Below are 57,671 nucleotides of genomic sequence, written 5' to 3' on the forward strand. Positions count from 1 at the left end.
CAGCAGCCACAGGACGGTGAGGGCGACGACGTTCTCTCGCAGGACCAGGGAGATGACGGTGGCGGCGGTGACCAGGGTGTCCGTGCCGGGACTGCTCCGGCCGCGCAGGGTGCGCAGGGCGCCTCGGAAGAACGGCAGCCCGGTGAAGACCGTGATGGCTCCGAGGAGACCGGAGGAGCCGAGGCCGATCCGGGGCCGGCCGAGCAGTCGGCGCAGTGCCACGACGGCGAGCACGGCTCCACCGACCACGAGCCGGGCGACCTCTCCGGTGGAGGAGTCGGGTGCGGAGCGGGTGGCCTTCGCGGGAGCCGAGGGCGGAGGGGCTTCTTCGAGGGCGTCGACCAGGGCGTCGACGTCGAGGTCGGCGGGCTCCATCCAGATGATGACACTGCCGGTACGGGGGAAGATCCGCAGGGCGCGGAAGCCGGAGAGCCCGGTGAGCCGGTCGTCGACGAGGCCGGCGCAGCCGGGGCGGTCGCGCAGCCAGGGCACGGTCAGCCGGGCCCGCCCCGTCGCGACGGAACGGACGAGTATCGCGGGCATGATCAGTGCTCGTGGCCGTGGTCGTCGTGGTTGACCTTGACCGCCGAGGGCGGCGGGGCTTCCTCGCCGAGCGAGGTACGGGCCTCCGCGAGCATGTCCCCGGCCTTGAGCCGGGCCTCCTCGGCGGCCTCCGACAACCACCGGCCCGCCACGATGCCGCCCGCGAGTCCTCCCACCACCGCTTTGCGCGCAGCGGGCTTGGCGTCGGGGAGTTTCTGGATGATCAGTGCGCCTACGACGCCGGAGACCGCGTAGTGGGCCAGCTTGCCGGCGGCGGCGCCGACGATGGCGAGCGGATGCATGAACGCCTCCTTCCGCACGCACCCGGCAGGGTGCGACGGGCCTCTCCTCCAGTCTGGACCCGGGCGATACGCACGGTCGAGCCGGGCCCGTTCACATCCGGGTGGCCGGTGGGTGCTCGACGGCGGGTACGGCTCGGACGGTGCGGGCGGCGCGTCTGGAGCCGACCAGCCGGCAGCCGAGGTAGATCAGGAACGACAGGGTCGTCACGTACGGGCTGATGGGGATGCTGCTGCCCAGGGCGAGCAGGATGCCGCCCTCCATGGCGACCAGCGCGAACAGGACGCTCAGCACCGGCAGCAGCACCGGGGAGGCCGTGACCCGGGCCGCGGCGGCCGCCGGCGTGACGAGCAGGGCCAGGACCAGCAGGGCGCCCACGATCTGCACGCACAGGGCCACCGCGAGGCCGAGGATCAGCATGAACGCCAGCGACAGGGCCCGGACGGGGACCCCTCGGGCCTCGGCCACGTCGGGATCGGCGCTGGCGAAGGTCAGCGGCCGCCACACCGCCGCGAGGGCGGCGAGGACGACGACGGACGTGCCCACCAGCCAGGCCGTCTGCGGGGTGTCGACGGCGACGATCTGCCCGGTCAGGATGCCGAACTTGTTGGCCGCACGCCCCTGGTAGAGCGACAGGAACAGCACACCGAGCCCAAGGCCGAACGGCATGATGATTCCGATCACCGAGTTGCGGTCGCGGGCGCGGACCCCGAGCAGGCCGATCGCCGCGGCCGCGAGGAGCGAGCCGAGGATCGACCCGGCGACGACGTTGACCCCGGCCAGGAGGGCGGCCGCCGCGCCCGCGAAGGACAGCTCGCTGATGCCGTGCACCGCGAAGGGCAGGTCCCTCATGATCACGAAGACTCCGACGAGGCCGCCCACGAGGCCGAGCAGGGCGCCCGCGAGCAGCGTGTTGTGGACGAGGGCCAGCAGGTCTCCGTAGTCGGAGAAGTCGAAGATCTGCTGCCAGATGCCCGGATCGGCGCCGTCGGCGGCGTACGGGACGGCCGGCGCGCTCATGGTGGTCCGGCCCCGTTCGGCCGGGCGCCCGGGTGGTGGGCGGGGGCCGCGTCGGGCGCCCCCACGACCACGATGCGGCCCCTGACCCGTACGACGTCCACCCGGGTCCCGTACAGCCGCGAGAGGACGGCCGAGGTCATGACCTCCTCCGGCGTGCCGATCCGGAAGCCGCCCCCGGCCAGGTAGAGCACCCGGTCGGCCGCTCCGAGGACCGGATTGATCTCGTGGGTCACGAAGACCACGGCGGTGTCCGCGGCCCGGCGCCGCCGGTCCACGAGATCGGTGACCGTGCGCTGGTGCTGGAGGTCGAGGGAGAGCAGCGGCTCGTCGCAGAGCAGGATCCGCGGATCCGTGGCCAGAGCCTGCGCGATCCGCACCCGCTGCTGCTCACCGCCGGAGAGACGGCCGACCGGAACGTCGGCGTACGGCAGCGCCCCGACGGAGTCCAGGAGCTCGTCCACCCTCCGGCGGGCCGCCCTCCCGGCGAGCGGCAGCCCCCAGCGGTGCCCCTCCAGGCCGAGCCGTACGAGGTCCCGCGCACGGAGCAGCGTGTGGGCGGGCAGCGCCTTCTGCTGCGGTACGTAGCCGATGAGCCCGCCGGCGCGGTGGGGCGGACGGCCGAGGGCCGCGACCGATCCGGCCGTGAGCGGCAGCCGGCCGAGGAGAACGCGCAGGAGGCTCGTCTTGCCCGAACCGTTCGGCCCCAGCACGGCGAGGAACTCGCCCGGCCGCACATCGAGATCCAGGTCCCGCCACAGCACGCGGTCGCCGTAGGAGAGCGCGGCACCCCGAAGACTCACCGCCGGAGGGATGCCGTCCCCCTGCTCCCTGAACAGCGGCGGGGAGTGTGGGGCGAGGCGGTCGGTGCGCTGCATCAGCGGTCCAGGGCGCGGTCGAGGGCGGTGATGTTGTCCGCCATCCAGCCGACGTAGTCCTTGCCCTGCGGAAGGGTCTCCGTCACGGGCACCACGGGGATCCCGTTGTCCTCGGCGGCCTCCTTGACCTGCTCCGTCTGCGGCCCGCTGGTCTGTTCGTTGTGGACGAGGGCCCGCACCTGCCGACCGGCGAACAGCGCCAGGGTCTCCCGGAGCACCCGGGGCGAGACCTCGTCGCCCTCCTCGACGGCCTCGCTGAAGGCGGCGGGCGTTCTGTTCGTGAGACCGCAGGCCTCCGTCAGGTAGAGCGGTACGGGCTCGGTGACCGCCACAGGAGTGCCGGCATCGCGCGCCTTGATCCGGTCCGTGCGCGCTTCGAGCCCGGCCAGCTCCTTCTTGAAGTCCTCGGCGTTCTTCTTGAAGACGTCGGCGTCGGCCGGTGATGCCCGGCCCAGGGCCTGGGCGATCCGGTCGGCCAGACGGCCCATCGTCGGCAGGTCGTACCAGACGTGCTCGTTGAACTCCCCTCCGTCGTCGGGTTCCTTGCCCGACACCTCGACGGCGGAGATCACCTGGGCCGAGGAGTTGTCCGAGCTCCGCAGCATCCTGCCGACGAAGTCGTCGTAGCCGCCTCCGTTCTCGACGACCACCTCGGCACGGGAGAGCTCCAGTTGTGTACGCGTACTGGCCTCGTAGGAATGCGGGTCCTGTGCCGGATCACTGATGACGGAGACCACGGACACCCTCTCGCCGCCGACCTGCTCGACGACGTCGCCGTACACGTTCGTGGAGGCGACCACAGGGACTCGGGCGGAGGCCGCGTCCGCCGGCCCGACCCATGCGCCCGTCAGTGCCAGGGAGGCTCCGAGCAGCACATTCGGTAGGCGACGCGACACGCCACGCATACGTCCTCCCTGAGCGGGAAGCGAAATGACAATCACCATGATTGTCCCTCCGCGCGGCCTGTCCCTCCAGTGGACCGCCGGGTGGGCCCGTCAGCGGCCGGCGTACGGCAGGAGGGCCATCTCGCGGGCGTTCTTGATGGCGGTATCGAGCATCTGCTGGTGTCCGCCCGCGCAGTGGTACTGCTGGTACTGCGTGGCGTCGTCGGTGCTGAGGTCGGTGTCGTCCAGGCCCTGACCGCTGTGCTGTACCACCGCGACCGTGGAGACGGCGGTGTTCGACGGGGGCAGCAGCGTGACGGTGTAGCCGTCCGCGGCATCCGTCCACGGCACGATCACCGAAGCCGAGTCACCGCTGACGGTCAGCGTCCGGTCGGAGACCGTCACCGGCCCCGTCACCGCGCCGCCGCCGTTGTTCGGTATGCGCTGGACGATCGCGCGCACCCGGCCGTTCTCCACCACCGACGTGGTGTCGAGACGGTTGAGGTCGACGGTGACATCGCCGGTGCTGCCGTTGCTGCCCAGCAGGATCTTGGCGTTGCGCGCGGAGTTGTCCTTCGTCGCCACCCCGTCGGTGTTCGTACCGGGCGTGAGGTTCACGATGGTGCCGGTCTGCGAGCCGTAGTACCGGTACAGGAACCACTCGCCCAGTGGCAGATACCGGCCACCGGTCCTGGTGAGCAGGTTCGCCGCGAAGTCGTGCAGGTTGGTGCCCCACGCCCAGTTGGCGCGCATGCCGTCCGCCCCGGCGCGCTCCAGACGGGAGATGTACCAGCCGCCGCGGCCGGGGTTCTGCTCGGTGTCGGCGGCGTACTCGTTCACCTGGAACGGACGGCTCGTGGTCATCGATCGCGCCGCCAGCTTGGAGTTGACGGCGTCGGCGTCGGCGACCGGGTCACCCGGCAGATCGTGCCAGCTGTAGATGTCGGGTTCGACGTTGTTGGCCTTCACGTAGTCCAGGTACGTGTTCCACCAGGGGCCGCCCCCGTCCGCGGAGGGCTTGCCGGCGGTGCTGGCACCGACGATGACGGCGCCCGGGAAGGCGGCCCGGATCCGCTGGTGGGCCCGCTTCCACATCTCCAGGTACTGGGCCTGCGGCCGGTCCCAGAAGGCGGAGTAGTCGGGCTCGTTCCAGATGTCCCACTGGATGTCGGTCATGCCGGCCGCCTTCGCGTCGGCGAGCAGCCGGTCGTAGAAGGCGTCGAAACGGGACCAGTCACCGTTGTCACCGGGGAAGGTGGGCGAGGTGGTCCCGTCGGCACCCCACAGGTCGTGCGGCAGGATGACGAAGGTGCCGCCCAGCGCCTTGGTGCTCTTGTACTGGGCGAGGGTGGAGTTCCACCGGCGGTCGTACGTGCCGGCCACCCAGCCTCCCGGGCTGTCCAGCTGGGCGCCGCCGGCCCGCATGAACTTCCACTTGATGTCCTTGTAGAAGTGCTCCTGGGGCAGCGAGCCGTCCTCGGCCATCCCGTAGAGGGTGCCCGAGGCACGGTAGGTGGGGGCGCCCCTGGTGGCGGAGAAGTCAACGGTGACGGTGGCGTCCGCGGCCTGTGAGGAGGCGGCGGGCACCAGGGTCGCGGCCAGGTTGGTCAGGAGGACGGCCACGGACGCGAGGGCTCTGCGCCGGGCGTGGGTCGCGGGTCCTGGGGGTGTGGTGAGCGGCTTCATTCTGCGGCTCCTGGGGTGGGGGGGAAGGACAACCTGGGCCCGATCGGTCCCGGGGCTTGGAGGAGACGGCCCGTCAGCGGCCGTCTCGGTGCGTGTGGGCTTCGGCGAGGACGAGATAGGCGGCGGTCCAGGTGTAGGCGCGATCGCGCAGCCCCGTTCCGGTGAGGGCGTCGAAGTTCTCGGCGAAGCCGTGGTTTCGCACAGGGTCCGGAAGCGGGCACCGATCTCGCCGGCGCGGCGGTGGTGGCCGCCGCGGCGACCGACCGCAGCGCCGTCGCCTCGTACGTCCTGGCGGTCATGCCCCTGTTCCTCTCCGGCTTCCCGCAGTGGTTCGTGCGCGGTCCCCCGCATGGTCGAACGAGGGACGTTCGTGGGCTCGGTGGCACCGGATCCACCACTGAGGGGCGATCAACCGGGCGGCGCCTCCTCTGCCGCTGCCGGATCGAACCGTGTCGGTGATGGGTGATGTGGAGCGACGGGAGTGTGCCGAGCGGCTGGTTCCCGAGTGGTTCGACGACGAGGGCGCCGATGCCGGTGCCCTGTCCGAGATTCTCTGCGCTCCGGGGCGCCGGCCGGTATTCCGGGTGCCGGCCGAATCCGGTGTGATCACGGCATCGGAGTCCGCCTGGACGGCCCGTTCACCGGGCTGGGCCCGCTCTGTTCGGCAAGTCGCGGACGTTCCGCGGCAGTTCACTCCGCTGTTCGGGGTTGCGAAGTCGGCGGCGGACCGCGTCATCGACCATCTCGGGGCCGACGCTCGCGCTCCGGCCCCGCAAGGGGTTCCCCGGGGACGAGGGAGACCGCCTTCTTCCAGTGGCCCAGTAGTCCGACTTACTCGGCAAGGGTGAGGTGGCCTGCCGCATGGCGGACTTCGGCTTCGCTTCCCCACCGAGGTGCTCACGCGGCGGTCAGAGCTCCGGTGTGAGACCACGCTCGCGCAGCCAGGACAGCTGGACCGGCGGGTTGGAGCCGTACCCGCCGCCGTGGTCGCCGAAGGGCCAGACGGTCATGGCGCGGTCCTCGCCCCGGTAGTGGTTGTAGGCGGCGTAGACCGTGGAGGGTGGGCAGATCGGGTCCATCAGGGCGACGCTGAACAGGGTGGGTGCGGTGGCCCGTTGGGCGAAGTGGACGCCGTCGAAGTAGTCGAGGGTGGCGAGGGTCTGTTCCACGCGGTCGCGACTGTGCCAGCGCAGGTACTCGGCGATCTCCGGGTACGGGCCCTCCCCGGTGATCTGCACGGCGCGGCGGAAGTGGCACAGGAACGGGACGTCCGGCAGCGCCGCCGCCACGCGGTCTCCGGCGAGTCCGGCGACGGCGAGGGCCAGGCCGCCGCCCTGGCTGCCGCCGGCCACCACGATCCTGCGGGGGTCGAGGCCGGGCAGTCCGGCGACGGCGTCCACGGCGCGTACGCAGTCGGTGATCAGCCGCCGGTAGTAGTAGTTCTCGGGGGAGTCGATGCCCCGGGTCATGAACCCCCCGGCCCACTGCGTGCCGTCGCCCGTCGTCCGGTCCGGGGTGTCGTGGCCCTGGCCCCGGCTGTCGACGACGAGGTGGGCGTAGCCGGCGGCGGACCAGAACAGGTGGTCGGTGGGCAGACCACGGCCGCCGCTGTAGCCGATGTACGTGACGACGACCGGCAGCGGTCCGTCCGTGCCGCGCGGGCGCAGGAGCCAGGCGGCCACCGGCTCGCCGTTCCAGCCGGGGAAGCGCACGTCGTCGACTTCGACGGTGTGCAGCAGGTGCGCGGAAGTGACCCGTTCCACCTTGGTCGTCCCGTCGTAGGACCGGGCTTCGGCAAGGGTGCGGCGCCAGAACGCGTCGAAGTCGTTCGGAGCGGTCAGCTGCGGCTGGTAGCCGACGAGCTCGTCGGTCCCGAGGTCGGTGAGCGGCATGGGGCTTCCTCCGGTCGGAGTGTGGACGAGATGGCGGGGGTCGGAGTGGCATCAGGACCACGCTCCTCGCGGGTCCGAGGCACGGCTGGGCAAGGGAGTGGCGGCCCGTCCTCCCCCCGTCGGACGGGCCGCCGGCTCACGGGGCGGGCGCGAGCGGTCAGTCGGCGCTGCCAGGGCCGCCGAAGCGGAAGGCGGTGAGGCGGAAGGCGCCGTGCAGGGTCAGGCGCAGGTCGTGGACGCCCTCGGGCGGGGCGTTCAGTTCGCCTGCGACGGTCTGCCATGCGTAGCGGTCGCCGGTGAGAGGGACATCGAGCTCGGCGAGTACCTGGTCGCCCGCGGTGACGACCAGCCGCGCCTCCCCGGGGCCTCCGGCCTCGCGGGCGGTCTCGGCCTCGAACCGGGCGACTCCGGAGAGGTCGACGTCGTGGAAGAGGAGCGTCGCGGGCCGGGCGGGGTCGGTGGGTGTGACCGCGTCGCCGTCGGCCCGCGTGGCATCCACGAGGGCGATGTCCGTGTGGTCGTCGAAATCGACGGCGCGGACGGGTCGTCCGACGGCCGCCCGGGGTGCCGGAGCCGGTCCCGTCACCGTGAGCGGTGCGGTGAGGACCGGCCGCTCGGCGGAGCGGGCGACGATGATCTCGTGACCGCCGGGTTCGACGGTGAAGGCGGAGCTCGCGACATCCCAGTGGGCGAGCCGTTCGGCGGGCAGTCGGAACGTCACCTCGCGGCTCCCCCCTGGTTCCAGGCGCACCTTGCGGAAGTCGGCCAGGCGCAGTTCGGGCGCCTCGTGACGGGCGGCCGGCGCCCGGACGTAGATCTGCACCACCTCGCTGCCGGCCCGGTCGCCGCTGTTGGCCAGGGTCACCGTGACGTCGACCGCGCCGTCCTGCCCGATCGAGGACCGTGACAGGCTCAGGTCACGGTAGGTGAAGTCGGTGTACGAGAGCCCGTGGCCGTACGGGTAGAGGGGCGCGGTCCGGTGGTACTGGTAGGTCCAGCCGGCCTTGATGATGTCGTAGTCGAGCGGAGCGGGCAGCGGGTCGTCGCCCCGGTACCAGGTCTGCGGCAGGCGTCCGGCGGGCTCGGCCTCGCCGAGGAGCACGGCGGCCAGTGCGTGGCCCGTCTCCTGCCCGCCGTGGGAGGTCCACACCACGGCGGGCAGGTGCTCGTCGGCCCAGTCGAGGGCGTACGGGTAGCTGCTCATCACGATCAGCGCGGTGTCCGGGCGGACGGCCGCGACCGCCCGCAGCAGCTCCTCCTGCCCCGCGGGCAGGGCGGTGTCGGCCCGGTCCTCGGTCTCGCGGCCGTTGATCATGGGGTGGTTGCCGAGGACGACGACCGTGGCGTCCGCCGCCTCGGCAGCCGCCCGGGCCTCGGCCGCGCCGTCGCGCACCAGTTCGCGCCGCCACCGCTCGGCGCCGTCCGCGCTCTCGGCGGTGACGGTCACCCGGCCGTCGGTGGGGTCCACGGCGGCGTAACGCCCGGTGAAGACGGAGCGCAGCAGTACGGTGTCCGCGCCGGCCGGTTCGAGGCGGAAGGTCTCCTTGACGAACCAGCTCTTGATCACCGCCTGGTCGGCGGCCAGGGTGTCGTCGTCCTGGAGGCTCAGGTAGCGACCGGTGCCGGCGGCGCGGAGGGTCAGCATGCCGCCGCCCCAGTCGGTCACGTCGAAGGCGGAGGTGCCGAGCAGGTCGCCGGTGGTGTGCGAGCGCAGCGCGATCCGGTCGGAGCCCTCCACCCGGACCACCTCGCCGCCGTGGGCGCCGAGTGCGGCGGCGAGGCCGTCGGCGACGGTCACCTGGTACGGCAGGGTGCCGCTGTACCAGTCCTCGCACAGCGTGTCGGCGAGCGGGCCGATGACGGCGATCCGCCGCGTACGGGCCGGGTCGAGCGGCAGCAGGCCGTCGTTCTTGAGCAGCACCACCGACTCGGTCGCCGCGTGCCGCGCCAGGTCGCGGTGCTCGGCGCACGCGATCACGTCGGCGCCGATCCCGGCGTACGGGTCGAGGCCGGGGTCGAACTCTCCGAGCCGGAAACGCAGTTCCAGCTGCCGGCGGACCGCGCGGTCCACGTCGGACTGGTCGATCAGGCCGCGCTCCAGCGCCTCGCGCAGCCGGCCGATCGGCGTGGCGCTGTCCTCGCCGTGGTCGGTGAAGCTGTCGATGCCGGCCTTGAGCGCCGCGGCGTGGGACTCGGCGTGGTCGTCGAAGTAGTGCTCCGGGTCGACCAGGTTGGACGGCGCCTCGGCGTCGCTGACCACGAACAGTTCGTGCCCCGTGGGCCGCGCCCAGCGGCGCAGCTCGGTCTCGAGCAGCGGACTGACGTGGCAGGGGCGGCCGTTGACCAGGTTGTAGGCGGCCATGGCGCCGGTCGCGGCGCCGGAGGCGACGACGGACCGGAAGGCGGCCAGGTCGTACTCGTGGAGGACACGGGGGCGCAGCCCGGAGGAGGTGGTGCAGCGGTCGTCCTCGTTGTTGTAGGCGAGGAAGTGCTTGACCACCGGCGCTGCCCGCAGGTAGGTCGGGTGGTCGCCGGCCAGGCCCCGGCAGTACGCCTCGCCGAGCCGGGCGGTGTGCACCGGGTCCTCGGAATAGCCCTCCTCGTTGCGCCCCCAGCGCGGATCGCGCAGCAGGTTGAGGACGGGCGCCCAGGCCTGCAGGCTGTGGGGGCCGTCGCCGGTGGCGGGCGTGCGGTGGTGGTGGAAGGCCCGCAGCTCGACCGAGACGGCCTCGGCGACCCGGCGCACCAGCTCCTCGTCCCAGGTGGCGCCGAGAGCGACGGCCTGCGGGAAGACCGTCGCCTCGCCCAGCCAGGAGACCCCGTGCAGGGCCTCGCTGCCGGTGCGGAAGGCGGCGAGGCCGAGCCGCGGGACGGCCGGCACGTGCTGGTGCAGCATCGCGAGCCGCTCGTCGGGCGTGAGGCGTGAGAGCAGGTCGTCGACGCGCTTCTGCAGTGGCAGCGCGGGATCACGGAAATCGGGTGGCGCGGATGCGGACGCGGGCGCGGAACTCACGTGGAAACCCCTCAGGCGAGCTGGTTACAGTGGCCGTTCGTCGAAGCGCTTCGACGGTCCCATTCACCTCCATGACCTGTCAATGACAGGCTGTGGAGAAAGTGTTCCTCTGTCGACTCTCCCGTACCCCACGGAACCATTCCGGCGCATTCCCTTATGAAGTCAAGCGATTCGACGATCAGGACCCGGTCCGCGCCCGCACGTCGACGACCCGTTCGAAGAAGAACTCGTGCTTGAGGAAGGAGACGTCGTACTCGTGGCCCGGGTAGGGCGGGATCAGCTGGGCGGCCTGGAACAGCCGCCAGCCGTCCTGCAGCGCGGCCACCCCCGACTCGTACGGCGGCTCGTCGCTGTCGCCCGTGGTGGGCGAGGTGCGGCCGGTGCCGTCGTAGCGTGACCAGCCGACGACATGGGAGTCCAGCGCCGAGCTCGCCAGGTACAGCACGAGCACCTGCTGCCGCAGCACCGGGGCGGCGGTGACGTCTCCGGTGTCCGCCGGCGCGGGCGGGATCGCTTCGGTCGTCATGCCACGGTCTCCTTCGGACGGTTGGAGACCCTGGTCACCCAGTGGTCGAGGTCGAAGCCGTCGTCGCCGGTCAGCTCCCGCCACAGCAGGATGCGGTTGTACCGCTCCAGCCGGCCGGTCGCTCCCTCGTACCACGGGAACATCACGTCCAACTCCGCGTTCACCTGCGGGTCGTGGAGATCCGAGGTGTCCCACAGACGTCGTTGACGCACCCTGGGATTGAAGCGGATCTTGAACATGTAGCGGAGGATGTCGCTGTCGTTGCGCCGGCCCCCGTGCCAGATGCCGTGGTGCAGAAGCACCACCGTGCCGGCCGGGCAGACCAACCGGTCCTGACCGCGCAGGTTCTGGTAGCGGCCGGTGTCCGATTCGTTGATCCGCCGCAGATGACTGCCCGGCACGCTGAGCGTTCCGCCCATCTCCAGCGTCACGGTCTGCGGGTAGTACATCAACTGGACGTCGAAGGCGTCCGGTCGGACGTCGATGATGGCGTCCCCGTGCAGCGCCTGCGCGGCGCCCCCGTGAGGCTCGCGGGTATGCACGAAGTGGTGGTCCACCCACGGCTCCGGGCCGACCAGGCTGCGCAGGGCCCCCGCCACCTGCGGCAGTTCCAGCAGCCTACGGACGAAGGAGCCCTTCGCGTACGCGTCGGACAGCGGCGTCCCGTACGGCACCGGCGGCACCCCGCCCGCCAGTACCGCCAAGCCCTCGGCGTTCATATCCGCCGGCACCACCGCGTCCAGCCGCAGTGACCCCCGCGCCACGAAGCGCGCCATCTGCACCGAGTTCAGTAGTTCTTGCCTGTTCTCCATGACGGCCACGCTAGGTCCGGCCGCCGCGCACCGCGTGGGCCGCGTTCACCCTCCGCTGGTCGATTTTCACCGTGCCGTCCGCCACGTACGTCGACGACCGCGCCCCAGGAGTGGCCGCGTCCACCGTGGTAGAACACGTGACCATGCAGACGGTCCTCGCCCATCTCGACGAGCCTCCCACTCTCGCCGCCGTCGGTATCGGCGTGCACGGTCCGGCCGGTCACGTGGACGTGTTCTCGCTGCCGGACCTGTGGCAGCTCCATCTGTACGGCTACGACGCCGACTTGACGGTCGACGGCACCGAGCACGCGATCCGCCCCGGGCGGGTCAGTCTCGTGCCGCCCGGAACCGAGGTGCGTTACCGCTACCGGGGCCGCTCCGAGCACCTCTACGCCCACCTCCGCCTGGGCTCGGCGGGAACGCCCCACAGTGTGCCCGTGATCCAGCGCACCGGGCCCGAGCTCGACCTGCTCACCACACAGTTGCGGCAGGCACTGGCCGCCTGGCCGAACACCCCGGCCCGGGCCACCGCCGAGGTGTGGGCCGCCCTGTGGCGGATCGCCCGGCTCACCCCGCTGCGGGAGCAGAGCGCCCGGGCCGTTCATCCGGCGGTGGCGGCCGCGACGGCCCTGATCGAGGCGCGGCTGACGGAGTCCCTGACGGTGCCGGAGATCGCGAAGGCCGCCGGTGTTTCCCACAACCACCTGACCCGGCTCTTCCGTGCCGCCACCGGGGAAACCGTCGTCGGCTACATCCGGGCCCGCAGGATGGAACGCGCACGCCATTTCCTGCGGGCCACCACGCTCTCCATCCCCGCCGTCGCCGCCTCGGTCGGCATCCCCGACCTCCAGGCGTTCAACAAGGCCTGCCGCCGTGAACTCGGGGCATCGCCTCGCAGCATCCGTACCGCCGGTCCCGCCCCGCGCGACAACGCGGCACAGTAGATCCAGACCATCGGCAGCCCGTCTCCCGTCTCCTGTCTCCCGTCTCCCGTCTCCCGCGAGACTCGATCGACTTCCGCTCCGATCGCCCGGGGTGCGCTCGTTCCGCACCGGTGGCACCTTGGCGGGCCTGTCCGACATCACGGCGGATGTCGCGGACGAGGCCGTGGCCGCGGCCCGCCGTCGCTGCGTACCGCTCGCTCCGTCCGGCCTGGGCGGACTGCCGCCGCACCGGCATGCTCGTCGACCGGGCCAGGAAGAAACTCCACCTCGCCCTGGAGATCACCGAGCGCGGTGACAAGCCGCGTTCCGCGGTACCGCCCGGGCGGTGGGTGGCCGAGAGGACGCCGGGCCGGCCGACGCGTTCGCGTCGGCCGGCCCGCGACCATGAGACCCTGCCCGCCACCAGCGAGTCCTTCGAGAAGCCGCTCTGCCCCTCCGGGCTCCTCCCTTCCCCCGACGTGTACGTCCTCTCCCCCGAGGTGGGCAGGCTGCTGGTGCCCGACGGGGAGCCGTGTGGCGCCGGCACCGAGGGCTTCGTCGTACGACCTCATGGAGGTACGGCGACTCCTGGAACCGGCCGCACCCGGCGCGCCCTCATCTGGCGCGGTCCGGTCGGCGGCAAGGTCACGGAAGTGACGGGCGGGCGGCCCTGCCGCCGTCGCCTGCTCGGGCTGCGCGGAGGCCGCACCGGCCCCCGCCGCCGAGGTCCGGCCCTCGGGATGCGACGCGGGTGTACTCCGTGGCGCTGGGCACCCGCGACCGTCGACGATCACCTGGACAACGGTGATCCCTGGGCGCCGGATCCCGAGCAGCCGCCCGGCCTCGACGGCCTGGTGCGGATGCCGTCCGCAGCGCCGCCGTGGTCGGGTGGTGCTATGCGGTGCGGGGTCCGTCTCCGTGGTCGGGGATGGGGAGGCGCACGCCGGCCTGGAGGGCGGATTGGTGGGCGACGATGCCGGGGAGGGTGTAGCGGGCGGCGGTCCACGCGTGCAGCGGTGGGGGCGTTCGTGTCGTGACCGCGGTGGCGAAGTCGTCGGCGAGGAAGTGGTGGCTGCCCTCGTGGCCGTTGGGTGCGTGCGCGAACTCACGCGGGAGTCGGGAGCGGTCGTGGACGGGCGCGGTACCGGAGGCGAAGGCGGCGCGCAGTTCCGGGGCGACGTGGGAGAGCGCCGGGTCGTCCGGTGTGAGGGTGGGTGCGGGGTGCAGGTGCGCGGTGATGTCGTGCTCGCCCTTCTTGTCCTGCCACAGGCTGACCGAGCCGAGTTGTTCGAGGACCGCTTCCGTGCCGAAGTAGCGGAAGCGCGACTCCTTGCCGATGTATCCGACCCTGCGGAACTCGTTCGTGCGGAAGCTGCCGCCGCCTGCGACTTCGAACAGTGCGGTCGCGTTGGAGAAGTCGTTGTCGAACTGGCTGATCTCCCGGTCGAACACGCCGTCGCCGCGCTCGTCCGGGACGCCGATCGCCGAGACGCTCACGGCGTGCGTCTGCCAGGCGCCGAGGACTCCGCCGATCGAGTGCGTGGGGTAGAGCAGTGGTGGGTAGCTGGCGGTGGACTTCCAGTTCTCACCGCCGCTGTACTTGTACGCGTCGTAGAAGCCCCAGTCCATGTCGTGGACGTAGTCGCCTTCCGCGTAGAAGATCCGGCCGAACGCTCCCTCGGCGATCCGGTCGCGCGCGTAGACGGTCGCCGGGTGGTAGTAGCTCGTCTCGCCCATCATGTAGATCCGGCCGGTCTCCTCGACCGCCGCGATGATGTCCGCGATCTCGGCCTCGGTCACGCCCATGGGGACCGCACTGTAGACGTCCTTGCCCGCGCGCAGTGCCTGCACGGCGAGGGGGCCGTGGGTCCAGCGTTGGGTGAAGAGCGCGATGGCGTCGAGGTCGGAGTCGAGCATGTCCTCGAACGAGGGGAGCGTGCCGGCGAGGTCGTGTTCGGTGACGAGTCGCTCGGCGCGCTCCGGGAGCAGGTCGGTGACCTTGATGTCACCGACGTTCGGGTGCAGGCGCCAGAGTTTGGCGAACGAACCGGCGAACTGGCCGGCGCCGACGATGCCGAGTGAGAACACGCGAGATCTCCATCAGGAACGTAGGAGTGGGTGCGAGCTGGTGCCGGTCGCATGACGGTGCGGGCTTCGGCACTGCTCCACGACGATAGGATCCGAGTCCACGCGATGTCTGCACCGTTTCGAAGCGAGAACTTCTTGGATCCTCAGGGTGCTCTGGTCGACGAACCCTCGTACCTGCGCGGCTGGTCCGGACGCCCGACGCTGATGGCGGCAGCGCACCGGCACGACGACCTGGAGATCAACTTCGTGGCCGACGGCGGGTCGATGCTCTACCTCTACGGCGGCGAACTCCTCGAAGTCGCGGTGGGCGGCCTCGCCGTGTTCTGGGCCGCGATCCCGCACCAGTTGGTGGCGAGCCGGGCGACGCGCGTCCACTGGCTGCACGTGCCCTTCGACCGGTTCCTCGCCTGGGGGCTCCCGCAATCGCTCCTCGCCCGTGTGCTCTCGGGCGTGCCGGTGGTCACTCCCGCAGCCCGTTCCGATGCGAGCGATCCGGCGAAGTTCACCCAGTGGGCCGCGGATCTGGCCGCGGGCGACGACGAACTGCACCGCATCGCGATGCTGGAGATACAAGCGCGCGTCCGGCGCCTGGCACTTGCCACGGCCGGCGATCCGGCACATCGGCACGCCGGTGACGATCCGGCCCTGCGCCAGGCGGTGTCCATGGCGCGGTACATCGCACATCACTTCCGCGAGCCGATCACCGTCGCGGACGTCGCCGCGGCGGCGAACGTCCACCCGACCTACGCCATGACCCAGTTCCGCAAGGTCGTCCGTACCACGATCGGCGACTACGTGAAGCTGTACCGGCTCGCGGAAGCGCGCCGGCTGCTGGTGACCACCGGCCTTCCCGCGAGCCAGGTGGCCGCGGCCGCCGGCTTCGGCTCGGTCAGCCGTTTCTACCGAGTCTTCACCGAGGCGTGTGGAACCACCCCGGCACGATTCCGACACGGACGCGGGCTCTGACCCCCACCTGGCAACCGGGTCCGACGACGAGAACCGGCCTACCGCGATGCGGCACAGGAGCCCGGCAGCCATCTGCGGCGACCGGTCGGTGGGGACGAGGCTCTCTCCCGGCACCCCGGAGGTGAGCCGCATGTCGCCGCACGATCCAGGAACGTGGGATGCACTCAACCGGCGGCTCTTGACGAGAACATGTCGCATGTCTACTGTCCTGCGACGGAACCGAACAGTTTTCAACAATCAGAAGCCCTGCCCTGGGGAGCCGACAGCCCTGCCCAGACCTGCGTGACGCTGTTCCAGGACGACGACGGCATGGCGCACCAGGTCACGTCCACATCCGGCGACGCCGACCCGCACAGCCACAGGTTCCCCACCGACCACACCAGCTGTGACAGCCTGCCCGCCGACCCCTGGGGCTTGCGGCGTGACCGCACTGATGGCGGCGCTTCCGTCCGGACGTGGCGCCGCCGGCACAGCGCGGGCGCCCGCCGTGGATCCGAACGCGTCGTACGTGCTGGTCGACCGCGACAGGGGGTCTCCCCGCCCGCGCCGTTCTGCCGTACCTCAGGCGGCCGCCGACGTCGGCGCGAAGGCGCCACGGCCGGAACGGCATTCGGTCCAGTTCACCGAGCAATCACTCTCAGAAGAGGACACCCGCATGAGAAAGTCCTGGCTTCTCCATCTGATCACGCTTGTCGCCCTCGCGCTCGGGATGACAGCGGCAGGTGTCGCCCCTGCCTCCGCCGCCTCCGACACGCCCTTGCGCGTCATGCCGTTGGGCGACTCGATCACCTGGGGCGTGGGAAGCAGTACGGGCAACGGCTACCGGGGGCCGCTGTGGGACAAGCTCGTGGCGGACGGCCACCCGGTGGACTTCGTGGGCACGGGGCGGGCCGGTTCGATGCCCGACCCCGACAACGAAGGCCACTCCGGATACCTCATCGAGCAGATCGCCGCCCTCACCGACGCCGCACTGACCCGTTACCGCCCCAACGTCGTGACGCTGCACATCGGCACCAACGACCTCAACCGGTCCCACCAGGTCTCCACCGCCACCGCCCGGCTGAAGTCCCTGGTCGACAGGATCACCGCCGCCGCCCCCGACGCCACCGTCCTCGTGGCCTCCCTGGTCGTGTCCACCAGTGGATCCGAGGAACAGCACCGGGGCGCGTACAACCAGGCCATTCCCCACATCGTGAGCGAGGCGCAGGCCGCGGGCAAGCGTGTCGCGTACGTCGACATGAGCGCCCTGACCATGGCCGACCTGGCCGACGCCCTGCACCCCAACGACTCGGGCTACCGGAAGATGGCCGACGCCTTCCACCGCGGCGTCCGGGCCGCGGACAGCGCCGGGTGGCTGAGGAATCCCGCCCCCGCCCCCGCACGAGTCCAGTCCGGCATCGCCGGCAAGTGCCTGGACGTCAGCGGCGCCGGTACCGCCGATGGCACCGCCGTCCAGACGTGGGGCTGCGGCGACGGTGCCAACCAGTTCTGGTCCGCCTACACCGACGGCACCCTGCGCTCCCTGGGCAAGTGCCTCGACGCCGCAGGCTGGGGCACCGCCAACGGCACCAAGGTGCAGCTCTGGGCCTGCCACGGCGGCGCCAACCAGGTGTGGCAGCCCTACAACGGCGGCTACCGCAACCCCGCCTCCGGCCGCTGTCTCGACGTCCCTGGCTCCTCCACCGCCGACGGCACGCAGCTCCAGCTGTGGGACTGCCACGGCGGCTCCAACCAGAAGTGGACCACCCTGACCGCCGGATGACCGCGGCTCCCGGGACCTGAGCCCCTTCCGGGCCCAGGTCCCGGGAAGACGTCGGTGGCGGGCACCGCCGGGCGCGGCGTCGGCCGGATCGTACGGGTGAGGCAGCGTGAACCGCTCGTCGCACGTGAGCCGTTCGGGAGGCCGGCGACGGCCCGAGCCCACGGCGTACACCCCTCGGAAGCCGAGTGTGGAGCTGGATCGGGAGAGCGCGATGCCGAAACGCTTCTTCTCCATCGTGCTCTCCAACAGCCCTGGCCATGAGGACAGTCTCGTGGTAGCGACCCTTGTTTCTCACGAAACGTGTCGTTAGCGTACGCCTGGGAGTGAAGCGCTTCGACAAGCGCCGTCGTCCGGCCTGTGGGGGCCGCGAACCGGTGTCCGGAGCAGCTCGCAGAGCACATCGCATCCCGCCCTCACCGCCGTCTCCGTCCCCGCACAGGTCCGTCAGAGCACGACCCGACACTCCGTACCCGGGGATCCGTCCGGCACCGTCCGGCACTGACCTCGAAAGGGCCGCCATGACCAAGGAACAAGGGGCCTTCCACTGGGGGCACGAGGCCCTTCACCTCGACCTCGTTCTCGATGACGGCGGCAGCCCGCGCCTCACGCGCCTCGGACTGCCCGGCGAAGCGCGGAGCGTCCCCGGCGCGTCCCTCCCCCTGGTGGAGGTGACGGTCGCGGGTCACGGCCGCGACTGGTCGGGCAGCCGTCTGATCGGGACCGCTCTCGGCGGGCGGCTGCGCCACCGGGCCCACCGCGCGGCCCGCGACGGCGACTGGCACACGCTGACCGTGCATCTCCACGACCCGGAAACCGGGCTGGCCGCGGAGGTGACCTACCGGTCACCGGACGGCATCCCCGTGCTCCGCGGCGAAGTGACCCTGCGCAACGAAGGACAGACCACCTTGCACCTGGAGTCGGTCAGCTCACTCGCGGTGGGCTGCCTCACCCCGCGGGACACGGCGGCCTTCGACGCCGCCGACCTGCTGTGGGCGGACAACGACTGGCTCGCCGAGTGCCGCTGGCAACGACAGCCGATGCGCCGGACCACACCCGGCGTCAGCGGGCGCGTGACGTACGGGCACGGCAAGGCGGGCTTCGCCCTGAACGGGCAGGGCACCTGGTCCAGTTGCGGACACCTCCCCATGGGCGGCCTGACGGACCGGCGCACCGGCCGCAGTTGGGTGTGGCAGATCGAGCACAACGGCGGGGGCTGGCGCTGGGAGTGCCAAGAGCACGACGGGGCGGCCTACGCCGCACTGTTCGGGCCCACCGACACCCACCACGGCTGGCGGCACCCCCTGGAACCCGGTGCCGTCTTCCGCACCGTACCCGCCGCGCTGGCCTTCAGCGCCGACGGCGGCCCCGACTCCGCGTTCGCCGCGCTGACCCGCTACCGCCGCGCCCGGCGCCGCCCTCATGCCGACCACCAGCGCCTGCCCGTCATCTTCAACGACTACATGAACTGCCTGATGGGCGACCCCACCACCGACAAGCTGCTGCCGCTGATCGACGCGGCGGCCGAGGCCGGCGCCGAGTACTTCGTCATCGACGCGGGCTGGTACGACGACGGTGACGGTGGCTGGTGGACCAGCGTCGGTGCCTGGGAGCCGGCCGCCTCGCGCTTCCCCGGTGAGAAGGGGATCCACGAGGTACTGGACCACATCCGCCGACGCGGCATGGTTCCCGGCCTGTGGCTGGAGCCGGAAGTCATCGGTGTCCACAGCCCCATGGCCAAGTCCCTGCCCGACGAGGCGTTCTTCCGCCGCGGCGGCGCCCGCGTCACGGAGACCGGCCGGCACCACCTGGACCTGCGCCACCCGGCCGCCCGTGCCCACCTGGACCAGGTCGTGGACCGCCTGGTCGGCGAGTGGGGCGTCGGCTACCTCAAGCTCGACCACAACATCGACCCCGGCTCCGGCACCAGCGCCCGCCCCGGCGAGACCCCGGGCGACGGCCTGCTCGGCCACAACCGGGCGCACCTCGACTGGCTCGACGGCATCCTCGACCGGCACCCGCACCTGGTGGTGGAGAACTGCGCCTCCGGCGGCATGCGCTGGGACGACGCCCTGCTCTCCCGGCTGCAGCTGCAGTCCACCAGCGACCAGCAGAACCTCCACCTCTACGCGCCCATCGCGGCCTCCGCGCCCACCGCCGCCACCCCCGAACAGGCTGCCGTCTGGGCGTACCCCCGGCCGGAGGACTCCCTCGACGAGGTGGCCTTCACCATGGCCAACGCGCTGCTCGGCCGGATCCATCTCTCCGGCCGTATTCCCGAACTCGAGCGGGAGGCCCGCGCCCTGGTCCACGAGGCGGTAGCGGTGTACAAGGCCATCCGCGCCGACCTGCCGCAAGCCGTGCCGTCCTGGCCACTGGGCCTTCCCGCCTGGGACGCCCCCTGGATCGCCCTGGCCATGCGCACGCCCGCCACCACCTACCTCACGGCCTGGCGCCGCCCGGGAACCGGCTCCACGGCGACGCTTCACCTGCCCCACCTGCGGGACACCCCCGCCCGTGTCGACCTGCTCTACCCCTCGGCCAGCCGGGCCGATTCCGCCTGGCTGCCCGACACGGCCGAGCTGAGCCTGACCCTGCCCACCGCGCCGTCCGCCGTCCTGCTCCGCATCACCCCCACGGCCCCCGGCGCTCCCTGAACCACCCCCACCACACCACGCCTCCCTCACGAATCGACGAGAGGACCCCTCGGGTGCCACCACTGCGCCGGCCGGACCAACGCTCCGCCAACCCCGTGATCCCCGGCTTCCACCCCGACCCCAGCGTCTGCCGCGTCGGCGACGACTACTACCTGGCCTGCTCCAGCTTCGAGTACTTCCCCGGCGTGCCCCTCTTCCACAGCCGCGACCTGGTGCACTGGACGCAGATCGGCAACGCCCTGGACCGGCCGGACCAACTGCGTCTGCCCACCTCCGTGCCGTCCTCCGGCGGGATCTACGCCCCCACCCTGCGCCACCACGACGGCCGCTTCTGGTTGATCGTCACCAACTGCAGCGAGGGCGGCGGCAACCTGATCGTCACGGCCACCGACCCCGCCGGACCGTGGTCGGACCCCGTCTGGGCGCCGGGCGTCCCCGGCATCGATCCCGACCTGGCCTGGGAGGAGGACGGCACCTGCTGGTGCACGGTCGCCGGGGTCTCGCAGGTCCGTCTCGACCCGTCCACCGGACAGACGTACGGAACACCGCACCGGCTCTGGTCCGGCGGGCCCGGCGCCAAGGCCCCGGAGGCGCCGCACCTGTACCGGATCGGCGACTACTGGTACCTCCTCATCGCCGAGGGCGGCACCGAGCGCGGCCACGGTGTCTCGATCGCCCGCGGCCGTACGCCTGCCGGCCCGTTCGAACCGTGCCCGGCCAACCCGGTCCTCACCCACCGCGGCACCGACCACCCCGTCCAGAACACCGGGCACGCCGACCTCGTGCAGGCGCCCGACGGCTCCTGGTGGATGGTGCTGCTCGGCGTCCGACCCGGCGGCGGCACGCCGGGCTGGCACGTGCTCGGCCGGGAGACCTTCCTGGCCCCCGTGACCTGGGTGGACGAATGGCCGGTCGTCGGCGAGGTCGCCCTGGACCTGCCCGAGCTCCCGTGGCCGCTCTCCCCCGGCCCCGTCGAGGAGCAGCGGGACGACTTCGACCTCGCCGAACTGCGACCGTCCTGGATCTCCCTGCGTGACCGGCCGGCCGAACACTGCACCACCAAGGAACGGCCCGGCTGGCTGACCCTCCGCGCGCGGGGAGGCTCCCTGGACGAGCCCGACGTGGTGTTCACCGGCCGGCGCCAGCAGCACCTCGCGTGCCGGGCGCGCACCCTGGTCGATGCCGCGGAGGGGGACGGCGGCCTCGCCGTCCGGCTCGACGAGCGGCACCACTACGCGATCGAGGTGTCCGGCACGGAGGTACGAGCCATCGCGCGCGTCGGCTCCCTGCGCACGGTCGTGGCCACGCGGTCCGTGTCCGCCGGGCCGGTGGTCCTCGCCGTCACGATCACGGAACCTCCGGCTCCGCACGGACCGTGCACGGGACCCGACGTCGTCTCCCTCGGTGTCGAGCAGCCCGACGGCACGTTCACAGAGCTCGCGGCCCTCGACGGCCGCTACCTGTCGACCGAGGTCGCCGGCGGCTTCACGGGCCGGGTCATCGGCATGTACGCCACGGAAGGCACCGTCCACTTCGACTGGTTCGACTACGAGCCCCTCGACGGCTGAACGGAGCCGCCTTCCCTCTGCCGACAGGACACAAGACGGTCCGCCGTGCCGGGGGCGGCAACGCCGGCCAGACCGACCGGACTCCGTACCAGGACCTCATCGAAGCGCTTCAACGAAAGGTATGGACAACACACCAGGCCGGGGCTAGGGTCGGCATACATGTGACGCGGGAATAATTCGCTCGCATGATCGAAGCGCTTCATGAGGCTGGGAGAGCTGGATGGTAACCCTCGCCGAGGTCGCCCGGCACGCCGGAGTGTCGGCGAGTACGGTGAGCTATGTCCTCAGCGGCAAGCGTCCCATCTCCGCGGCCACCCGGCTGCAGGTCGAGCAGAGCATCCGCGAGCTGGGATACCACCCCAACGCGGGCGCGCGGGCCCTGGCCAGCAGCAGGTCGAACATCATCGCGCTGATGGTTCCCCTGCGCACCGACATGTACGTGCCGGTGATGATGGAGATCGCCATCGCGGTCGCCACGACGGCCCGGACGCACGGGTACGACGTACTGCTGCTGACCGGCGAGGAGGGCCCCGAAGCCGTCCGCCGCGTCACCGGCAGCGGGCTCGCCGACGCGATGATCCTCATGGACGTCGAACTCGAGGACGAGCGGTTGCCGTTGCTGCGCGGCACCGACCAGCCGTCCGTGCTGATCGGGCTGCCCGCCGACACCTCAGGACTGACCTGCGTCGACCTCGACTTCAGGGCGACCGGTGCGTTGTGCGTCGAGCATCTGGCGATGCTCGGCCATCGCGACATCGCCGTCATCGGCGAGGCCCCCGCGGTCTACGAACGCCACACCGGCTTCGCCGAGCGCACCCTCGCCGGACTCCGTTCCCGGGCACGGGAGCTGGGCATCAGGGTGTTGCACCGGCCGTGCGGCGGCGGCTACGACGCGATAGCCGCCGTCCTCACCCGCATCCTCGACGAGCGCCCGGGCACCTCCGGGTTCGTCGTGCAGAACGAGCAGGCGGTCGAGCCCCTGCTCGCCCTGCTGCGCCGGCAGGGCCGCGCCGTCCCTGAGGACGTGTCGGTGGTCGCGATCTGCCCGGAACAGGTGGCCGTCCAGGCCTCGGTGCGGCTGACGTCGGTCTCCATCCCCGCGCAGGAGATGGGCCGGCAGGCGGTGGAGCGTCTGGTCGCCAAGATCGACGGTCGCTGCACCGATGAGGTCTTGCTGATCGCACCCGAGTTGACGGTACGGGCGAGTACCGGATCGGCGCCCTGACCCATGGACCGGTGAGACGTACGGGGGCGGTGCGACGGTGACGGCCGGCACCTCGCTGGACCTCTCCCGCTGTTCCTGCGGGACGGAGACGGCCGCCTGGAGCGGAGCATCAGTATCGGAGGGGGCCGGACGGTGGAGGCCTTCCGTCCCCCTTCCGCATGTCCGGTCAACTCCCGTTCACCACACGCGAGTTCAACAGGATAGATTGGCCGGGTGTCCTCACCTCCGCTCGCCCTCGTCCTCGCCGATCTCCTGATGCGCCCGGCCTTCGGCTCCCGACGCGACCCCGGCCGGGTCTTCGACAGCATCGCCGCGGCCGCCGGGGAGGCACCCGGTGACCGCCAGTTCGTCGACGACTTCCGGTCGCTGCTTGCCTGGTGGGCGAAGGCCGACCGGCTCACCCCGGTCGGCTGGCAGTCGGCGCGGACGCATGTGCGCCGGCATCTCACCAACCGGGCCCGCGTCCGGCGGCTGATCGCCGAGCATCCGGAGATCGAGCGGGAGCCGATCGAGAAGCCGGTGTTCGTCGTGGGACTGCCGCGCACGGCCACCACCGTCACGCACTCCGTGCTGTCGATCTCGGACGAGCACCGCTGTCCCCTGCTCTGGGAACTGCTCACGCCCGACCTGGACCTGCCACCCCGGCAACGACGGAAGGCGATCACCGCCGGGCGCCGGCTGGTCCAGGGCGCCGACCTCTTCGCGCCGCGCTTCCGCGGCATCCACGCGATGGCCGCCGAGGGGCCCGAGGAATGCACGTTCGCCCTCCCGCACGCCCTGATGCCGTTCTCCCAGGCCCGTATCCCCGAGTACCAGGACTGGCACTGCGAGCGGGACTTCGTCCCCGACTACCGGTATCTCAAGCAGGTCTACCAGGTCCTGCAGTACGGCCGCCCACGGCGGCGCTGGATGCTGAAGTCCCCCATGCACCTGGAGAACCTGGCCGCACTGCACACGGTCTTCCCCGACGCCACGATCGTGTGGTGCCACCGCGATCCGGTCACCGTCGTGGCGTCCTTCTGCTCTCTGGTCGAGCACGGCATGGCCATCAGCACCCGTCCGCTCGACCTGGAGGGCATCGGCGCCACCTGGCTCGGCCTGCTGAGCCGTGCCATGACACGTGGCCTCGCGGCCCGGTCCGGCATCCCGTCGGAGCAGTTGGTGGACGCCCCGTACTCCTGGCTCGGGTCCGACCCCGCCACCGGTGCCCCCAAGCTCTACGCGGCCGTCGGTGCCCCTTGGACGGAGGCGGACGCGGCCCGGCTCCCCGCGGCCGTCGCCCGCCCCAAGGGCGCCCGCAAGCACACCTACGACCTGAGCCGCTACGGCCTGAGCCGCTCCGACGTCGAGTCGGCATTCGCGGACTACAACACACTGCGGGCCGAGGTCGACCCCGCCTGAGGAGAGCGCGGGACCGACCCCGGCCCTGATGTCGGGTCGGCCGCCGTTGACGGCCGGGGTGTGGGAACGACCCGCCCTGCGTTCGGATCACCGAGCACAAGGGCGCCGTGACGGCCGGCGCCGCTCAGGAAGCCGTCCTCCCGACGGGCGGCCGGGGTGGCTTCCAGGTGCCGTGGACGGGCCCGTCGACAGCGGTCACGGCCGGAGCACCGCCACGCCGTAGCGGCCGAGGGTGACCCGGTCGGTGACGGACGTGCCCGTGAGGAGATCGTGGTGGGTGCCGGGCACCTCGACGGTCACCGGTTCGCGGCCGTGGTTGAGCACGAACAGCGCCTCGCCCCGGCGGACGGCCTCGACCTGCTCGGGGAGGCCGTCGAGCACCGGCCGGACGCCCGCGGCGGAGGCGATCCGGGCCAGCAGGTCGCGCAGCGCCTCCGGTTCGGGGAGCGTGGAGACGTACCAGGCCCGGCCCTTGCGCAGGACGGCGGGCAGTCCGTCGAGTTCGCCGCCCTTGTACGGCACGGTCTCGTCGGCGGAACCGTCGGCCTCCAGCTCCTCCGACCACAGGGACGCCGTGAAGCCCTCGCAGGTGACGGTCTCCCCCGCGTCCAGCGGCCACCACTCGTGCAGGGTGCGGATGCCGAACAGCTCGCGCAGCCGGGGATCCATGCCGCCGGCGCGGACCCGGTCGTCCTCGTCGGCGACGCCGGTCTGGAAGCCGCAGACGAGGGTGCCGCCCCTGCGGACATGGGCGAGGAGCCGGTCGATCGCCGCGTCGGTGAGAGCGTAGAGCTGCGGCACGACGACCACGGAGTACGGCGTCAGGTCGTGCTCGGGGTGGGCGAAGTCGGTGGTGAGGTGCGCCTGCCAGAGGGCTCGGTGCCAGGCGCGCAGGACGTCCGGGTAGTCCACCTGCCCTGACAGGCGGCCGTCCTGGGCACCGGCCCACCAGGAGTCCCAGTCGTGCAGGATCGCGATGTCCGCGGTGATGGTCCGGCCGGCCGTCCCGGCGGCGATCCGCTCCAGCTCCGCGCCGAGCCGCTTGACCTCCTGGTACGTCCGGCCCTCCTCCCCGGCGTGGCTGACCATGCCGGAGTGGAACTTCTCCGCGCCCTGCCGGGACTGCCGCCACTGGAAGTAGCAGACGGCGTCGGCACCCCGGGCCACGGCCTGCAGGGACCAGAGCCGGTTGAGGCCCCGGGGCTTGGGGTGGTTCACTCCCCGCCAGTTGACGGGCCCGGCGGCCTGCTCCATGAGCATCCACGGCCCGCGCGCCTGGGAGCGGGTCATGTCCTGGACGAGGGCGCCGCTCTGGGCGCCCAGCGGGTCGCGCGGATCCGGGTAGATGTCGACGGAGACCACGTCCTCCTCCTCGGCCCAGCGCCAGGCGTCCTGGCCCGTCCACAGCGGCATGAAGTTGGTGGTGACCGGGATGTCCGGGGTGTGGCGGCGGACGATGTCCCGCTCGGCGGCGTAGCACTCCAGGAGCATGTCGGAGGTGAAGCGCCTGAAGTCGAGGACCTGGGTGGGGTTGCGCAGGTAGTGGGGCAGGCGGGGCGGCAGGATGCCGTCCCAGGTGTCGTAACCCTGGCTCCAGAAGGCGGTGCCCCAGGCCTCGTTGAGGGCGGTCAGGGTGCCGTACCTCTCGCGCAGCCAGCGGCGGAAGGCCGCCGCGGCCTCGTCGCCGTAGTCGAAGGTGCAGTACTCGTTGTTGATGTGCCACATCGTCAGCGCCGGGTGGCCGGCGTAGCGGGCGGCGAGGTCCTCGGTGATGGCGGCGGCGTAGCGCCGATAGGTGGCGCTGGAGGGCGAGAAGTGCTGCCGGCCGCCCCACCATTCGGTGCGGCCGTCCTCGGTGACGGGCAGGGTGTCCGGGTGGAGTCGGCCCATCCAGGGCGGGGGCGAGGCGGTCGGGGTGGCGAGGACGACGCCGATGCCGTTGTCGTGCATCAGGTCCATCACCGTGTCGAGCCGGCCGAACTCCCGGGCGCCCGGCTCCGGTTCCAGCGTCGACCAGGAGAAGACGCCGAGGGTGACCGAGTTGACCCCGGCCGCTTTCATCAGCCGTACGTCCTCGTGCCAGGTCTCCTCGGGCCACTGCTCCGGGTTGTAGTCGCCGCCGAAGAGGAGGCGGCCGCGGGTCGCATCGCTCAGGCCGGGCATCAGACGGGCTCCCCGTACTGCACGCCGCGCCCGTTGGTGCCGAGGTAGACCCGGCCGTACACGCGCGGATCGCCGGTGACGACCCGGCCGATCCAGCCCCACTGGTGCTGGTCGTCGTTGATCCGCACCCAGCTCCTCGCCTCGTCGTCGGAGCGGTGGACGGCGTTGAAACCGTCGGTCGCGCCGACCATGTAGATCGCCGGGTAGGTGGCGCCCGGGGCGGCCTTGCCGAAGCCCAGGGTGTGCGAGGACCGGCAGCTGCCGACCCTGGTGAAGGTGGCGCCGCCGTCGGTGGAGCGGTACAGCCCGGCCTCCTTCGCGCTGAGCCACAGGTCACCGGAGCGTCCCGGTGCCGCGGTCAGCTGGAACTGCGCGTCGCCCGAGGGCAGGCCGGTGGCCGTGACGGTGAAGGTCAGGCCGCTGTCGGTGCTGGCGTGGACCGCGCCGGCGGTCGTGTCGTAGGCGTAGAAGCGCGTCGGGTCCGCGGGGTCCGCGACCAGGACGGCACCCTTCGGGACGGAGGTGGCCTCGGACCAGGTGGCGCCGTTGTCCGTCGAGCGGTACGCCGGGTTGACGGTGCCGTTCGAGGACCCGAGGGACCACAGGAGCACACTGCCGTCGGCGTTGGTGACGATCGGGCCGGGCGCGTCCTTGGCGGCGGCCGGCTGTGACGCGAAGGGCGACCAGCTCTGTCCGCCGTCGTTCGACCAGGCGCCGTTGGCGCTCCCGCTCCAGCCGGTGCGCACGACGTACGAGGGTCGGGCCGCGGCCTGGGCGAGCCCCGTCGTCGAACCGAACACGGGGTTCGACGCCATGCCGCGCGAGGGGGATGCCGTGAGCGACTCGTGGTACATCACGCCGATGTCGCCGTTGCCGCTGATCAGATGCGCCTCTCCGACCGGCGGCGAGATCAGGTGGAGGACGGCGGTCTCCTCCAGGCCGCGGATCTGCGGTGCCCAGTGCCTGAGGTCGCGCGTGCCGTACAGGGTCGCGCCGGTGCCGTAGACGACGTGCCGGGAGTCGAACGGATCGAGGCCGAGGGCCTGGATCCACCAGCCGAACTTGGGCTTGTCCTCGCCCCACTTGAGGTAGGGGGTCTCGGAGACGTCGAGGACGGCCTCGTCCTTCAGGGACGTCCAGGTGCGGCCGCCGTCGGTGGAACGGAAGACGGTGTCGATCTCGGACCAGCGGTTGTTGGTGGACACGACCAGCGTCCCGGGCCGGCGGGCGTCGACGGCGACGCCGCCGTAGCCGAAGGCGTCGGTGCCGCCGTCGCCCGTCACCCCGCCGGGCTTCACGGGCGTGACCTCGGTCCACTTCCCGTTCGTCGTCGACAGCTTGTGCACGCTGCCGTCGGACTGGCCGTTGGGGCCGGGGGCGTTGGCGTACGTCACGTACAGCTCGCGGGTGAGGCGATCGTAGGCGGCCCGGATCGGCACCCTGGCGGCGGTGCCGGTCGGCTGTCCGGGGACGGGCTCCCAGGTCCTTCCGTCGGACGTGCGGTACAGGTTGGGGTGGTCGGCGGTGCCGTCGGAGTCGCCCCAGCCGGCGTAAACGGTACGGCCCGCGGCGACCAGGAGGGTGATGCCCTGGCCGGTGGCGCTCGGGGTGGCCGGGAAGTCCGCGGGCTGCCAAGTCGCGCCTCGGTCGGTCGACTTGAGCAGCCCGTCGTGCCGGGTGCCGAGCCACAGCGTGTCGCAGTCCCGCGGGTCGACCAGGAGCCGTTCACCGCATCCGCGCCCGTCCTCGTTGGCCCCGAGCTTCACGGTGAGGTCCGTGCGCTCCCAGGTGGCGCCCCGGTCCTCGGACCGCAGCACGGCGCCGTTGCCGGCCCAGGGCTGCGTGTACGTGCCCAGGGCCAGGTACAGCCGGTTCCGGTGGGCCGGGTCGACGGCCATGGCCTCGACGCCGAGGAGGTTCCAGTCGTCCCAGCCGAGGTGGTCGGTCAGCGGGATCCAGCGGTCGGTGCGGTCGTCCCAGCGGTAGGCACCCCCGATGTCGGTCCTGGCGTAGGCGAGCCCTCGTACCGACGGGTGGAACAGCACACCGCTGATGAATCCGGTGCCGCCCATGGCGACGCCGCGCCACCGGTAGCCGCTCTCGGCGACGGACGAGGGGGCGGCAACGGCCCGCGCCTGCCCCGAAACCGCGGGCAGGGAGACGACCGCGGCGGCGGCAGCGGAACCGGCGAGAACGGAGCGCCTGCTGAGGTGGAACGTGCTCATGACATACCTTCCTGACGAAAGGGGGAGATCGAGCGGGGATCAGGGGCGCGGGGCCGTGTCGGTGTGCGGCTCCGTCGCGCGGGCGCGACCAGAGGGCGTCAGCCCTTGACGGCGCCCGTGAGCATGCCCTTCTTGAAGTGCCGCTGGACGAACGGGGAGGCCACCGCGACCGGGATCAGCGCGAGGACCATGACGGCCATCTGCAGTCCCAGGGAGGAGAGTTGGCCGGTGCGGACCGCCTGCTGGAGGCCGGTCGGTGCCTCGGTGTTCTTCTGGACCAGCTGGATGAGCACGTTCTGCAGCGGCATCATCTCCTGGTCGCTGAGGTAGATGGACGCGTTGAACCAGGCGCTCCAGTACCCGACGGCGTAGAACAGCGAGATGACGGCCAGCACCGCGCGCGACAGCGGCATGATGATGGTCAGCAGGATGCGTATCTCACTGGCCCCGTCGATGCGGGCGGACTCGGTGAGTTCGGGTGAGATCCCCATGAAGAAGGCCCGCAGGACGAGGATGTTGAAGACACTGACGGCACTCGGCAGGATCAGCGACAGATAGGTGTCGGTGAGGCCCAGCGACTGCACCAGAAGGTATGTCGGAATGAGGCCGGCCCCGAAGAACATGGTCGCCATGATGGCCATCAGGAAGAACCGATGGCCCAGACTCCCCGGCCGCGACAGGCCGTAGGCCGCAAGGACCGACACCGCCATCGAGAACAGCGTGCCGAAGAGCGTGACACCGACCGAGACCATGATCGCCCGGCTGACCTGGCCACCGCTGAGCAGTTCCGTGTAGTTGACGAAGGTGATGCCCTCGGGGATCACGACGAGGCCGCCTGCCCGGTCGATCACGGGTTTGGGTGAGAGGCTGGTGACGATCACGATCCACAGCGGGCCGAGCACCCCCAGGCAGCAGAGCACGAGGAAGCCGCCCTTGGCGGTGAGTCCCGCCTTGCTCGGCGGCTCCTCCCACACAGGGCGGGCGGGAGCCTTGAGGCTGCGGACGAGCTGCGTGTTGAGGCTCACTTCTTGTACACCCCCTGCTCGCCCAGCAGGTGCGCGAACTTGTTCGCGCCCAGGACGAGACAGACTCCGATGAGTCCCTTGGCCAGGCCGACCGCGGCCGCGTAGCTGAAGTCGCCGTTCTGGATGCCCATGTTCCACACGTAGGTGTCGAGGACCTCGCTGGCCCCCGCGCCGACCGCGTACCGCTGGAGCAGGAACTGCTCGAACCCGACGCTCAGCGCGTCGCCCACCCTGAGGACGAGGAGCAGGGCGATCACCGGGCGCAGCGCGGGCAGCGTGACGTGCCACATGCGTCGCCAGCGCCCCGCTCCGTCCATGGCGGCGGCCTCGTACAGGTCGGTGCTGACGGCGGACAGCGCCGCGAGGAAGACGATGATCCCCCAGCCGGCGTCCTTCCACACGGCCTGCGCGGTGACCAGGTACTTGAAGAGGTCCGCGTCGGTCATCAGGTCGAAGCCGCTCCACCCGTGCTTCTCGAGGGTCTGCGCGATGATGCCCGCGCCGCCGAGGACCTGCTGGAACACGGTGACCACGAGGACCCACGAGAAGAAGTGCGGCAGATACATGATCGCCTGTGCCACGGCCCGCACCCGGGGCCGGATCACGCTGTTGATGACCAGCGCGAGGGCGATGGGGACGGGGAAGAACAGCACCAGTTGGAGCACGAACAGGACAATGGTGTTCTTCGCGGCGCTCCAGAACAGAGGGTCGTCGAGCATCCGCGAGAACTGCTCCACGCCCACCCACGGGCTGTGGAAGATCGCCGTGACGCCGTTGCTGGAGACGTACGGGTCGTACTCCTGGAAGGCGACGACGTTGCCGAGCAGCGGGACGTAGTTGAAGAGCAGAAGCAGCCCGATGACGGGCAAGGTCATCAGGATGAGCGGGCGGTCGCGGCGCCACCGGACCCGCAAGGGGACCTTGCCCGCCTTGCCGGCCCTGCGCGGCACTCTCTCCTTCACGGTGGCCGCGGTGACCCCGGCCCCCGGCTCTTCGACGGCCGCGACGGGACGCGTCCCGTCGGGCCTGCTCCCGGCCGTGACGGACATCAGTTGCCGCTGCCGTTCTTGTCGAGGAGCTCCTTGTACCAGTCGCGCAGCTTGTCGCCGCCGGAGGACTTCCAGGTGGAGATGGCCTGCTGGATGTCGGAGAGCTTCTTGTTGCCGCGCACGAAGTCGATCTCCAGCTGCTCGAACTGGCTGGAGAGGGTGGCGTATCGGGTCGGCTCGACGATGTTCATGCCGTAGGTGGACGTCTTCTTGACGAAGGCGCCCTGCCGCTGCTGCCACTCGACCTGCATGCGGGTGATGTCGGGGAGGTCGGGGTGGGCGGTGTAGGGAGCCGGGGCCGCCAGCAGCACCCAGGCGTTGTTCACCTCCTGGATACCCCGGTCGTTCTTGACCGGGGCGCCGTTCTCGACGGTGTAGTGGGTGCCCTCGACGCCGTAGTCGACGAACATCCGCTCCTTGGTGCCGTAGGGTGCCGCCGCGAAGTTGGCGGCGGCCAGCGCGTTCTCGACGATCTCCTTCGAGGCGTCCTTGCGGATCATCGACCAGATGGCGGCGGGCTGGCCGGCGTACAGCGTCGGGCTGCCGCCGTCGGCGCCGAAGTAGTCCATGCCGTGGGTCTCGAACTCCGGGTTGGACCGGGCCTGTTCGGCGGTCTGGCCGTACCAGGAGGACATGTCGTTGTTGTAGACCAGGATCTGCCCGGAGGTGAACCGCTGGCTCGGGTCGCCCGTGATCGCCTTGTCGTCGGGATGGACGACGCCCGCGGCGAACAGCTTGCGGACCCACTCCAGGTGTTCGAGGTACTCGGGGTGCTCGATGCGGTACGTCAGTTTGCCGTCGTCCCCGATGTTCCAGCCGAGCGACCCGGCGGGGAGGACACCGAAGATGCCTGCCGCCGACCACCTCATGTCGCCACAGGCCCACACCTTGGCCTTGGCGCTGGTGGCCTCCTTGGCCCAGCTGAGGAACTCGTCGGCCGACTTGGGAACGGTGTAGCCCTTCTTGTCGAAGACGTCCTTGCGGTAGAAGGGGACGATGCCGGGCACGGCGGCCGCGGGCATCGGAATTCCGCGGAGCGCGCCACCGAAGATGCTCATGCGCCAGGAGTCGGTCGGGATCGCGGCCAGGTTCGGGTACTTCTTGACCTTGTCGCCCGCCAGGTAGGGACCGAGGTCCATGAACTTCGCGGTGACCGCGCTCGAGATCTTGCCGACCAGCTCCCAGTTCGGCACGACCACCATGTCGGGTATGGAGCTGGAGGCGAGAACGGCACCGAGCTTCTCACCGTAGGTCATGCCGTTCTGGTTCTGCCAGGTGATCTTGGTGCCCGCCGCGGCGTCGAGCGCCGTGTAGTACGCGCAGTCGGGCTTCGGCGGGGTGCCCCAGAGCGGGGCCATGATCTCGAGGGGAGCGCCGGTGCCGAGCTTGGTCGGGACCGAGGAGGCGAGGGTCGCGAGGTCGACCTTGCTGGTGTAGCCCGCCGACGAGCCGTTCTTCGACGGAATGTCCGGCTGGGCGACCGTACTGGCGACATAGGTCGGCAGCAGCTTGTCCGCGTCCTTGCCCGACGTGGCGCCCTCTCGCGACCCGCCGCTCTCCGCATCACTGCAGGCGGTGAGGAGCGGCATTCCCCCGGCCACCGCTGCGGTGACGACCGCCGCGGAGGCGAGGAAGCTTCTCCGGCTCAGTCCGGAGGAGGCGGCATTCGGCGTCATTGCGTCAACCCTTCGTGGCACACCTGGACACCCGGCGGTGGGCTGTCGGCTGCGGTGTCGTGACTGGAACTGGCTGAGCTGAAAGCGGACATCCGACCACTGCGGCGCGATGCGCAGTCGAAGCGCTTCGATGTTGCAGTGAGGTTAAGTGAACACCCATGGACGCACAAGAGTTGCTTCCAAGATTCCCCCGAGGGACGGGAGTCGACTCGTGGCCACCCTCTGCCCGCCCTGGTTGATGCGACGGTGCTGGTCTCTTGACACTTGCCCTGGGGTCTGATGGGCATCGAAGCGCTTCAAGCGTGCCCGCCGCTCCACCTCAAGGGGATCCCACGTGTCCGCCCACACGCCGCACACACCACTGCCTTTCCGCGATCGGCAGCTGCCTTTCGCGAAGCGCGTCGACGACCTCCTGTCGCGGCTCACCCTCGACGAGGAGATCGGACTCCTGCACCAGTTCGCGCCCGCCGTGGAGCGGCTCGGCGTCGCCGCGTTCCGCACCGGCCAGGAGGCCCTGCACGGCGTGGCCCGGATGGGGCCGGCCACCGTCCTCCCGCAGGCGGTGGGCCTGGGTGCGACCTGGAACACGGATCTCGTACGACAGGTCGGCGAGGCGGTGTCCAAAGAGGTCCGCGCGTTGCGCGCCCCCGACGACCGCGTGGGCCTGCACGTCTGGTCCCCGACCGTGAACCTGCTGCGCCACCCTCTGTGGGGCCGCAACGAGGAGGGCTACTCGGAGGACCCGAAGCTCACCTCGGCCATCGCCACCGCCTGCACGCGCGGCCTGCGCGGCGAGCACCCGACGTACTGGCGCACCGCGCCCGTCCTCCAGCACCGGCCGGCCCACAACAACGAGACGGGCCGCGACGTCACGTCCTCCTCGGTCCGCCCGCGCGTCCTGCACGCATACGACCCGCGCGCCTTCCGCGAGACGGTCGAGGCGGGCGCCGTGGCCGGTGTGATGCCGGCGTACAACCTGGCCAACGGCCGCCCGGACCACGTCTCGCCCCATCTGCGCGAGCACCTGCGCCCCTGGACCGACGAGGATCTCCTCGTCTGCTCGGACGCGGGCGCGCCCTCCCACCTGGTCGACTCCGAGCACTGCTTCGACACCCACGAGGAGGCGACGGCCGCCGCGCTCCTTGCCGGTGTCGACAGCTTCACCGACCACGGCACCGGCAGCTCGAAGATCATCGCCCGGGTCCGCGGCGCCCTGGAGCAGGGGCTGCTGACCGAGTCGGACGTCGACGCGGCGGTCCGCCGCCGGCTCTCGGTCCGTTTCCGCCTCGGCGAGTTCGACCCCGAGCACGACCCGCACGCGCTCACCACGGCCTTCGACACCCCGGACCACCGGGCCCTCGCGCAGGAGGCGGCCGAGCAGGCGGTCGCGCTGCTCAAGAACAGCGGTGGTCTGCTGCCGCTCCCGCCCGGCACCCGGCTCGCGGTGGTCGGCCTGCTCGCCGACGAGTGCAAGCTCGACTGGTACAGCGGCACGCTCCTGCACCGCTGCACGCCGCCGGCGGGCCTGTCCGAGCGGTTCGGCCCGGAGCGCGTGCGGTGCGCGGAGGGCGTGGACCGGATCCTGCTGAAGACCTCGGCCGGAACCTTCCTGCACGTCCCCGAGGCGGACGCCGACGACGAGGTGCGCGGCGCCGAAGGCGCCCTCGACCCGGCCCTGCTCGCGGGCCGGACGGGCCTCCCCCCGCTCACCACCGGGGCGACCGGCACCGTGCTCTCCCTCGTCGACTGGGGCGAGGGCGTGCTGACCCTGCGTGCCCCCGACGGTCGCTATCTCTCCGTCGCCGAGGACGGCCGTGTCCGAGCCTCCGCCGACCAGCCCGGAGGCTGGTTCGTCCAGGAGACGTTCCGACTGGAACCGCACGAGAACGGCCACCTCCTTCGGCACATCGGTACGGGTCGCCCCCTCTCTGTCGCCGCCGACGGCCTGAAGGTTGCCGACGGGAACGGGGAGATCTTCGAGGTCGTCGTCGAGAGCGGCGAGGAAGCGGTGAACCGGGTCGCCTCGCAGGCGGACGTGGTGGTGGTCGCGGGCAACGATCCGCACATCAACGGACGCGGGACCGAGGACCGTACGACCCTCGCTCTCCCCGCCCACCAGGAGCACCTCCTGCGGGCGGCCCGCACGGCCAACCCGAACACGGTGCTGGCGCTGGTCTCGGCGTACCCGCACGCGGTCGACCACGCGGTCGACCACGCGGAGGTGCCGGCGCTGCTGTGGACGGCCCACGGCGGCCAGGCGGCCGGCAGCGCCCTGGCCCGGATCCTGGCCGGCGACGTCTCCCCCGCCGGACGTACCTCTACTTCGAGGGCACGCCTCTCTTCCCGTTCGGCCACGGCCTGTCGTACGCGTCCTTCTCCTACGAAGGCCTCACGACTCACGTCGAGGACGGGACACTGCATGTGTCCTTCACGGTCGCCGACACCGGTGCTGTCGTCGCGGACGAGGTCGCCCAGCTCTACAGCCGGGCCATGGAGCCGTCGGTGCCACGCCCCCGCAGGGAACTGGCCGCGCACCGGTGTGCGACGCTCGCACCCGGCGAGGTCACGGAGATCACCTTCCGGGTGCCGAGGCCGGCCTTCGCGTTCTGGGACGTCAGCGGGTGGCCCGGGCCATCAACCTCGACGGCGAGCCGTCCCTTCCCCGGCCGGTCATGGTGCGCGGCCTGGACGCGGTGGACTTCGACGACCAGAGCGACACGGAGATCGCGGACCGCGCGAAGACGTCGGCTGACTCCGTCGCCCCTGTGACCGGCCTGAGGGGCGAGCTGGTGTTCCGTGCCTGCGACTTCGGAGAGGGTGCCGCCGGGATCACGGTGGAGGCCGCGGGTGAGGGCACGGTCGAACTCTCGCTGGGTGACGGTCCGGTACTGGCGGTGCTCACACTGTCCCCGGTTGCGGCCGTGCCCTATGACTACGCCACGGTGAGCGCCCCGTCGTCGTGGCGGCCGGTGTGCACGACGTCCGCCTCGGACTGCGTGGCCCGGTGCGACTCGCGCGCGTCGCCTTAGCCGCCTGAGGTCCCCATCGCCCCCGTGCAGGGGAGTCGCCCCGGAGGAGTCCGGCACCGGAAGGCTTCGGTGCCGGGGCGGCGGAACGTCACCGGTCCTCCGTGGCGGCTCCCGGTGCGGCGGCGGGGACACGGACGTCCCAGGCACCGAGCCGCATCGGCGTACCGGCCGGTACCACGCTGCCGTCCAGGGGGTCGGTCAGGTCCACCGGGGGCCTGGGCGGTGGCGGGCTGCCGGTTCCGGTTCCGAACGAGGACGAGGACGACATGGACGCGTCGGCTGTCGAGGACGCTGCCCGCGCCGTGACGGTGGCGGCGGGTGGTGACGGCGGGCCGGCGCCCGAAGAGCGGGGATACTCGGCCGGGACGCCGGTCGGGACGCCGGTGTCCTCGACGGCCAGGCCCTCCACCCGATGGGTGGCCCGCGCCGCCCGGCAGCTGGAGCGGGCCGTCCGGTGCGGTGCGGCAGGTCGGCGTGCAGGTTGCCGAACTCGTCGTACCGGGCGCCCGCCACCCGAACCAGTCGCGCTGGTGTCACCTCACGGCGCCGCCCGCCCCACGGCCGCCGTAGTCGGCGCCGGGACCGAGGACGCGGTGGCCGCCCGCCTCCGCGTAGGCGCCGAGCCAGTCGGGCATCCCGTCGTCCGCCCCGTACAGCGAGGGAGCGATGAGCACGGGTGCTGCTCGGCAGCCGGCTCCGGTGCGGCCCCTGGGCGTTCGCCGCGGAGCCCGCGGAGCCCACGGACGGCGGCAGCAGCTCTCTGGTGACTCACGGCAGCAGCCCCTCGACAGATCATCGAAGCGCTTCACTTGATGACGCAAGGTAGTGAGGAACTTCTGCCGAAACAAGAGGGACCGTGACAGGGGGGCCTTCTTTCTCACCAGGCATTGACACCACATCTAAGGTGATGACAGCGTCGAAGCGCTTCACCTATCGATGTCTCTCAGCTCGTGAGGTGTCCCTCCCGTGGGTTCTGCTTCCCAGCCCGCCGCCTGCCGGTGGCCGTTCCGCGCTCCCGTGGGACCCGCGCGTCGACCACCTGATGCAACGCCTCGCACTCGACGAGCGGATCGCTCCGCCGATCGGCTCCGGCACCAACGGCCTCGGGCGTGGGCGCCCGTGGTGAATCCGCCGCGCGATCCGCACGGGGGGGCACAACGAGGACGGTTACTCCGAGGTCCCGCACACTCATCGGCCGACGACGGCCAGGTGCCGGGGCCTTGGTTGCGAGGGCCCGCCCCTGGAGCACGTCGCATACCTGCGTCGGCACAGCCACGTCCCTGGTCGCAGGCTCGGTGGTGCCACGGGCGACACCGCCCTGCGCGGCGGACTCGGTGTCGACGGGTACCGGTTCTCGATCGCCTGGCCCCGCTCCGAGGACCGGGCCGCACCGCGCCGGGCCGAGGCCCTCCCCCTCGGGGTCCGGACCGAGCCGCTCCTCGCCGGAGGCCACCCCGCGCACGAGGACGACATCCTGGCCCCGACGGCCTGGTGCACGACCCGGACCGGATCGCCCACCCGGTCGACCACCTCACCGCCGTCGCGGATGCCGTCGCGGCCGGGATGGACGCTTACCCGAACGCCCAAGGACAGCTACCACTGGTACCGGGGCCTGATCACCGCGCACCGCGCGCGGGCGGAGGAAACTGCCCGATGAAGTTCACCGACGGCTACTGGCTGATGCGCCCGGGAGTGACCGCGCGCCACGCCACCGAGGTCGCGGACGTCCGGGCCGGCGAGCACCGGATGACCCTGTACGCGTCCGTGAAGCACGTGACCGATCGCGGTCACACGCTCAACAGCGCGCTGCTGACGGTCGAGTGCTGGTCGCCGGCCGAGGGCGTGATCGGGGTGCGTACCACCCACCACGCCGGCTCGGTGCGGCCCGGACCGGAGTTCGCACTGCCCGGCGCGCAACCGGATGTGGGAAAGGTGCGCAGGGACGGCGACGTCGTCGAACTCGCCTCCGGCGGACTGGCCCTGCGGGTGGACACCGCACGTCCGTGGTGCCTGGAGTTCACCGCCGAGGGGCAGGTGCTGACCTCCGCAGGGGAGCGGGGGACCGGCTTCGTCACCGACGCCGAAGGCCGCCACCACATGGTGGGCCGGCTCTCCCTGGGAGTGGGCGAACTCGTCTACGGCCTCGGGGAGCGCTTCACCCCGTTCGTCAAGAACGGGCAGTCCGTGGACATCTGGCAGGCGGACGGCGGCACCAGCAGCGAACAGGCCTACAAGAACGTCCCCTTCCACCTGACGAACCGCGGCTACGGTGTCTTCGTCAGCCACCCCGGCAAGGTGAGTTACGAGGTCGGCTCCGAGTCCGTCGGCCAGGTCCAGTTCAGCGTCGAGGACCACACCCTGGAGTACTTCGTCATCCACGGCCCCACCCCCAAGCAGGTCCTGGAGCGCTACACGGCCCTCACCGGTCGCCCCGCACTGCCGCCCGCCTGGGCGCTCGGCCTGTGGCTGACGACCTCCTTCACCACCGACTACGACGAGGCCACCGTCAACCGCTTCGTCGACGGCATGGCCGAACGCGGCATCCCGCTCAGCGTGTTCCACTTCGACTGCTTCTGGATGCGCGCCTACCAGTGGTGCGACTTCGACTGGGACCCCGCCACCTTCCCCGACCCGGCCGGCATGCTGAACCGCCTCAAGGAGCGGGGGTTGCGGATCTCCGCCTGGATCAACCCCTACATCGCGCAGAAGTCGGCGCTCTTCGAGGAGGGCATGCGCGAGGGCCACCTGGTGCGCCGCCCGGACGGCAGCGTGTGGCAGTGGGACCTGTGGCAGCCCGGCATGGCCCTGGTCGACTTCACGAACCCCGCAGCCCGTGCCTGGTACACCGGCAAGCTCCGCACCCTCCTCGACACGGGTGTGGACTGCTTCAAGACCGACTTCGGCGAACGCGTCCCCACCGACGTCGTCTGGCACGACGGCTCCGACCCGGAACGGATGCACAACTACTACACCCACCTGTACAACCAGGCCGTGTTCGAGCTGCTGCGCGAGGTACGCGGCGAGGACGAGGCGCTGCTCTTCGCCCGCTCCGCCACCGCCGGCGGCCAGCAGTACCCGGTGCACTGGGGAGGCGACTGCGAGTCCCACTTCAACGCCATGGCCGAGTCCCTGCGTGGCGGGCTCTCCCTCGGCCTGTCCGGCTTCGGTTTCTGGAGCCACGACATCGGCGGCTTCGAGGGCACCCCGACCCCCACCGTCTTCAAGCGCTGGGTGCAGTTCGGGCTGCTCTCCTCGCACAGCCGCCTGCACGGCAGCAAGTCCTACCGCGTGCCGTGGGACTACGGCGACGAGGCCGTCGAGGTCACCCGCGCCTTCACCCTCCTCAAGCACCGCCTCGCCCCCTACCTGCAGCACGCCGCCCAACAGGCCCACACCACCGGCGTCCCCGTCATGCGGGCCATGGTCCTGGAGTTCCCCGACGACCCGGCCGCCGCCACACTCGACCGGCAGTACCTCCTCGGCGACGACCTGCTCGTCGCCCCCGTCTTCACCGACGACGGCACGGTCGACCACTACGTGCCCGAGGGGACGTGGACCAACGTCCTGACCGGAGCCCAGGTCACCGGCCCGCGATGGGTGCGCGAACGGCACGACTTCCACACCCTGCCGCTGCTCGCCCGCCCCGACTCCGTCATCCCGCTCGCCGCGGACGACCAGCACCCCGTCTCCGCCTGGGCGGACGGCGTCGAACTGCGGGTCCACGCCTTCGCGGACGGGGCGGAGCGCACCGTCGTGATCCCGCGCACGGACGGCCCCGGCGAGACCGCCCGCTTTCACGTACGCCGCACGGGCGACCGCCTCCACGTGACCACCGACAGCCCGCATCCCTGGCAGCTGCGCGTCGGCGGCCCCGACGGCGCCCTGCACACCGCCCCCGCCGGCACCCGGGAGACGGAGGTCCCCTACCCGTCCTGACCCCGACAGTCGGGGTGGGGTCCCTGCGGACCCCACCCTGGACGCGGTTCCCCGCCGAAGCCGTCGATGCCCACCGAATGCTTTACGCCGACATGGAGTTCATCGTCCTCTCGGTGTCGTCGAGTGCGCCACGTGGGACAAGGCCGCCGACCGCCTGACCCGCCCGGCCGAGGCGGCGGCACGCCGTGAACCGGGCGCGATCACGGCACGCCTGCACTCCCTGGCACCCGAGGACGGCCGTTTCGGACACCCGGCCGCCCAACTGGTCCCACTCGCCTTCGGCGACGACCCCGGCCCGGACAACGACCTCATCGCCGGCCGCACAGAGGCGGGCGGAAGCCTCGACTTCGGCCCAGCCTTCCCACGCCGGCCGGCCTACCAGCTCCACCTGCGCCTGCTGCCGGTCGTCGAGTGCGGGCCCCGCGGCTTCGGTCCCGCGCACCTCGCGTCCTGCCGCCGCACGCCACACGGTCTGTTCGCCTGAGGCAGAGCAGCTCCCCGGGCCGATTTCCCTCCCCTCATGGGACGGATCGCACGTCCCGCGCCACGACGTCGCCGACGTTCACCGCCCGCGCCTCACCATCGCGCAGGCCGCATCCCGTCATCATGACGATCTCCGGCGGAAGATCCTCGTCGGCGACCGGTGGAGGTGTGCAAGGAGTTCGAAGGACGCTCGCCCAGCAGCTCCCCGGCAGCGGGACCGCCCGATGGGGTGCACCCTCGTCGCCCGAGCCCGCTCCGGACCACGGACAACCTGGCGCGGCATATCGCCAGCGGCGTTTCGGCCACCCGCGCCACCGACCGGTGCCGCTGTGCCGCACGGATCGATGCACACCACACGAACGGGTTCTCACCTGCTTCCTGGGGTCGAACGCCGTCCGAATCACGTGTGCTCGCTTCGCCGCCCCATGCCGTTGAGTTGTTCGACATCCCCCACTCGCCCCCGGAGACCACGATGCAGTCTTTCTCCCCTCTTCCTTCCCCGGCCGATGAGCCCCGGCCCGGACCCGTCCCGGTCTCCGCGCCGGACGGCGTGATCGTGCCGATGAACGCCTCCGCGATCATCCACGACGGAGCGGGCCGGTACCTGCTGCATCTGCGGGACGCCGACAAGCCCGACATCTGGGAGCCGGGGTGCTGGTCACTGCTCGGCGGCGGCCGGGAACCGCAGGACCGCACCCTGCTCGACACGGTCGTCCGCGAGCTCCGGGAGGAGGCCGACCTCACGGTCGCCGACCTGGAGCCGTACGCGGTCGAGCACGTCACCGGCACTGACGGCGCCCGCGTGTCGATCCAGCTGTTCAGTGCCCGATGGAACGGCGACCCGGACCGACTGCCGCTGACCGAGGGCGTCATGCTCGCCTGGGTACGGCCAGAGAAGTTCCCTCGCATGAGGATGCTCCAGTCGACCAGGACGCTGCTGGAGCGGCACGCCGCCGAGCACCCCGCTCCCGCCGAAAGTCCGGTGGCGGTCGCAGGGCCCGTGTCGGCGGAGACACCGTCCGGGACGGTGCTGAACGTGGTCGGCGTCCACCTCTATCTGGAACGAGACGGCCGGGTCCTGCTGGGGCTGCGGCACCCGGACTCGGCGTACGCCGGCGGCTCCTGGCACGTACTGGCGGGCCACTGCGAGGCGGAGGCCGCGACCGTGTGCCTCGTGCGGGAGGCGTACGAGGAGGCCGGGCTGGTGATCGATCCGGCCGACGTCGAGCTCGTCCACACCGTGCACATGAGAGACCGGCCCGCGGACCCGCCCCGGATCCAGCTCTACTTCCGCGCCCGCGGCTGGGAGGGCGCACCGGAGCTTCGGGAGCCGGACAAGTGTGTCCGGTGGGAGTGGTGGAGCGCCGAGGGCCTGCCCGATCCGATCGTCCCCTACACCCGTGCCGCGATCGAGGGCATCCGGGCGGGACGCGCTTATACGGAGCTGGGGTGGGGGTGTTGACCGGGTTCGGTGCGGTGGGCGCCTCGTGCACCGCCGGTTCCGACAGGCCGCGGGGCCGCCTGCGTCGCGACTCGGCCGGACACCGGCCTCGGATCCCTCCCCTTCGCCGGGGAGCTGCTCGGCGCCCTGTGCCGTCATGGCCTGCTGACGTATCCGGACGAGCCCGGTGAGGCGGTCGCCCGCCTGGCCATCGGCGTACGCGAAGCCCTGACCGCCATGCCCACCTCCGCTCCCACGAAGGACGACCCTCATGTCCCTTGCCCTCCGCACAGCGACAAGCGGCCTGCGCGCCGTCATGGTCGACCGCCTCATCTCCGCGGGCGTCCTGACCGCCCTCTGCTGCGGGACACCTTGCTCCACGTGCGCCGCGAGGTGCTGCTGCCGCACGCCTATGTGCGGGTCAGCGGCCTTCATCTCCTCAGCGCACGGAACCGGCACCGCTCGATTCCCGTGCTGGTCCCGTGCTGACTTCGCCCTACCCCCCGCCGAGAAACCGCAGGTCCTAGCCCTGCCCGAATGAGTTGTCGTACCACTCGACGGTGGTGTCGATCAGGCTCGCTCCGACGATGCGGCCGATGCCGCCTCTCGGCTGGGTGGTGGTGTCAGACATGGGTTCACCGGTTTCACGAACGGACGGGACGGGAGTGGAACGCGAAGGGGGGTGTGCGGGGAGCGGAAGTGACGGGGCGGGGAACGAAGGTGACGGGGCGGGGGCGCCCGGTCAGCCGGCGGTCCAGCCGCCGTCGAGCGGCAGGGAGGTCCCCGTCAGGTAGCCGGAGTGGGGGCCGCAGAGCCACAGGACGGCGGCGGCGACCTCCTCGGTCTCCAGGAGCCGTTTGACGGGCGAGCGGGCCAGCATCACGTCGGACAGGACGTCGCCCTCGCTGATGCCGTGGGCGGCGGCCTGGTCGCGGACCTGGCCCTCGACCAGGGGGGTACGGACGTAGCCGGGGTTCACGCAGTTGCTGGTGACGCCGTGCGGGGCGCCTTCGATCGCGGCGACCTTGCTCAGCCCCTCCAGGGCGTGCTTGGCGGCGACGTAGGCGGACTTGTAGGCGCTGGCCCGCAGGCCGTGGACGCTGGAGACGTTGACGATCCGGCCCCAGCCTCGGGCGTACATGTGCGGCAGCGTCCTGCGCATCAGCAGGAACGGGGCGGTGACCATCACCTTCTGGATCAGCTCGAACCGGTCCGGCGGGAACTCCGTGAGCGGGGCGACGTGCTGGAGTCCGGCGTTGTTGACGAGGACGTCGACCTCCGTCGGAAGGCGTTCGATCGCTTCTCCGTCGGCGAGGTCGGCCACGTGCGCCCGGCCTCCGGCCTCTTCCGCCACCGCGTTCGCCGCCGCGCCGTCCCGGTCGACCACGTGGACCTCGGCCCCCGCCCGGGCCAGGGTGAGCACGCAGGCCCGGCCGATGCCGCTGCCGCCGCCCGTCACCAGAGCGGTGCGCCCGCTCAGGTCGGTGGCGCCGGCGGGTGACGGCAGCCGGTCCGGGGTGGGAAATGTGTTCGTCATGGCCGGAAACAGTAGGGAGACCGGGAGGTCTGTCCCATGGATGGATCCACCACAAAGAGCGGTGGATCCGTGGCGTGGAGCACCATAGGTCTACGGCGTGCGGGGGCGAGGAGGCGAGGACCGGGCGGCTGCGGGTCAGGGCCGGGTGGCCGCGTCCTTCTCCGTGTCCAGGGAGCACGCGTTGGCCAGGGTCGCGGGGTCCTGGCCGCCGGGCAGGGCGACGGTGCCCGAGGCGGGCGGCCGGTGTCCTGCCGTGAGCCAGTCCTCCAGGGCCGCGAAGGCGGTGCGGTGGCACGGGGTGAGCGGCCGGAGCCTGTCCGGGAACGCGTCGACGAGGGAGTCGGTGTGGGTGCCGCCCTCGATGCGGTAGTAGCGGTGCAGCGGGCCGCGGCCCGCGTCGCGCACCATCCGCGCGTAGACGTCGGAGTCCCGGCCGATGGGCAGCAGGGCGTCGAGGGTGCCGTGCAGGGTCAGCAGGGGTTTGCCGATGCGTCCGGTCAGCGCGATCTTCTCGACGGCCCGCCGGACCTCGTCGGGCCGGGCTGCGTAGTCGTAGTCGGCGTCGCAGCCGGGCGTGCCCGGGGCGCAGTACGGCGTGCCCGCCTCCACCGCCCCGTCGTAGCCGGGGTCCAGCTCCTCGCGGTAGATGCGCTGGGTGAGGTCCCAGTAGACCTTGTGGTGGTACGGCCACAGGAACTCCGACCCGGCCGGGAATCCGGCGGCGTGCATCTCCTCCCGTGCCGCCTCGGCGCCCTCTCCGCCCGCCGCGTACACGGGGTAGGCGCGCATCGCCCTCGGCAGGAAGTCGAGCAGGGTGGGGCCGTCCGCGCGCCAGAGGGTGCCCTCCCAGTCGACTCCGCCGTCGTAGAGCTCGGGGTGGTTCTCCAGCTGCCAGCGCACCAGGTAGCCGCCGTTGGACATGCCGGTGACGAGGGTGCGGGCCGGCGGGCGGTGGTAGCGCTGGGCGAGCGTGGCGCGGGCGGCACGGGTGAGCTGGGTGAGCCGGTCGTTCCACTCGGCGATGGCGTCGCCCGGGGTCTTCCCGTCGCGGTGGAAGGCGAGCCCGGTGTTGCCCTTGTCGGTGGCGGCGTACGCGTACCCCTGGGCGAGCACCCAGTCGGCGATGGCCCGGTCGTTGGCGTACTGCTCCCGGTTGCCGGGGGTGCCGGCGACGACCAGGCCTCCGTTCCAGCGGTCGGGCAGGCGGAGGACGAACTGGGCGTCGTGGTTCCAGCCGTGGTTGGTGTTGGTGGTGGAGGTGTCGGGGAAGTAGCCGTCGATCTGGATGCCGGGGACGCCGCTGGGGACGGCCAGGTCCTTGGGGGTGAGCCCCGCCCAGTCGGCGGGGTCGGTGTGGCCGGAGGCGACCGTGCCGGCCGTGGTGAGTTCGTCGAGGCAGGCGGTCCGCTGGTGTGCGGCGCCCGGTACGCGGAGGTGGGCCAGGCCGGCGCAGTGCCCTGTGGGGGCGGACGGTGACGCCGTCGCGGGGGCGGTGGTGAGGGCGAGGGTGAGGGCGGCCAGGGCGAGTGCCGCGGGGGCGCTCCGCCGCCGGCGGCGGGGTGAGGGACGGAGGGTGGGAGGGCGCATCGGTGTGCCTCCGGGGTTCGTGGACGGGGACCCGCGGGAGGCTATGGCGCCGGCCGGCCGTCGGACATGGCTGTGCGGCCCACCATCCGTGCTTCTTCGACGGGTTGGGCCACCATCCCGCCGGATGGCCGGAACATATGGCTGGAACCTGCCGTCCGGCCGCTGCGGAGGCAGTGGTCATCGCCATGCCGGTGGGGGGTGCTGTGGGGATGACAGCCATGGTTGCGCCCGTCGCCCGCTGCCTAGGCTCCGTGCTCGTCGCTGGTACCGGCACCGGCTCTGACCAGCACGGTCATCCGGCTGCCCGAGGGAAGGGATCCGTATGGGTCTGGACAAGACGGTCGCGAGTGCGGCGGAGGCGGTGTCCGACGTCCCCGACGGGGCCTCGCTCGCCGTGGGCGGCTTCGGGCTCTGCGGAATCCCGGGGACGCTGATCGACGCGCTGTGGCAGCGCGGGGTGGAGGGTCTGAGGATCGTCTCGAACAACTGCGGGGTGGACGACTGGGGCCTCGGGCTCCTGCTCGCCGCGGGACAGATCGCCCGGATGACGAGCTCGTACGTGGGCGAGAACAAGGAGTTCGCCCGCCAGTACCTGAGCGGGGAGCTGGAGGTCGAGCTGGTCCCGCAGGGCACGCTGGCCGAGCGGCTGCGGGCCGGCGGGGCGGGCATCCCCGCCTTCTACACCCCGGCGGGCACCGGTACCCAGGTCGGCGAGGGCGGCCTGCCGTGGAGGTACGCGTCCGGGGGAGGCTCGGTCGCCGTGGCGTCCCCGCCGAAGGAGATCCGGGAGTTCGGCGGGCGGCCGTATCTGCTGGAGGAGGGCATCACCACCGACTTCGCCCTGATCCGTGCGACCGTCGGCGACCGGCACGGCAATCTCGTCTTCCGTTCCTCGGCCCGCAACTTCAACCCGCCGGCCGCGATGGCCGGACGGATCACCGTCGCCGAGGTCGACCACCTCGTCGAACCGGGCGAGCTCGACCCCGACGAGATCCACCTGCCCGGTGTCTTCGTCCAGCGCGTGGTCCGGGTCACGCCCGGCGACCCCGCCGCCGAGCGGCGCGTCGAGCGCCGTACCGTCCGACAGGAAGGCGACGCCTGATGGCCCTCACCCGCGAGCAGATGGCGGCCCGTGCCGCCCTGGAGCTGACCGACGGCAGTTACGTCAACCTCGGCATCGGGCTCCCGACGCTCGTCCCCAACCACCTCCCGCCCGGCGTCGAGGTCGTGCTCCAGTCCGAGAACGGCATCCTCGGCGTGGGCCCGTACCCGACCGAGGAGGAACTCGACGCCGACCTCGTCAACGCCGGCAAGGAGACCGTCACCACCCTTCCCGGCGCCTCGTTCTTCGACTCCGCCCTCTCCTTCGGCATGATCCGCGGCGGCCACATCGACACCGCCGTCCTCGGCGCCATGCAGGTCTCCGCCGCGGGCGACCTCGCGAACTGGATGATCCCCGGCAAGATGGTCAAAGGCATGGGCGGTGCCATGGACCTCGTCCACGGCGCCGGACGGGTCGTCGTCCTCATGGAGCACACCGCCAAGGACGGCACTCCCAAGATCGTCCCGGAGTGCACCCTGCCGCTGACCGGCCGGGCCTGTGTCCACCGGATCATCACGGACCTCGCCGTCCTCGACGTCACCGACCGGGGGCTGGTCCTGGTCGAGACGGCGCCCGGCGTCACCGTCGAGGAGGTCGTCGCGGCCACCGCGGCGCCGCTGCACGTGCCCCGGGCGGCCGGTCCGGCGGCATAAGGCTCTGCCTCCAGAAGGGCTCCGTCTCCGGAGAGAAGAACCGCCGCCGCAGGGCCGGTGAGCGTTCCGAAAGGTTTCGGGACGCTCGCCGGCCTTCTGCGTGGGGCGTCGCCGACGTCAGTGGAACGGCGGCGTGGCGGCCACCGGGTGCTCCGGCGGCGGGGCCGTGCTGTTCCTGACGACGAGGCTGGTCGCGAGTTCCAGGCGGGTCACCGAGGGTTCGCCGGCCCGCAGGCGCAGCAGCATCTGCACCGCCTCCTCGCCCATCTGACGGAGCGGCTGGTGGACGGTGGTGAGGGCGGGGCTCGACCAGCGGGCGACCATCACGTCGTCGTACCCGACGACGGACAGGTCCTCGGGGACGCGCAGTCCGCAGACCCGGGCCGCCTCCATGACCCCGAGCGCCTGGATGTCGCTGCCGGCGAAGATCGCGGTGGGCCGGTCCGGCAGCCGCAGCAGTTCCAGGGCGCGCGCGTACCCGCCGTCGACGTGGAAGTCGCCGAAGCGGACCAGTTCGGGGTCGCTCTCCAGACCGGCCACGTTCAGGGCCGAGCGGTAGCCGTCCAGGCGGGCGAGCGAGCACAGGACGTCCTCGGGGCCCGTGATGATGGCGATGCGCCGGTGGCCGAGGTCGACGAGGTGGCGGGTGGCGGCGACGCCGCCGGACCAGTTCGCCGAGCCCACGGAGGGCACGTCCGGTTCCGGGTCGCCCGCCGGATCGATGATCACGAAGGGGATCGAGCGGGCGGCGAGCTGCCGCTTGACGGCGTCCGGGAGCGAGGAGAACACGAGCACGACGCCGATCGGCCTGCGCTGCAGCGCGCCCTCGATCCAGTCGGCCGCCGGGGCGTGCCGGGTGCCGCTCTCGGTCAGCACCACGCTCGCCCGGTGGGCTTTGGCGAGGTTCTCCACGCCCCGGATCAGCTCCATGGCCCAGACGCTGTCGAGTTCGTGGAAGACGAGCTCGATCAGCGGCGCCTCGCGGGCCGCGCGGGTGGTCCTCCGGTACGCGTGGGCCTCAAGGAGCGCCTCCACCTTGCGGCGGGTGCCCGGCGAGACGTCCTGGCGGCCGTTGAGGACTTTCGAAACTGTCGAAAGCGACACCCCCGCTTCCTGCGCCACCTCCGCCAGCGTGATCCGCTGCTTCTCCTCGTCATCTCGCATCCGAGCAGCATAAGGCAGCCCCTCCCCCACTCCCGGAGTCACGCTTCGATAACGCGGGGCCGGAGGGTTGACCGCCTCACGGTCCGAAGCCTAGCGTCCCGACCCGTCAAGTTTCGATAATTCAACCGAAACACTTTCGAAAGGGAGGCGTTGAAGCGATGAAGCGACACGCTCGGCTGCTGAGAACCGTCGTCGTCGGTGGGGCGTCGCTGGCCATGACCCTGTCCCTCGCCGCCTGCGGCGGCTCCGGGGGCTCGTCCGGCGACTCGGACACGATCCACGTCCTGGTGTACGGCGACGCGACGAACAGGGTCGAGAAGCAGCTCGTCGACACCTTCAACAAGACCTCGAAGGTGAAGGCGGTCCTCGACACCGTCCCCGGCGCCGACTACCAGTCCAAGCTGCAGACGCTCATCAGCGGCAAGCAGGCGCCCGACGTCTTCTTCAACTGGGGCGGCGGCAGCATCAAGCCCTATGTCGACGCGGGCCTGTTGATGCCGCTCGACGACTTCATCGCCAAGGACCCTGGCCTGAAGTCGAACTTCCTGCCGTCGGTCTTCGACACCGCGGTCGTCGACGGCAGGCCCTACGGCGTGCCCATGCGGGGCACCCAGCCCGTCCTGCTCTTCAGCAACAAGAAGGTGCTCCGGGAGGCGGGCGTCACCGCCCCGCGCACCTGGGACGAACTCCTGGCCGCCGTCAAGGCGCTGAAGGCGAAGGGCGTCACCCCGATCGCCCTGGGCGGCGGCGACAAGTGGCCCACCCAGATGTGGTTCCAGTACGTCTACGACCGGGTGGCCGGACCCGAGCTCTTCGCGAAGGCCCTCAAGGGCGACAAGGACGTCTGGGCGAGCGCCGACAGCAGGAAGGCCCTCGGCATGCTCAAGGAGCTGATCGACACCGGCGCCTTCGGCACCACCTACGACTCGGTCAAGTTCACCGACGGCGGCTCCCCCGCCCTGCTCGCCACCGGAAAGGCCGCCTTCGAACTCATGGGTTCCTGGGAGTACTCCACCCTCCAGGACGCCTACCCCGACTTCGTGAAGAACGACCTCGGCTACGGCACCTTCCCGGCCGTCGAGGGCGGCAAGGGCGATCCGGCCAACCTCGCCGGCAACACCAACAACTTCTACTCCGTCCTCAAGAGCACCGACCACCCCGAGGCCGTCGCCGAGTTCCTGAAGCTCATGTACTCGGACGAGTTCGTCAAGGCCCAGCTCTCCGTCGGCAACCTGCCGACCACCACCAACACCCCGGAGTTCCTCGGCACTTCCGCCGACCCGGAGTACTCGACGTACCAGTACGACCTGGTGAAGAAGGCCCCGGCCTTCCAGCTCTCCTGGGACCAGGCGTTCCCGCCGGCCGCCACGACCACCCTCCACCAGGCGGTCCAGCAGTTCTTCAACGGACAGATGGGGACCGACGCCTTCATCGCCGCCATGCAGCGTCTGCCCGCGGCCTGACCACCGGGAACGTCCGACATGACCACTGCCACAGCCCCCGCCGTGGACGGCACGGAGAAGGCCGGGACCCGGAGGCGGCCGGGCCGCCCCGGGACCGGCGCGGGCCGCCCGGGCTTCGTCTGGGCGGCGCCCGCCGCCGTCTTCTTCGGCCTGTTCGCCCTCGTCCCCCTGCTCCTGGTCGTCGTGCTCTCCTTCACCCGCTGGAACGGCCTCGGCTCGCCCGAGTTCGCCGGCCTGGAGAACTGGAGCAGGCTGCTCGACGACCCCGTGATGGTGAAGAGCCTCTGGCTGAGCCTGCTCCTCACCGTGCTCGGCGTCGTCGTCCAGACCCCGATCAGCATCCTGCTCGGCGTCTGGGCCGCCGGCCACCAGCGCAACCGGGCCGTCCTCTCGGCGATCTACTTCGTCCCGCTGCTGCTCTCCGTCACCGCCGTCTCCGTCCTGTGGCGGGCCGTGCTCGACCCCAACTTCGGCGTGCCCTCCCAGGCCAGGTGGCTGTTCGGCGACGGCAACCTCTTCGGCGTACAGGCCAGCGCCCTCGGCGTCCTCGTCTTCGTGAGCACCTGGCAGTTCACTCCCCTGCACACCCTGCTCTACCAGGGCGCCGCACGGGCCGTCCCCCACGTGCTCTACCAGGCCGCGGAGATCGACGGCGCCGGAAGGGTCCGGCAGTTCTTCCACATCACCCTGCCGCAGCTGCGCAACACCATCGTGACCTCGACGGTCCTGATGGTGGTCGGCGGGCTCACGACCTTCGACACCGTCCTCATCCTCACCCAGGGCGGGCCGGGCACCGACACCACGAACAGCGCCTACTACATGTACCAAAAAGCCTTCAAGAGCTTCGACTTCGGCGCCGCCTCCGCCATCGCCCTGCTCCTCGTCCTCGTCGCCACCTGCGTCTCGCTGGTGATGGTCCGGGTGAGTGGCTACGACAGGATGCGCAGCACGATGGAGGGCGTGTGATGCGCGAGCGCCCCAACCTCCTCGCCGGACTCGGCTCGCTCGTCTGGCTGTTCGTCGTCGGCCTGCCGCTGTACGTCATGCTGATCGCCACCTTCCAGACCCGGGCGGAGTACGCGGCGAACGGCCCCCTCGGCTTCCCGGAGCACTTCACGCTCGACAACTACGTGAACGACCTGAACGAAGGCTTCGCGCAGTACTTCCTCAACACGGTCGTCGTCACCGTCTGCGTGGTGGGCATCGTCCTGGTGCTCGTGCCGCCCCTCGCGTACGCGATCGTCCGCAGCGACGGCAGGGCCGCGGGCCGGGTCTTCCGGCTCTTCCTGCTCGGCCTGGCCATCCCCTCCCAGGCCGTGATCGTCCCGATGTTCTACCTGATCAACGAGGCCGGTCTCTACGACAACCTCATCGGCGTCATCCTGCCGACCGCCGCCTTCGCCATGCCGGTCTGCGCGCTGATCCTGACCGGCGTCATGCGGGACATCACGCCCGAGCTGTACGAGGCGATGACGGTCGACGGCGCCTCCTCCTGGCGAATCTTCCACCGGCTGGTGCTGCCTCTGTCCAAGGGCGGCCTGTCGACGATCGTCGTCTTCTCCTCCCTCCAGGCGTGGAACGGCTTCCTGTTCCCGCTGGTGCTCACCCAGTCCTCGGGGAACAAGGTCATCACCATGGGCCTGTACGACTTCCAGACCGAGCACGGCGTCGACATCCCGGGCCTGCTCGCGGCCGTCGTCCTGTCCATGCTCCCCATCCTGCTCGTCTATCTGTTCGCCCGTCGCGCCCTGGTCCAGGGGCTGATGGGAGTCGGAGGAAAATGACCGAGAACGTGGCCCCCCAGTCTCCCGCCCCGCTCCCCCGCTGGCGCGACACCGCGCTGAGCGCGGAGGCCCGGGTCGACGCACTGATCCGCGAGATGACGATCGAGGAGAAGGTCGCCCAGCTCTTCGGAGTGTGGGTCGGCGCCTCCGACGAGGGCGGCGAAGTCGCCCCGCACCAGCACGACATGGAAGAACCCGTCGACCTCGACGCCCTGCTTCCCGACGGCCTCGGTCAGCTGACCCGCCCCTTCGGGACGGTTCCCGTCGACCCCGCCCTCGGCGCGCTGTCCCTGATGCGGACCCAGCAGCGGATCGTCGCCGCGAACCGCTTCGGCATCCCGGCGGTGGCGCACGAGGAGTGCCTGGCGGGTTTCGCGGCCTGGGGCGCCACCGCGTATCCGGTCCCCCTGTCGTGGGGGGCGACCTTCGACCCGGAGCTGGTACGGGAGATGGCGGCGGCCATCGGCCGGGACATGCGCGCGGTCGGCGTCCACCAGGGGCTCGCGCCCGTTCTCGACGTGGTGCGCGATGCGCGGTGGGGGCGGGTGGAGGAGACCATCGGCGAGGATCCGTACCTGGTCGGGACGATCGCCACCGCCTATGTCCAGGGCCTGGAGTCGGCCGGTGTCGTCGCCACCCTCAAGCACTTCGCCGGCTATTCGGCCTCCCGGGCCGGGCGCAATCTGGCCCCGGTCGGCATGGGGCGGCGGGAGCTGGCCGATGTGATCCTGCCGCCGTTCGAGATGGCGGTCCGGGAGGGCGGGGTGCGCTCGGTGATGCATGCCTACACCGACACCGACGGCGTCCCGTCCGCCGCCGACGGCGAGCTGCTGACCGGTCTGCTCCGCGACGCCTGGGGGTTCGCCGGGACGGTGGTGGCGGACTACTTCGGCATCGCGTTCCTCAAGACCCTGCACGGCGTCGCCGCCACCTTCGGCCAGGCGGCCGGGGCCGCGCTCGCCGCCGGTGTCGACGTGGAACTGCCCACGGTCAAGACCTTCGGCGCGCCCCTGCTCGACGCCGTCGCCAAGGGAGAGGTGCCCGAGGAGCTGGTGGAGCGGGCGGTGCGCCGGGTGCTGGTACAGAAGGTCGAGCTGGGCCTGCTCGATCCGGGGTGGAGCGCCGTGCCCGCCGCGCTGGAGGGCGCCGACACCACGGCCGGCCCGGAGACGCTCCGGGGCACGGTCGACCTGGACCCGGACCGCAACCGTGCGCTGGCCGCCCGGATCGCCGAGCGGGCCGTCGTCCTGCTGCGCAACGACGGCGTCCTGCCGCTCGACCCACGAAGCCCCCGCCGCATCGCGCTGATCGGCCCGAACGCGGAGGTTCCGACGGCCGTTCTGGGCTGCTACTCCTTCCCGGTCCACGTCGGCCGACAGCACCCGGACATCCCTCACGGCGTCGACCTGCCGACCCTGCGCGAGGCCCTCGCGGTGGAGTTCCCGGCCGCCGAGATCACCGTGGCGCCCGGCACCGGCATCGACGACGCCGCGACCGGGGGCTTCGCCCAGGCCGTGGCGCTGGCCCGCGGCGCCGACCTGGTGATCGCGGCCCTCGGCGACCGCGCCGGGCTGTTCGGCCGGGGCACCAGCGGCGAAGGCTGCGACGCGCAGTCCCTCACCCTCCCCGGTGCCCAGCAACAGCTCCTGGACGCCCTCCTCGACACCGGTACGCCGGTCGTGGCCGTGCTGCTGGCCGGCCGTCCCTACACCCTGGGCCGCGCCACCGACGAGGCCGCCGCCATCGTCCAGACCTTCTTCCCCGGCGAGGCGGGAACCGGCGCCATCGCCTCGGTCCTCAGCGGCCGGACCGAGCCGAGCGGCCGGCTGCCCGTCAGTGTGCCCAGGCACCCCGGCGCCCAGCCGTCCACCTATCTGGCCGCCCGCCTCGGCCATGCCAGCGAGGTCTCCAGCATCGACCCCTCACCCGCCTTCGCCTTCGGGCACGGCCTGACGTACACGACCTTCGCGTGGTCCGGCCTCACCGTGGAGGCGGCCGAGGCGCCGACGGACGGCGAGTTCCGCCTCTCCCTCACCGTCCACAACACCGGCGACCGCCCCGGCACCGAACTCGTCCAGCTGTACCTGCACGACCCGGTCGCCTCCGTCGTCCAGCCCGTGCAGAGACTCATCGGATACGTACGGGTCGACCTGCCCCCCGGCGAGAGCAGGCGGATCCACGTGACCGTCCCCGCGGACCTCGCGTCGTTCACCGGCCGCGACGGCCGGCGGACGGTGGAGCCCGGAGAGCTGGAACTCCGCTTCGCCGCCTCCAGCACCGACGCCCGGCTGACCGCCCGGGTCGCCCTCACCGGTCCGGCGCGCCCCGTCGACCACCACCGGCGCCGGCACGCCGAGTTCACGGTCGAGCCGCGGCCCTCGTCCTGAATCCTGACCGTACGGCTCCGGCCGCCGGGGGCTCAGCTCCGTCGGCCGGTGGCAGGCGGTGGCAGATCCGGCCGGCAGACCTCGCAGGCGCCGAGTCGCGCGCGGACGTCGGCGCGCGGGACGGACTCGACGTCGTGGGTGTCGTGCCCCTTCCAACGGGCGTACCGCTGGCCGTCCTTGAGCCCTTCGCAGTGGGGCGTCCGGTGGTAGACGCTGCCTCCTCTGGTGACGTACACCCTCCGTGGGAGCGGGGAGTTCATCGTCCGGCAGTGGTCGCACTGGGAGACCGGGAGACACATGACTTCGCAGTATTCGTCGGCCATGGTGTCCATGGTCGCGCCCGGGGCTCGCCGCGGCAACGTCCTTTCGGGCCGACTGTTCTCATGAAGCTCCCTGCTCAGAAAGGTTTCTGATGCTTTGACACCTCCTTCTTCCCTTCTCTCCGATCCACTTCACGAAGCGGAAGGGGTGCGGCCCGAGCGGGTCGTGCGCCGGGGCGGGTGGAGTTCGGCCTTGCCGAAGAGGAGGGCGTAGCCGGAGGGGAGCTGCCTGAGGATGCGGTCGGTGAGGTCGGGGCCGGCCAGTCGGGAGAGGGGGGCGAGGACCGCGCCGACGTCCCAGCGGGTGGTGGCCAGGCTGCCGCCGGTGCGCTGGGCGAGGTCCTTGACGAACTCCCAGCCGGTGAGCGGGGTGGTGGCGGGGATCTGGGCGGTGAGGACCAGGGCCGCCTCGAAGGGGAGGCGGGCGGCGAGCTCGACGCGTTCGTCACCGACGAGTTGCCGCCCCAGCGCCGCGAGGACGGAGCGGACCGTCTGCTCGGCGCGCTCACGGGTCGGGTAGGCGCCCTCGTAACGGACGTGTTCGAGGAGGCCGGTGTAGGAGTCGGCGCCGCGGGGGGTCGTGGGCGCGGCGGTCGTGGACACGGGAGTCGTGGTCTCGGTCTGGAGGGTCATGGCGGTACGGGTCGCCGTTCTCTTCGGGCCCGGCCGTCGCGGCCGGGCGCAGTGAACAGGTGTCGACATGACGTGCCGGGCTCACCGGGGAAGGTGGGGCCGGCCGAAGAGGAGGTCGTATCCGGGCGGGAGCTGGAGGAGTATCCGGGCCGTGAGTTCCTCGCCTGCCTCGTCGGCGACGACGCTGAGCACGGCGCTGACGTCCCAGGCCGCCGTCCGTTCGGTGGCTCCCTCGATCCAGGCGGCTGTCGCGCTGACGAAGCGTTCCGGGGAGAGCGGTTCGGCGGCCTGGAGCGGGTTGAGCAGGATGACGGCGAAGGTCTCGGGGAGGCGTGCGGCGAGCTCGGCCCGCACGTCGCCGACCAGATGGGCGCCGAGGAGCGCGAGCACGACGCGGGAGGAGCGTTCGGCCTCCTGCGGCGTGTCGTAGTCACCGCGTTCCTGCACCCGGTCGAGAAACGTCTGCCATCGCAGTCTCATCGGGGCCCCTTCCTTCGCGAGGGGAGTTCCTCGGCGGGGGATGCGGGGTGGCGGGGAGCGGAGGGCGTAGGAGGGGGAGGAAGAGAGGGTGCCGCCCTCCGCTCCCGGCCGCCACCGGTTCAGCCGGCGATCTGCTTGCGGTCGTCGCCCTGGCTGATGGTGACCTTGCGGGGCTTGGCGCGCTCGGCGATCGGGATGCGGAGAGTGAGGACGCCCGCCGTGTAGTCCGCCGTGATCTTCTCGGTGTCGAGGGTGTCGGCCAGCATCAGCTGGCGGGAGAAGACGCCGAGAGGACGCTCGGACAGTTCCATCTGGACGTCGTCGCTCTTCGGGGCCGGCCGGCGCTCGGCCTTCACCGTCAGCATGTTCCGTTCGACGTCGATGTCGATCGCGTCGGGGGTGACGCCCGGCAGATCCATCATGATCACGTACTCGTCGCCCTCGCGGTACGCGTCCATCGGGACGGCGGTGGGTCGTGACCATGTGCCGGTCGCCGTGCCCAGCATCTGCTGCGTCAGACGGTCGAGCTCACGGAACGGGTCGGTGCGCATCAACATCGTGAACACCTCCATCGGGTCAAGGGCAGTGGTTGCCAATGCGCTTCACCTGACACCGTTGTAACATGTCAACGGATGGACGACAACTAGGACGTCAACGAAAAGACGACATGAGGGAGGGTGGCTCTATGGCCGGTGACGAAACGCCTGGTGGCGAGGCTCCCGGCGGCGACATGACCGGCGGCGACACCGCGGGTGGAGATGCCCCTGTCACCTTCCACGCGGCTCTGGCGGCGCTCGCCGAGATCGACGAGGCCATTCGTGCGGCCCGGGCCGCGAGCGCCCCGGCCCCGTCTCCGAGCGCCTCCTCCGAGGAGGTGCTCTCCGCGCTCCTGCTCCTGCGCGAACTGCGCGAGCAGCTCGCGGGCTGGGAGCCCGGCCTCATCGAGGCCGCCCGGGAGGCGGGCGCCAGCTGGGCCGAGCTCGCCCAGCCCCTCGGCGTCACCAGCAGGCAGGCGGCCGAGCGCCGCTATCTGCGCGTCCGCCCCGGCCGCCCCGGCGCCACCGGAGAGCAGCGCGTCCAGGCCACCCGTGACCGCCGCGCCGCCGACCGGACCGTCACGAGCTGGGCCCGTGACAACGCCGCCGACCTGCGTCAGCTCGCCGGACAGATCACCGCCCTCGACACCCTCACCGCCACCCTGCGGCGCGAGCTCCGCGAGGCCCTCGCGGACATCGACCCGGCCCGCCTCCTGGAGCCCCTCACCCGCGCCCGCACCGCCCACCCGCCCCTGCCTCCCGACCTGGCCGAGCGCGTGGACACCGTCACCCGTCGCACCACGGCTCTCCGCGACGAGAGCGACCAGCGCCGCTCCGGCACCCCGCAGCCCTGACGGACCCGGTGGCGGACGCGTACGGCTCCCGGTGCACCGGCCACCACATCGCCCGCCCCAGCAGCGCCGCGGCCGACGGCACCAGCAGGAGCGACAGGACGAAGGCGGACAGGAGGACGCCCAGCGCCGTGGCGAGACCGATCTGCCGGGTGGACGGTTCCGCGTTCACCGACAGGCCGCCGAAGGAGGCCGCGAGGACCGTGCCGGCCGTGGCGACGGCCGGCGCCGTGTGGCGTACCGCCCGGGCCACCGCGACGCGGGCCGAGGCGGCCCGGGCCGTCTCCTCGCGCAGACGGTCGCCGATGAGGATGGTGTAGTCGGTGCCCAGGGCCACCACGAAGAGGAAGAGCACCAGCGGCAGGACGACGTTCACGCCCGGTTCGCCGCCCAGGTGCTGGAAGACCAGCGCGGAGGCGCCGAACGTCGCGGCGAAGCACAGCCCGACCGCGAGCATCAGGACCACCGGGGCCGCCAGGCTGCGCAGCAGGACCAGCAGGATGAGCGCGATCAGGGCCGCCGCCACCGGCAGCACCGTCCGCAGGTCCCGGTCGACCGCCGTCGCCACGTCGGCGAACACGGCCGCCGTGCCGCCGACATGGGCCGTCAGTCCGGCCGGCGCCGCTTCCCGTACGGCATGGCGCACCGGCCCCGCCGCGAGGTCTCGGGCGCGCTGCGTCCGGGCGTCCGCCGTCAGGTACGCGTCGAGCCGGGCGGCGGTGCGGTCGGCGTTGAACACGGGGTCGGCGACCCTGCCCACGCCGTCCGCCCCGGCCAGCGCCCGGGGCAGACCGCCCAGCGCGGCGGTGTCCAGGGGGCGGCCGTCGTCGGCGGTGACGTACACCGTCGTCGGGTCGGACACCCCCGGCGGCAGGGCTCCGGCGATCTCCCGGGCCGTCGCCGCGGCCGCCGTCGTGTCGCGCGAGGTGCCGCCGGTGCCGAAGTCCATGCGGACGCCCGTCGCCCCGGCCGCGAGCGCGCCGAGGAGGGCGACCGACGCGACGAGCACCGCCAGCGGGCGGCGTGCCACCCGTTCTCCCGTACGGCTTGCCAGGCCGGGGCGCCCGGCCTTCGTCAGGCTCCGCGACGGCCGGAACATCCGCCGCCCGGTCACCGCCAGCAGCGCCGGCATCAGGGTCAGGCTCGCCACCAGCATCACCAGTACCGACACGGCGACGGAGGGTCCGAGCACCCGGAACTGTCCGAAGGACGCCACGCCCAGGGTCGCGAAGGCCGTCACGATCGTCAGCGCCGCCGAGGTCACCGCCGTCCCCACCCGTCCGGCCACGTCCGCCGCCACCAGTCGACGGTCGTCCGCCGGGCGGCGGCTCAGCTCCTCGCGGAAGCGGAACAGGAGGAAGAGGAAGTAGTCGACGCCGATGCCGAGCAGGACGGTGCCGATCATGCCCGGGGTGCCCGGGTCCAGGTCGAAGCCGGCCGACAGGGCCGCTCCCACGACCGTGCCGACGGCGGTGCCACCCACCACGGACACCGCGAGCAGCGGGACGAACGCGGCCAGGACGCTGCGGAACACCAGGGCACCGATCAGCACGATCAGTCCGGCCATGGCCAGTCCCACCACCGTCTGCGTGGTCTTCTCCGCGTCGGCGCGGTCCACCGTGTCCGCCAGGCCGCCGGTGAACCCGGTGCGCAGCCCGGCCTCGGCGAACTCCTGCCGGGCGCGGTCGTGGAAGGACCGGTACAGGGAGTGCATGCCGGGGTCGGTGGAGTTGCCCCGCAGGCGTGCGCGGAGCAGCGCGAACGACCCGTCGGGCGCGGTCGTCTCCGGTGTCACGCGGGGAACCTGGGAATAGTCCGCGGAGAGCCCCGGTATCCGGTCGTCCGTCCGCGGCATCTCCACGCGCGTGGCGCTCAGTTCGCGCGCCACCTCGTCCACGCGCCGCCGGTCCGCGGCCTTCAGCGGCTCGCCGTCGCGCCGCGCCACCAGCACCGTCACCGCGTCGGCGTCGGGCTCCGCGCCGAACTCCTGCCGGGCGACGCGCAGTGCC

The 57,671-nt window shown here is 71.7% G+C and carries 42 protein-coding genes and 5 pseudogenes (1 of these 47 running past the window's edge); 19 read left to right on the forward strand and 28 right to left on the reverse strand.

Translation table 11 applies throughout. From position 1 onward, the window contains the following. The 7 genes and pseudogenes from QK442_RS31415 to QK442_RS31445 form a co-directional block, all read right to left on the reverse strand. Window positions 1–543, reverse strand: a pseudogene (locus tag QK442_RS31415) (copper-transporting ATPase); the annotation flags it as partial. A gap of 2 nt (window positions 544–545) precedes the next feature. Continuing rightward, the gene (locus QK442_RS31420; RefSeq protein ID WP_282697498.1) at window positions 546–845 is read right to left on the reverse strand and encodes a DUF1490 family protein; all 300 of its coding nucleotides are present in this window, start codon (window positions 843–845) and stop codon (window positions 546–548) included. A gap of 91 nt (window positions 846–936) precedes the next feature. Next, entirely contained in the window at window positions 937–1,863 is a 927-nt protein-coding gene (locus QK442_RS31425) for a metal ABC transporter permease (protein ID WP_282697499.1), read from the reverse strand. Then, window positions 1,860–2,738, reverse strand: a complete 879-nt coding sequence (locus tag QK442_RS31430) for an ABC transporter ATP-binding protein (protein ID WP_282697500.1) — start codon at window positions 2,736–2,738, stop codon at window positions 1,860–1,862. The genes QK442_RS31425 and QK442_RS31430 overlap by 4 nt, the downstream gene beginning before the upstream one ends. Continuing rightward, the gene (locus tag QK442_RS31435; RefSeq protein WP_282697501.1) at window positions 2,738–3,643 is read right to left on the reverse strand and encodes a zinc ABC transporter substrate-binding protein; all 906 of its coding nucleotides are present in this window, start codon (window positions 3,641–3,643) and stop codon (window positions 2,738–2,740) included. Before QK442_RS31435 ends, QK442_RS31430 begins: the two co-directional genes overlap by 1 nt. Before the next feature lie 90 nt (window positions 3,644–3,733). After that, window positions 3,734–5,308, reverse strand: a complete 1,575-nt coding sequence (locus tag QK442_RS31440) for a beta-xylosidase (RefSeq protein ID WP_282697502.1) — start codon at window positions 5,306–5,308, stop codon at window positions 3,734–3,736. 73 nt (window positions 5,309–5,381) lie between these two features. Beyond that, window positions 5,382–5,566 (reverse strand): annotated as a pseudogene (locus QK442_RS31445) (glycogen debranching protein); the annotation flags it as partial. A gap of 425 nt (window positions 5,567–5,991) precedes the next feature. Here QK442_RS31445 and QK442_RS31450 point away from each other — a divergent pair. Continuing rightward, window positions 5,992–6,091: pseudogene (locus tag QK442_RS31450) on the forward strand (IS5/IS1182 family transposase); the annotation flags it as partial. A gap of 125 nt (window positions 6,092–6,216) precedes the next feature. On the opposite strand, the gene QK442_RS31455 reads toward QK442_RS31450, so the two are convergent. The 5 genes from QK442_RS31455 to QK442_RS31475 all read right to left on the reverse strand — a co-directional run bounded on the left by QK442_RS31455 (window position 6,217) and on the right by QK442_RS31475 (window position 11,696). Beyond that, entirely contained in the window at window positions 6,217–7,200 is a 984-nt protein-coding gene (locus QK442_RS31455; protein ID WP_282697503.1) for an acetylxylan esterase, read from the reverse strand. Between the two features lie 157 nt (window positions 7,201–7,357). Beyond that, entirely contained in the window at window positions 7,358–10,213 is a 2,856-nt protein-coding gene (locus tag QK442_RS31460; RefSeq protein WP_282697504.1) for a glycoside hydrolase family 3 protein, read from the reverse strand. Window positions 10,214–10,391: 178 nt separating this feature from the next. Next, a complete protein-coding gene (locus QK442_RS31465) occupies window positions 10,392–10,676 on the reverse strand; it encodes a hypothetical protein (RefSeq protein ID WP_282697538.1) in 285 nt (94 codons plus the stop codon). A 59-nt stretch (window positions 10,677–10,735) separates the two neighbouring features. Further along, window positions 10,736–11,551 (reverse strand): phytanoyl-CoA dioxygenase family protein, encoded by an 816-nt coding sequence (locus tag QK442_RS31470; protein ID WP_282697505.1) that lies wholly within the window; start codon window positions 11,549–11,551, stop codon window positions 10,736–10,738. Window positions 11,552–11,561: 10 nt separating this feature from the next. Next, the gene (locus tag QK442_RS31475) at window positions 11,562–11,696 is read right to left on the reverse strand and encodes a hypothetical protein (protein WP_282697506.1); all 135 of its coding nucleotides are present in this window, start codon (window positions 11,694–11,696) and stop codon (window positions 11,562–11,564) included. On the opposite strand from QK442_RS31475, the gene QK442_RS31480 reads away from it, so the two are divergent. Continuing rightward, on the forward strand, window positions 11,695–12,495 hold the full coding sequence (locus QK442_RS31480) for a helix-turn-helix transcriptional regulator (protein ID WP_282697539.1): 801 nt from the start codon (window positions 11,695–11,697) through the stop codon (window positions 12,493–12,495). The genes QK442_RS31475 and QK442_RS31480 overlap by 2 nt on opposite strands. A 317-nt stretch (window positions 12,496–12,812) precedes the next feature. Next, window positions 12,813–12,911 (forward strand): annotated as a pseudogene (locus QK442_RS31485) (IS5/IS1182 family transposase); the annotation flags it as partial. 457 nt (window positions 12,912–13,368) lie between these two features. Here the strand turns inward: QK442_RS31485 and QK442_RS31490 are convergent. Continuing rightward, window positions 13,369–14,562, reverse strand: a complete 1,194-nt coding sequence (locus tag QK442_RS31490) for a Gfo/Idh/MocA family oxidoreductase (RefSeq protein WP_282697507.1) — start codon at window positions 14,560–14,562, stop codon at window positions 13,369–13,371. Window positions 14,563–14,613: 51 nt separating this feature from the next. On the opposite strand from QK442_RS31490, the gene QK442_RS31495 reads away from it, so the two are divergent. From QK442_RS31495 to QK442_RS31520, 6 genes are all read left to right on the forward strand, one after another. After that, on the forward strand, window positions 14,614–15,528 hold the full coding sequence (locus QK442_RS31495; RefSeq protein WP_282697508.1) for a helix-turn-helix domain-containing protein: 915 nt from the start codon (window positions 14,614–14,616) through the stop codon (window positions 15,526–15,528). A 655-nt stretch (window positions 15,529–16,183) separates the two neighbouring features. Beyond that, window positions 16,184–17,290, forward strand: coding sequence for an SGNH/GDSL hydrolase family protein (locus QK442_RS31500; protein ID WP_282697509.1), 1,107 nt, complete (start codon window positions 16,184–16,186; stop codon window positions 17,288–17,290). 518 nt (window positions 17,291–17,808) lie between these two features. After that, window positions 17,809–19,944, forward strand: a complete 2,136-nt coding sequence (locus QK442_RS31505) for an alpha-galactosidase (protein ID WP_282697510.1) — start codon at window positions 17,809–17,811, stop codon at window positions 19,942–19,944. A gap of 53 nt (window positions 19,945–19,997) precedes the next feature. Then, on the forward strand, window positions 19,998–21,512 hold the full coding sequence (locus QK442_RS31510; protein ID WP_282697511.1) for a glycoside hydrolase family 43 protein: 1,515 nt from the start codon (window positions 19,998–20,000) through the stop codon (window positions 21,510–21,512). A 220-nt stretch (window positions 21,513–21,732) separates the two neighbouring features. Further along, the gene (locus tag QK442_RS31515; RefSeq protein ID WP_282697512.1) at window positions 21,733–22,737 is read left to right on the forward strand and encodes a LacI family DNA-binding transcriptional regulator; all 1,005 of its coding nucleotides are present in this window, start codon (window positions 21,733–21,735) and stop codon (window positions 22,735–22,737) included. A gap of 213 nt (window positions 22,738–22,950) precedes the next feature. Continuing rightward, window positions 22,951–24,138, forward strand: coding sequence for a sulfotransferase (locus QK442_RS31520; RefSeq protein WP_282697513.1), 1,188 nt, complete (start codon window positions 22,951–22,953; stop codon window positions 24,136–24,138). A 195-nt stretch (window positions 24,139–24,333) separates the two neighbouring features. Here QK442_RS31520 and QK442_RS31525 read toward each other — a convergent pair whose 3' ends face one another. The 5 genes from QK442_RS31525 to QK442_RS31545 form a co-directional block, all read right to left on the reverse strand. Further along, window positions 24,334–26,301, reverse strand: a complete 1,968-nt coding sequence (locus QK442_RS31525) for a beta-galactosidase (protein WP_282697514.1) — start codon at window positions 26,299–26,301, stop codon at window positions 24,334–24,336. Continuing rightward, window positions 26,301–28,526, reverse strand: a complete 2,226-nt coding sequence (locus QK442_RS31530; protein ID WP_282697515.1) for a 1,4-beta-glucanase — start codon at window positions 28,524–28,526, stop codon at window positions 26,301–26,303. The genes QK442_RS31525 and QK442_RS31530 overlap by 1 nt, the downstream gene beginning before the upstream one ends. A gap of 98 nt (window positions 28,527–28,624) precedes the next feature. Further along, window positions 28,625–29,551 carry a carbohydrate ABC transporter permease gene (locus QK442_RS31535; RefSeq protein WP_282697516.1) on the reverse strand — a complete coding sequence of 309 codons (927 nt, stop codon included), beginning with the start codon at window positions 29,549–29,551 and terminating at the stop codon, window positions 28,625–28,627. Then, the gene (locus QK442_RS31540; protein WP_282697517.1) at window positions 29,548–30,600 is read right to left on the reverse strand and encodes an ABC transporter permease subunit; all 1,053 of its coding nucleotides are present in this window, start codon (window positions 30,598–30,600) and stop codon (window positions 29,548–29,550) included. Before QK442_RS31540 ends, QK442_RS31535 begins: the two co-directional genes overlap by 4 nt. Next, window positions 30,600–32,276, reverse strand: a complete 1,677-nt coding sequence (locus QK442_RS31545; protein WP_282697518.1) for an extracellular solute-binding protein — start codon at window positions 32,274–32,276, stop codon at window positions 30,600–30,602. The genes QK442_RS31540 and QK442_RS31545 overlap by 1 nt, the downstream gene beginning before the upstream one ends. 334 nt (window positions 32,277–32,610) lie before the next feature. On the opposite strand from QK442_RS31545, the pseudogene QK442_RS31550 reads away from it, so the two are divergent. Next, window positions 32,611–35,313 (forward strand): annotated as a pseudogene (locus QK442_RS31550) (glycoside hydrolase family 3 C-terminal domain-containing protein). A 525-nt stretch (window positions 35,314–35,838) separates the two neighbouring features. Here the strand turns inward: QK442_RS31550 and QK442_RS31555 are convergent. Then, window positions 35,839–35,979 carry a hypothetical protein gene (locus tag QK442_RS31555; protein ID WP_282697519.1) on the reverse strand — a complete coding sequence of 47 codons (141 nt, stop codon included), beginning with the start codon at window positions 35,977–35,979 and terminating at the stop codon, window positions 35,839–35,841. Window positions 35,980–36,958: 979 nt separating this feature from the next. Here QK442_RS31555 and yicI point away from each other — a divergent pair. Continuing rightward, entirely contained in the window at window positions 36,959–39,241 is a 2,283-nt protein-coding gene (yicI, locus tag QK442_RS31560; protein WP_282697520.1) for an alpha-xylosidase, read from the forward strand. Between the two features lie 82 nt (window positions 39,242–39,323). Here yicI and QK442_RS31565 read toward each other — a convergent pair whose 3' ends face one another. Then, complete coding sequence (locus QK442_RS31565; RefSeq protein ID WP_282697521.1) at window positions 39,324–39,683, reverse strand: hypothetical protein; 360 nt, start codon at window positions 39,681–39,683, stop codon at window positions 39,324–39,326. Between the two features lie 513 nt (window positions 39,684–40,196). Between QK442_RS31565 and QK442_RS31570 the strand changes: the two genes are divergently transcribed. Further along, on the forward strand, window positions 40,197–41,186 hold the full coding sequence (locus tag QK442_RS31570; RefSeq protein WP_282697522.1) for an NUDIX domain-containing protein: 990 nt from the start codon (window positions 40,197–40,199) through the stop codon (window positions 41,184–41,186). A 721-nt stretch (window positions 41,187–41,907) separates the two neighbouring features. Here the strand turns inward: QK442_RS31570 and QK442_RS31575 are convergent. Next, window positions 41,908–42,702, reverse strand: coding sequence for a 3-hydroxybutyrate dehydrogenase (locus QK442_RS31575; RefSeq protein WP_282697523.1), 795 nt, complete (start codon window positions 42,700–42,702; stop codon window positions 41,908–41,910). Between the two features lie 135 nt (window positions 42,703–42,837). Continuing rightward, on the reverse strand, window positions 42,838–44,289 hold the full coding sequence (locus QK442_RS31580) for a tannase/feruloyl esterase family alpha/beta hydrolase (protein ID WP_282697524.1): 1,452 nt from the start codon (window positions 44,287–44,289) through the stop codon (window positions 42,838–42,840). A gap of 322 nt (window positions 44,290–44,611) precedes the next feature. On the opposite strand from QK442_RS31580, the gene QK442_RS31585 reads away from it, so the two are divergent. Further along, the gene (locus QK442_RS31585; protein ID WP_282697525.1) at window positions 44,612–45,391 is read left to right on the forward strand and encodes a CoA transferase subunit A; all 780 of its coding nucleotides are present in this window, start codon (window positions 44,612–44,614) and stop codon (window positions 45,389–45,391) included. Continuing rightward, window positions 45,391–46,044 carry a CoA transferase subunit B gene (locus QK442_RS31590; protein WP_282697526.1) on the forward strand — a complete coding sequence of 218 codons (654 nt, stop codon included), beginning with the start codon at window positions 45,391–45,393 and terminating at the stop codon, window positions 46,042–46,044. Before QK442_RS31585 ends, QK442_RS31590 begins: the two co-directional genes overlap by 1 nt. Window positions 46,045–46,161: 117 nt before the next feature. Here QK442_RS31590 and QK442_RS31595 read toward each other — a convergent pair whose 3' ends face one another. Then, entirely contained in the window at window positions 46,162–47,208 is a 1,047-nt protein-coding gene (locus QK442_RS31595; protein ID WP_282697527.1) for a LacI family DNA-binding transcriptional regulator, read from the reverse strand. Between the two features lie 158 nt (window positions 47,209–47,366). Between QK442_RS31595 and QK442_RS31600 the strand changes: the two genes are divergently transcribed. Genes QK442_RS31600 through QK442_RS31615 form a run of 4 tightly spaced genes read left to right on the forward strand, consistent with a single transcriptional unit; the run spans window position 47,367 to window position 52,842 of the window. Then, window positions 47,367–48,671 carry an extracellular solute-binding protein gene (locus QK442_RS31600; RefSeq protein ID WP_282697528.1) on the forward strand — a complete coding sequence of 435 codons (1,305 nt, stop codon included), beginning with the start codon at window positions 47,367–47,369 and terminating at the stop codon, window positions 48,669–48,671. An 18-nt stretch (window positions 48,672–48,689) separates the two neighbouring features. Continuing rightward, window positions 48,690–49,637, forward strand: coding sequence for a sugar ABC transporter permease (locus tag QK442_RS31605; RefSeq protein WP_282697529.1), 948 nt, complete (start codon window positions 48,690–48,692; stop codon window positions 49,635–49,637). Further along, window positions 49,637–50,455, forward strand: a complete 819-nt coding sequence (locus QK442_RS31610; protein WP_282697530.1) for a carbohydrate ABC transporter permease — start codon at window positions 49,637–49,639, stop codon at window positions 50,453–50,455. The genes QK442_RS31605 and QK442_RS31610 overlap by 1 nt, the downstream gene beginning before the upstream one ends. After that, on the forward strand, window positions 50,452–52,842 hold the full coding sequence (locus QK442_RS31615) for a glycoside hydrolase family 3 N-terminal domain-containing protein (protein WP_282697531.1): 2,391 nt from the start codon (window positions 50,452–50,454) through the stop codon (window positions 52,840–52,842). Before QK442_RS31610 ends, QK442_RS31615 begins: the two co-directional genes overlap by 4 nt. A 32-nt stretch (window positions 52,843–52,874) precedes the next feature. On the opposite strand, the gene QK442_RS31620 is transcribed toward QK442_RS31615, so the two are convergent. The 4 genes from QK442_RS31620 to QK442_RS31635 all read right to left on the reverse strand — a co-directional run bounded on the left by QK442_RS31620 (window position 52,875) and on the right by QK442_RS31635 (window position 54,832). Then, entirely contained in the window at window positions 52,875–53,165 is a 291-nt protein-coding gene (locus QK442_RS31620; protein WP_282697532.1) for a hypothetical protein, read from the reverse strand. 129 nt (window positions 53,166–53,294) lie between these two features. Next, window positions 53,295–53,795 (reverse strand): DUF2267 domain-containing protein, encoded by a 501-nt coding sequence (locus QK442_RS31625; RefSeq protein WP_282697533.1) that lies wholly within the window; start codon window positions 53,793–53,795, stop codon window positions 53,295–53,297. A gap of 81 nt (window positions 53,796–53,876) precedes the next feature. After that, window positions 53,877–54,275, reverse strand: coding sequence for a DUF2267 domain-containing protein (locus QK442_RS31630; RefSeq protein WP_282697534.1), 399 nt, complete (start codon window positions 54,273–54,275; stop codon window positions 53,877–53,879). A gap of 119 nt (window positions 54,276–54,394) precedes the next feature. Continuing rightward, window positions 54,395–54,832, reverse strand: a complete 438-nt coding sequence (locus QK442_RS31635; RefSeq protein ID WP_282697535.1) for an Hsp20/alpha crystallin family protein — start codon at window positions 54,830–54,832, stop codon at window positions 54,395–54,397. Window positions 54,833–55,005: 173 nt separating this feature from the next. Here QK442_RS31635 and QK442_RS31640 point away from each other — a divergent pair, with 173 nt between their 5' ends. Continuing rightward, entirely contained in the window at window positions 55,006–55,665 is a 660-nt protein-coding gene (locus tag QK442_RS31640; protein WP_282697540.1) for a type III effector protein, read from the forward strand. On the opposite strand, the gene QK442_RS31645 is transcribed toward QK442_RS31640, so the two are convergent. Continuing rightward, window positions 55,598–57,671: the 3' portion of an MMPL family transporter gene (locus tag QK442_RS31645; protein ID WP_282697536.1), read on the reverse strand. It continues 164 nt past the right edge of the window; only the last 2,074 of its 2,238 coding nucleotides appear in the window; its start codon lies off the right edge, out of view; its stop codon occupies window positions 55,598–55,600. The two genes, QK442_RS31640 and QK442_RS31645, sit on opposite strands and share 68 nt — an antisense overlap.

This window comes from Streptomyces sp. CC208A (assembly GCF_030010625.1).
Lineage (GTDB): Bacteria > Actinomycetota > Actinomycetes > Streptomycetales > Streptomycetaceae > Streptomyces.

What these genes read in the sequence shown, in the direction of transcription:
- QK442_RS31420 (WP_282697498.1), bottom strand. Translation starts at nt 845, where the DNA reads ATGCATCCGCTCGCCATCGTCGGCGCCGCCGCCGGCAAGCTGGCCCAC.
- QK442_RS31425 (WP_282697499.1), bottom strand. Translation starts at nt 1,863, where the DNA reads ATGAGCGCGCCGGCCGTCCCGTACGCCGCCGACGGCGCCGATCCGGGC.
- QK442_RS31430 (WP_282697500.1), bottom strand. Translation starts at nt 2,738, where the DNA reads ATGCAGCGCACCGACCGCCTCGCCCCACACTCCCCGCCGCTGTTCAGG.
- QK442_RS31435 (WP_282697501.1), bottom strand. Translation starts at nt 3,643, where the DNA reads ATGCGTGGCGTGTCGCGTCGCCTACCGAATGTGCTGCTCGGAGCCTCC.
- QK442_RS31440 (WP_282697502.1), bottom strand. Translation starts at nt 5,308, where the DNA reads ATGAAGCCGCTCACCACACCCCCAGGACCCGCGACCCACGCCCGGCGC.
- QK442_RS31455 (WP_282697503.1), bottom strand. Translation starts at nt 7,200, where the DNA reads ATGCCGCTCACCGACCTCGGGACCGACGAGCTCGTCGGCTACCAGCCG.
- QK442_RS31470 (WP_282697505.1), bottom strand. Translation starts at nt 11,551, where the DNA reads ATGGAGAACAGGCAAGAACTACTGAACTCGGTGCAGATGGCGCGCTTC.
- QK442_RS31480 (WP_282697539.1), top strand. Translation starts at nt 11,695, where the DNA reads ATGCAGACGGTCCTCGCCCATCTCGACGAGCCTCCCACTCTCGCCGCC.
- QK442_RS31475 (WP_282697506.1), bottom strand. Translation starts at nt 11,696, where the DNA reads ATGGTCACGTGTTCTACCACGGTGGACGCGGCCACTCCTGGGGCGCGG.
- QK442_RS31495 (WP_282697508.1), top strand. Translation starts at nt 14,614, where the DNA reads ATGACGGTGCGGGCTTCGGCACTGCTCCACGACGATAGGATCCGAGTC.
- QK442_RS31500 (WP_282697509.1), top strand. Translation starts at nt 16,184, where the DNA reads ATGAGAAAGTCCTGGCTTCTCCATCTGATCACGCTTGTCGCCCTCGCG.
- QK442_RS31505 (WP_282697510.1), top strand. Translation starts at nt 17,809, where the DNA reads ATGACCAAGGAACAAGGGGCCTTCCACTGGGGGCACGAGGCCCTTCAC.
- QK442_RS31515 (WP_282697512.1), top strand. Translation starts at nt 21,733, where the DNA reads ATGGTAACCCTCGCCGAGGTCGCCCGGCACGCCGGAGTGTCGGCGAGT.
- QK442_RS31525 (WP_282697514.1), bottom strand. Translation starts at nt 26,301, where the DNA reads ATGCCCGGCCTGAGCGATGCGACCCGCGGCCGCCTCCTCTTCGGCGGC.
- QK442_RS31530 (WP_282697515.1), bottom strand. Translation starts at nt 28,526, where the DNA reads ATGAGCACGTTCCACCTCAGCAGGCGCTCCGTTCTCGCCGGTTCCGCT.
- QK442_RS31540 (WP_282697517.1), bottom strand. Translation starts at nt 30,600, where the DNA reads ATGTCCGTCACGGCCGGGAGCAGGCCCGACGGGACGCGTCCCGTCGCG.
- QK442_RS31545 (WP_282697518.1), bottom strand. Translation starts at nt 32,276, where the DNA reads ATGACGCCGAATGCCGCCTCCTCCGGACTGAGCCGGAGAAGCTTCCTC.
- yicI (WP_282697520.1), top strand. Translation starts at nt 36,959, where the DNA reads ATGAAGTTCACCGACGGCTACTGGCTGATGCGCCCGGGAGTGACCGCG.
- QK442_RS31570 (WP_282697522.1), top strand. Translation starts at nt 40,197, where the DNA reads ATGCAGTCTTTCTCCCCTCTTCCTTCCCCGGCCGATGAGCCCCGGCCC.
- QK442_RS31575 (WP_282697523.1), bottom strand. Translation starts at nt 42,702, where the DNA reads ATGACGAACACATTTCCCACCCCGGACCGGCTGCCGTCACCCGCCGGC.
- QK442_RS31580 (WP_282697524.1), bottom strand. Translation starts at nt 44,289, where the DNA reads ATGCGCCCTCCCACCCTCCGTCCCTCACCCCGCCGCCGGCGGCGGAGC.
- QK442_RS31585 (WP_282697525.1), top strand. Translation starts at nt 44,612, where the DNA reads ATGGGTCTGGACAAGACGGTCGCGAGTGCGGCGGAGGCGGTGTCCGAC.
- QK442_RS31590 (WP_282697526.1), top strand. Translation starts at nt 45,391, where the DNA reads ATGGCCCTCACCCGCGAGCAGATGGCGGCCCGTGCCGCCCTGGAGCTG.
- QK442_RS31595 (WP_282697527.1), bottom strand. Translation starts at nt 47,208, where the DNA reads ATGCGAGATGACGAGGAGAAGCAGCGGATCACGCTGGCGGAGGTGGCG.
- QK442_RS31600 (WP_282697528.1), top strand. Translation starts at nt 47,367, where the DNA reads ATGAAGCGACACGCTCGGCTGCTGAGAACCGTCGTCGTCGGTGGGGCG.
- QK442_RS31605 (WP_282697529.1), top strand. Translation starts at nt 48,690, where the DNA reads ATGACCACTGCCACAGCCCCCGCCGTGGACGGCACGGAGAAGGCCGGG.
- QK442_RS31610 (WP_282697530.1), top strand. Translation starts at nt 49,637, where the DNA reads ATGCGCGAGCGCCCCAACCTCCTCGCCGGACTCGGCTCGCTCGTCTGG.
- QK442_RS31615 (WP_282697531.1), top strand. Translation starts at nt 50,452, where the DNA reads ATGACCGAGAACGTGGCCCCCCAGTCTCCCGCCCCGCTCCCCCGCTGG.
- QK442_RS31620 (WP_282697532.1), bottom strand. Translation starts at nt 53,165, where the DNA reads ATGGCCGACGAATACTGCGAAGTCATGTGTCTCCCGGTCTCCCAGTGC.
- QK442_RS31625 (WP_282697533.1), bottom strand. Translation starts at nt 53,795, where the DNA reads ATGACCCTCCAGACCGAGACCACGACTCCCGTGTCCACGACCGCCGCG.
- QK442_RS31630 (WP_282697534.1), bottom strand. Translation starts at nt 54,275, where the DNA reads ATGAGACTGCGATGGCAGACGTTTCTCGACCGGGTGCAGGAACGCGGT.
- QK442_RS31635 (WP_282697535.1), bottom strand. Translation starts at nt 54,832, where the DNA reads ATGTTGATGCGCACCGACCCGTTCCGTGAGCTCGACCGTCTGACGCAG.
- QK442_RS31640 (WP_282697540.1), top strand. Translation starts at nt 55,006, where the DNA reads ATGACCGGCGGCGACACCGCGGGTGGAGATGCCCCTGTCACCTTCCAC.